The sequence below is a fragment of the Mesorhizobium sp. B3-1-8 genome, from assembly GCF_006439495.1.
Lineage (GTDB): Bacteria > Pseudomonadota > Alphaproteobacteria > Rhizobiales > Rhizobiaceae > Mesorhizobium.
Genome location: NZ_VFTK01000032.1, coordinates 1 through 57,671, shown reverse-complemented (window position 1 = coordinate 57,671; position 57,671 = coordinate 1). Strand labels below are relative to the sequence as shown.

Annotated in this window: 47 protein-coding genes; 35 read left to right on the top strand and 12 right to left on the bottom strand. The window is 63.9% G+C overall.

All coding sequences use genetic code 11. The annotated features are described in order from the left end of the window. The first annotated feature begins 39 nt into the window (after positions 1–39). The 3 genes from FJ424_RS25330 to FJ424_RS25320 all read left to right on the top strand — a co-directional run bounded on the left by FJ424_RS25330 (position 40) and on the right by FJ424_RS25320 (position 3,170). The gene (locus FJ424_RS25330; protein ID WP_140657697.1) at positions 40–1,062 is read left to right on the top strand and encodes a LacI family DNA-binding transcriptional regulator; all 1,023 of its coding nucleotides are present in this window, start codon (positions 40–42) and stop codon (positions 1,060–1,062) included. Between the two features lie 134 nt (positions 1,063–1,196). Continuing rightward, positions 1,197–2,153, top strand: a complete 957-nt coding sequence (locus FJ424_RS25325) for a hypothetical protein (RefSeq protein WP_140657699.1) — start codon at positions 1,197–1,199, stop codon at positions 2,151–2,153. A 138-nt stretch (positions 2,154–2,291) separates the two neighbouring features. Continuing rightward, entirely contained in the window at positions 2,292–3,170 is an 879-nt protein-coding gene (locus FJ424_RS25320) for a hypothetical protein (RefSeq protein WP_140657701.1), read from the top strand. A gap of 505 nt (positions 3,171–3,675) precedes the next feature. Here FJ424_RS25320 and FJ424_RS25315 read toward each other — a convergent pair. Both FJ424_RS25315 and FJ424_RS25310 read right to left on the bottom strand, forming a co-directional pair. After that, positions 3,676–4,440: a methyltransferase domain-containing protein gene (locus FJ424_RS25315; protein ID WP_281405446.1), complete on the bottom strand. Its 765-nt coding sequence runs from the start codon at positions 4,438–4,440 to the stop codon at positions 3,676–3,678. An 83-nt stretch (positions 4,441–4,523) separates the two neighbouring features. Then, positions 4,524–5,105 carry a TetR/AcrR family transcriptional regulator gene (locus FJ424_RS25310; protein ID WP_140657704.1) on the bottom strand — a complete coding sequence of 194 codons (582 nt, stop codon included), beginning with the start codon at positions 5,103–5,105 and terminating at the stop codon, positions 4,524–4,526. A 289-nt stretch (positions 5,106–5,394) separates the two neighbouring features. Between FJ424_RS25310 and FJ424_RS25305 the strand changes: the two genes are divergently transcribed. From FJ424_RS25305 to FJ424_RS25295, 3 genes are read left to right on the top strand one after another with little or no spacing between them, the layout of a single operon-like run. Continuing rightward, a complete protein-coding gene (locus FJ424_RS25305; protein ID WP_140645141.1) occupies positions 5,395–5,634 on the top strand; it encodes a hypothetical protein in 240 nt (79 codons plus the stop codon). Next, complete coding sequence (locus FJ424_RS25300; RefSeq protein ID WP_140657706.1) at positions 5,628–8,825, top strand: multidrug efflux RND transporter permease subunit; 3,198 nt, start codon at positions 5,628–5,630, stop codon at positions 8,823–8,825. Before FJ424_RS25305 ends, FJ424_RS25300 begins: the two co-directional genes overlap by 7 nt. 35 nt (positions 8,826–8,860) lie before the next feature. Beyond that, positions 8,861–10,009: an efflux RND transporter periplasmic adaptor subunit gene (locus FJ424_RS25295; protein WP_140645102.1), complete on the top strand. Its 1,149-nt coding sequence runs from the start codon at positions 8,861–8,863 to the stop codon at positions 10,007–10,009. A gap of 116 nt (positions 10,010–10,125) precedes the next feature. Here the strand turns inward: FJ424_RS25295 and FJ424_RS25290 are convergent, their stop codons facing one another. Beyond that, complete coding sequence (locus tag FJ424_RS25290) at positions 10,126–11,019, bottom strand: LysR substrate-binding domain-containing protein (RefSeq protein WP_140657708.1); 894 nt, start codon at positions 11,017–11,019, stop codon at positions 10,126–10,128. Between the two features lie 98 nt (positions 11,020–11,117). Here FJ424_RS25290 and FJ424_RS25285 point away from each other — a divergent pair, with 98 nt between their 5' ends. The 9 genes from FJ424_RS25285 to FJ424_RS25245 all read left to right on the top strand — a co-directional run bounded on the left by FJ424_RS25285 (position 11,118) and on the right by FJ424_RS25245 (position 23,256). Next, on the top strand, positions 11,118–11,909 hold the full coding sequence (locus FJ424_RS25285) for a 2OG-Fe(II) oxygenase (RefSeq protein ID WP_246677347.1): 792 nt from the start codon (positions 11,118–11,120) through the stop codon (positions 11,907–11,909). Positions 11,910–12,006: 97 nt separating this feature from the next. Then, positions 12,007–12,696 (top strand): GntR family transcriptional regulator, encoded by a 690-nt coding sequence (locus tag FJ424_RS25280; RefSeq protein WP_140657710.1) that lies wholly within the window; start codon positions 12,007–12,009, stop codon positions 12,694–12,696. A gap of 26 nt (positions 12,697–12,722) precedes the next feature. Continuing rightward, entirely contained in the window at positions 12,723–13,826 is a 1,104-nt protein-coding gene (locus tag FJ424_RS25275; RefSeq protein WP_140657712.1) for a mandelate racemase/muconate lactonizing enzyme family protein, read from the top strand. 1 nt (position 13,827) lies between these two features. Continuing rightward, positions 13,828–15,012, top strand: coding sequence for a mandelate racemase/muconate lactonizing enzyme family protein (locus tag FJ424_RS25270; RefSeq protein ID WP_140657714.1), 1,185 nt, complete (start codon positions 13,828–13,830; stop codon positions 15,010–15,012). 238 nt (positions 15,013–15,250) lie between these two features. Further along, a complete protein-coding gene (locus FJ424_RS25265; RefSeq protein WP_140645107.1) occupies positions 15,251–16,912 on the top strand; it encodes an ABC transporter substrate-binding protein in 1,662 nt (553 codons plus the stop codon). Positions 16,913–17,031: 119 nt separating this feature from the next. Continuing rightward, positions 17,032–19,386, top strand: coding sequence for a molybdopterin guanine dinucleotide-containing S/N-oxide reductase (locus FJ424_RS25260; RefSeq protein WP_140657716.1), 2,355 nt, complete (start codon positions 17,032–17,034; stop codon positions 19,384–19,386). Positions 19,387–19,398: 12 nt separating this feature from the next. After that, positions 19,399–20,352: an ABC transporter permease gene (locus tag FJ424_RS25255; RefSeq protein WP_140657718.1), complete on the top strand. Its 954-nt coding sequence runs from the start codon at positions 19,399–19,401 to the stop codon at positions 20,350–20,352. Next, positions 20,349–21,230, top strand: coding sequence for an ABC transporter permease (locus FJ424_RS25250; protein ID WP_140657720.1), 882 nt, complete (start codon positions 20,349–20,351; stop codon positions 21,228–21,230). The genes FJ424_RS25255 and FJ424_RS25250 overlap by 4 nt, the downstream gene beginning before the upstream one ends. Then, positions 21,223–23,256, top strand: a complete 2,034-nt coding sequence (locus FJ424_RS25245; RefSeq protein ID WP_140657722.1) for an ABC transporter ATP-binding protein — start codon at positions 21,223–21,225, stop codon at positions 23,254–23,256. Before FJ424_RS25250 ends, FJ424_RS25245 begins: the two co-directional genes overlap by 8 nt. Before the next feature lie 6 nt (positions 23,257–23,262). Here the strand turns inward: FJ424_RS25245 and FJ424_RS25240 are convergent, their stop codons facing one another. Next, positions 23,263–24,171 carry a LysR family transcriptional regulator gene (locus FJ424_RS25240; protein WP_140657724.1) on the bottom strand — a complete coding sequence of 303 codons (909 nt, stop codon included), beginning with the start codon at positions 24,169–24,171 and terminating at the stop codon, positions 23,263–23,265. A 128-nt stretch (positions 24,172–24,299) separates the two neighbouring features. Here FJ424_RS25240 and FJ424_RS25235 point away from each other — a divergent pair, with 128 nt between their 5' ends. From FJ424_RS25235 to FJ424_RS25225, 3 genes are all read left to right on the top strand, one after another. After that, positions 24,300–25,958 (top strand): ABC transporter substrate-binding protein, encoded by a 1,659-nt coding sequence (locus FJ424_RS25235; RefSeq protein ID WP_140657726.1) that lies wholly within the window; start codon positions 24,300–24,302, stop codon positions 25,956–25,958. Positions 25,959–25,960: 2 nt separating this feature from the next. Continuing rightward, positions 25,961–26,851, top strand: a complete 891-nt coding sequence (locus tag FJ424_RS25230; protein WP_140657728.1) for a DUF427 domain-containing protein — start codon at positions 25,961–25,963, stop codon at positions 26,849–26,851. Between the two features lie 83 nt (positions 26,852–26,934). Further along, on the top strand, positions 26,935–27,699 hold the full coding sequence (locus tag FJ424_RS25225) for an SDR family oxidoreductase (RefSeq protein WP_140657730.1): 765 nt from the start codon (positions 26,935–26,937) through the stop codon (positions 27,697–27,699). 75 nt (positions 27,700–27,774) lie between these two features. Here the strand turns inward: FJ424_RS25225 and FJ424_RS25220 are convergent, their stop codons facing one another. After that, entirely contained in the window at positions 27,775–29,133 is a 1,359-nt protein-coding gene (locus FJ424_RS25220; protein WP_140657732.1) for an NAD(P)/FAD-dependent oxidoreductase, read from the bottom strand. A 261-nt stretch (positions 29,134–29,394) separates the two neighbouring features. On the opposite strand from FJ424_RS25220, the gene FJ424_RS25215 reads away from it, so the two are divergent. Continuing rightward, on the top strand, positions 29,395–30,117 hold the full coding sequence (locus tag FJ424_RS25215) for an XRE family transcriptional regulator (protein WP_140657734.1): 723 nt from the start codon (positions 29,395–29,397) through the stop codon (positions 30,115–30,117). 249 nt (positions 30,118–30,366) lie between these two features. On the opposite strand, the gene FJ424_RS25210 is transcribed toward FJ424_RS25215, so the two are convergent. Genes FJ424_RS25210 through FJ424_RS25195 form a run of 4 tightly spaced genes read right to left on the bottom strand, consistent with a single transcriptional unit; the run spans position 30,367 to position 34,151 of the window. Beyond that, the gene (locus FJ424_RS25210; RefSeq protein ID WP_140657736.1) at positions 30,367–31,407 is read right to left on the bottom strand and encodes a DUF3445 domain-containing protein; all 1,041 of its coding nucleotides are present in this window, start codon (positions 31,405–31,407) and stop codon (positions 30,367–30,369) included. A gap of 9 nt (positions 31,408–31,416) precedes the next feature. Continuing rightward, positions 31,417–32,382, bottom strand: coding sequence for a PDR/VanB family oxidoreductase (locus FJ424_RS25205; RefSeq protein ID WP_140657739.1), 966 nt, complete (start codon positions 32,380–32,382; stop codon positions 31,417–31,419). Continuing rightward, a complete protein-coding gene (locus FJ424_RS25200; RefSeq protein ID WP_140657741.1) occupies positions 32,379–32,975 on the bottom strand; it encodes a dimethylamine monooxygenase subunit DmmA family protein in 597 nt (198 codons plus the stop codon). Before FJ424_RS25200 ends, FJ424_RS25205 begins: the two co-directional genes overlap by 4 nt. A 42-nt stretch (positions 32,976–33,017) precedes the next feature. After that, positions 33,018–34,151, bottom strand: a complete 1,134-nt coding sequence (locus FJ424_RS25195) for an aminomethyltransferase family protein (RefSeq protein WP_140657743.1) — start codon at positions 34,149–34,151, stop codon at positions 33,018–33,020. A gap of 284 nt (positions 34,152–34,435) precedes the next feature. Here FJ424_RS25195 and FJ424_RS25190 point away from each other — a divergent pair, with 284 nt between their 5' ends. From FJ424_RS25190 to FJ424_RS25115, 16 genes are all read left to right on the top strand, one after another. Beyond that, positions 34,436–34,723, top strand: coding sequence for a hypothetical protein (locus FJ424_RS25190; protein ID WP_095768768.1), 288 nt, complete (start codon positions 34,436–34,438; stop codon positions 34,721–34,723). An 11-nt stretch (positions 34,724–34,734) separates the two neighbouring features. Then, entirely contained in the window at positions 34,735–35,112 is a 378-nt protein-coding gene (locus FJ424_RS25185) for a hypothetical protein (RefSeq protein WP_140657745.1), read from the top strand. Between the two features lie 67 nt (positions 35,113–35,179). Continuing rightward, positions 35,180–35,341 carry a hypothetical protein gene (locus FJ424_RS25180; RefSeq protein ID WP_140657747.1) on the top strand — a complete coding sequence of 54 codons (162 nt, stop codon included), beginning with the start codon at positions 35,180–35,182 and terminating at the stop codon, positions 35,339–35,341. Between the two features lie 12 nt (positions 35,342–35,353). Then, complete coding sequence (locus FJ424_RS25175; RefSeq protein ID WP_140657749.1) at positions 35,354–36,760, top strand: APC family permease; 1,407 nt, start codon at positions 35,354–35,356, stop codon at positions 36,758–36,760. A gap of 46 nt (positions 36,761–36,806) precedes the next feature. Next, positions 36,807–37,496 (top strand): hypothetical protein, encoded by a 690-nt coding sequence (locus tag FJ424_RS25170; RefSeq protein ID WP_181167004.1) that lies wholly within the window; start codon positions 36,807–36,809, stop codon positions 37,494–37,496. After that, positions 37,493–37,822 carry a hypothetical protein gene (locus tag FJ424_RS25165; RefSeq protein ID WP_140657751.1) on the top strand — a complete coding sequence of 110 codons (330 nt, stop codon included), beginning with the start codon at positions 37,493–37,495 and terminating at the stop codon, positions 37,820–37,822. The genes FJ424_RS25170 and FJ424_RS25165 overlap by 4 nt, the downstream gene beginning before the upstream one ends. Before the next feature lie 86 nt (positions 37,823–37,908). After that, the gene (locus tag FJ424_RS25160; RefSeq protein WP_140645125.1) at positions 37,909–38,805 is read left to right on the top strand and encodes a glutamine amidotransferase family protein; all 897 of its coding nucleotides are present in this window, start codon (positions 37,909–37,911) and stop codon (positions 38,803–38,805) included. A 4-nt stretch (positions 38,806–38,809) separates the two neighbouring features. Beyond that, complete coding sequence (locus FJ424_RS25155; protein WP_140657753.1) at positions 38,810–39,541, top strand: GXGXG domain-containing protein; 732 nt, start codon at positions 38,810–38,812, stop codon at positions 39,539–39,541. Between the two features lie 6 nt (positions 39,542–39,547). After that, entirely contained in the window at positions 39,548–40,876 is a 1,329-nt protein-coding gene (locus tag FJ424_RS25150; RefSeq protein ID WP_140657755.1) for an FMN-binding glutamate synthase family protein, read from the top strand. Between the two features lie 37 nt (positions 40,877–40,913). Next, positions 40,914–42,221, top strand: coding sequence for a type III glutamate--ammonia ligase (gene glnT / locus FJ424_RS25145; protein ID WP_095768776.1), 1,308 nt, complete (start codon positions 40,914–40,916; stop codon positions 42,219–42,221). A gap of 35 nt (positions 42,222–42,256) precedes the next feature. Next, positions 42,257–43,510 (top strand): sarcosine oxidase subunit beta family protein, encoded by a 1,254-nt coding sequence (locus FJ424_RS25140; RefSeq protein ID WP_140657757.1) that lies wholly within the window; start codon positions 42,257–42,259, stop codon positions 43,508–43,510. Between the two features lie 73 nt (positions 43,511–43,583). Beyond that, the gene (locus tag FJ424_RS25135) at positions 43,584–43,859 is read left to right on the top strand and encodes a sarcosine oxidase subunit delta (protein ID WP_140657759.1); all 276 of its coding nucleotides are present in this window, start codon (positions 43,584–43,586) and stop codon (positions 43,857–43,859) included. Continuing rightward, the gene (locus tag FJ424_RS25130; protein WP_140657761.1) at positions 43,859–46,840 is read left to right on the top strand and encodes a sarcosine oxidase subunit alpha; all 2,982 of its coding nucleotides are present in this window, start codon (positions 43,859–43,861) and stop codon (positions 46,838–46,840) included. The genes FJ424_RS25135 and FJ424_RS25130 overlap by 1 nt, the downstream gene beginning before the upstream one ends. Beyond that, positions 46,833–47,459, top strand: a complete 627-nt coding sequence (locus FJ424_RS25125; protein ID WP_140657763.1) for a sarcosine oxidase subunit gamma family protein — start codon at positions 46,833–46,835, stop codon at positions 47,457–47,459. The genes FJ424_RS25130 and FJ424_RS25125 overlap by 8 nt, the downstream gene beginning before the upstream one ends. A gap of 111 nt (positions 47,460–47,570) precedes the next feature. Then, complete coding sequence (locus FJ424_RS25120) at positions 47,571–49,940, top strand: aminomethyltransferase family protein (protein ID WP_140657765.1); 2,370 nt, start codon at positions 47,571–47,573, stop codon at positions 49,938–49,940. A gap of 266 nt (positions 49,941–50,206) precedes the next feature. Then, positions 50,207–51,916 carry an APC family permease gene (locus FJ424_RS25115; protein ID WP_140657767.1) on the top strand — a complete coding sequence of 570 codons (1,710 nt, stop codon included), beginning with the start codon at positions 50,207–50,209 and terminating at the stop codon, positions 51,914–51,916. A 163-nt stretch (positions 51,917–52,079) separates the two neighbouring features. On the opposite strand, the gene FJ424_RS25110 is transcribed toward FJ424_RS25115, so the two are convergent. The 3 genes from FJ424_RS25110 to FJ424_RS25100 form a co-directional block, all read right to left on the bottom strand. Next, positions 52,080–55,232 (bottom strand): efflux RND transporter permease subunit, encoded by a 3,153-nt coding sequence (locus tag FJ424_RS25110; RefSeq protein ID WP_140657769.1) that lies wholly within the window; start codon positions 55,230–55,232, stop codon positions 52,080–52,082. 308 nt (positions 55,233–55,540) lie between these two features. Then, positions 55,541–56,674, bottom strand: coding sequence for an efflux RND transporter periplasmic adaptor subunit (locus tag FJ424_RS25105; protein ID WP_181167009.1), 1,134 nt, complete (start codon positions 56,672–56,674; stop codon positions 55,541–55,543). 80 nt (positions 56,675–56,754) lie between these two features. Beyond that, positions 56,755–57,360: a TetR family transcriptional regulator gene (locus FJ424_RS25100; protein WP_140645136.1), complete on the bottom strand. Its 606-nt coding sequence runs from the start codon at positions 57,358–57,360 to the stop codon at positions 56,755–56,757. Positions 57,361–57,671: the final 311 nt, after the last annotated feature.

Here is a 57,671-nt window from a genome sequence, read left to right as displayed (position 1 = left end):
TCCTGACAGGGGCTCGCTTCCCATCCTATGACTGGACTCATGAAAGCCACGGTAGCCGACATCGCCAGAAGCTGCGGCCTGTCGACCGCGACCGTCGACAGGGTGCTCAACAACCGGCCAGGGGCAAGTGCTGCCAACCGGCAGCGGGTGATGGAGGCGGCCAAGCAGCTCGGCTATCTGCCGACGCTCGATCAGGTCGTGCTGCCGTCGAAGCCGGCGCACCTGGAATTCTTCCTGCCGATCGGGTCCAACGGCTTCATGGCCGATCTTGCGCATCACATCGAGGATTATGCGGCACGCCTGCCGCTGGTCGCCTCCTGCCGCATCCACAACCTTGCCGGCATTTCGCCTGGCGCGCTGCAAAGCGCGGTGGAGAACCTGTCGCTCAAAGCCAACGGTGTCGGCGTCATCGCCGTCGACCACCCGCGCACGCGCAACATCCTGCGCGAGCTGGTCGATGCCGGGATCAGGCTGGTCACGTTGATCTCGGATGTCCCGGCGGCACCCCGCTCGGCCTATGTCGGCATCGACAACCGGGTGGCGGGCCGCACCGCGGCGCTGCTGATGGGCCGCTTCCTCGGCGGCCGTACAGGACATCTGGCGATGGTGGTCGGCTCGCGCTCCTATCGCGGCCACGAGGAGCGCGAGATGGGTTTTCGTTCGGTGCTGAGCGAAGAGTTTCCCAACCTCACGGTCTCAAGCGCCGCCGAGAGCAATGACGACCCGGACGCCAGCTACCGCGCGACCATCAAGGCGCTGCACAACGAACCGGACCTGCTCGGCATCTATTGCGTCGGCGCCGGACGGTCCGGCGTGGCCAAGGCCTTGCTCGAGGTCAAGCCGCGTAAGAAGCCGGTCTTCATCTGCCACGACCTGACCAAGGAAACGCGTCGCTATCTCGTCGACGATCTCGCCGACGTCGTGATCGACCAGAATGCGCGGCTGATCGCCGAGCAGTCGGTGATCCGCCTGCTCGGATCCATCGCGTCGTCGGCGCCCTATCTGACGAAAAAGTTCATCGAGCCGCGGCTGATCTTCAAGGAAAACGTGCCGGTGCAATAGCGCGGGCAAATGGCCCATGCATGCGCTACGTTCAACGCAATTCAAGCCGCACCGGTTTTAGCAAAATTATATGTGAGAATAATTTGGTGCTCTAGCCTTGGCAGCCCGGGTAGCGATATCTACAATGCAAGCGAATGACGCTAATTCTCACCTTTGCTAGTCCTTCGGGCATCGTACAGGTAGGCGATCGACTGGTGTCCGCATCAGTTGGCAAAAATTTCTTTCCGCTGGACGAATTCTCCACAAAGCAGATCGTTTATCGCGCCAGTGATGCTGTTGTGACCATTGGGTATGCGGGCCAAGCTCTCCTTGGTGGAGTTCCAACTGACGAAGTGATCGCTGCTCAATTGTCTGGAGATCCTACTTTAGGCAACCGGCGTGGTCGCGGCAGAGGCGCCATCAGCATGGGTGGAATGATCAATCGCTGGTCAATTACCCACGCTGTTCGGCATCTGAGACGAAAGCTTGCGTCGCAGCTGTCAGTCGGACAGGAGCTGCAGTTGTGCATCGCTGGTTTCAAGCGAGATGCCGGCAGCTTTCGGCCGATGTTAGAGGACATCATCCTTAAGCCAGACGGCAAAAGCGAAATTAGGCATACTCCCCGCGAATGGCCCAGCACGTACTTTGCCATCAGTGCTATTGGTTTCGATTGTCGCCGAGTCGTGGCTGCCGTCTCGGAGCGCATCAAGGCGCAGCCTCCCGCTTTCGACCAGCTGCCGGCTTTCCTCACCGAACAGATCCGCCAATTCAACGCGCCCGGAATCGGTAAGGATACCTCGGCAATTACAATTCCCCGTTTTGGAATTATCGAATCCGAATTCTTTCCTATGAGCCGGCGACATAGCGTCCTGCAAATCAGCGACAGCGGCTCGCAGATAGCTTTCGGTGTAGAATATCACCCGTGGGTTATCGGGTGGACGACCCTCAAACGCCCCACGGCCGGCGCTGGGCATGATGTTGAAATTCATGACACATCTGGGTTTTCTGTTCGCCTCAAGGGCACCGGGAATGAGCTACCAAACGGGCTTCTAAGTGCGTTCAGCTCCGTACCTCGTTTCAATCAGTCGACCACGTTAGACCCTGATCTATAGGTCAGGGATCAGAACTTCGACACATCCCGCTGACTTGCCGATTTTCCTAAACGCTACCCGACTTAGGAGACTTGGAAAAACTGTGCCTGATCTTACGTTCCTGGAGCAGCCAAAGCCAAATCAGAGAGGGGTAAGCTTATGGCCTATGACGCCAAAGCATTAGAATTCTTCATAGCTTCGCCGAGCGACGTTGGTGAAGAGCGGGTTGCAGTCCGCGAGGCCATCGCTGGCTGGAATGCGGTCTTTTCTCGCGACCAGAAGGTCGTCTTGATGCCTGTAGGCTGGGAAACCCTCTCTCCTGAACTCGCTGGCCGGCCGCAGGGCATGGTCAACGATCGCGTGCTGGCGCATGCCGATATCGTCATCGGCATTTTCTGGAGCCGTGTCGGCACGGCAACCGGCGAGGCTGTCAGCGGCACGATCGAGGAAATCGAACGACATCACACCGCCGGCAAGCCAGTCATGCTCTACTTCTCGGACCGACCTATTCCGCAAGACATGATAGATGGAGACCAGCTCGAAAAGCTCAAAGTGTTCAAGGAATGGGCGAAGGGCAAAGGCCTATACTACACCTACAAGACGCCCGAAGAGCTCGGCAACAAGCTTCGCGATCACCTGCCCCAGACGATGCGCGAAACCCCCTATGTGGCGGGCATGCTAAAAGGACCGGAAATTGTGAACCTGGGCTTTGGCCGTTTCACCGAGACGCCCACACTTCAAGCTATCATAGACCTTGATGCGCAACGCGTGCTGAAGAATGCGGCGACCCCGGATGCGGACGGCTATGTGTGGATATCGGAGTACATAGGAGGAACCGATATCTATGCCGGCAAAGTCAACTTCACAGAGGACGCAGGCGGCAGGGAGGTGGCGCGGTGGCGAGCGACCATTGGTCGGTTGGTCGATGACGGCCTGCTGGAAGACTTGCAAGGCGCAGGTCAGCGATTTCGTTTGACTGGCAAGGGATGGACAGTCGCCGACACCGTGCCCGATGACCCGATAGGAAAGGAATTGTGATAGGCCTGTTTCGCGCGAAAAGCACTGGAACAGTCTAGCGGTGGCGCTCGGCCGACACCGCTCCGGCCGATCCTGGAGAACGTCCCAATGCGCGCTTCAACTCGACCAGCAGGTTGTAGCCGACGTCGTTGACGACATCGCTTGCCTGCCGCTTAGCCGTCGCCAGGACCAGGCCATTGCTTCGCTTATTTGTCTGACGATTGATCCCGCAATTCTGCACACCAGCTATGCAGGTTTCGCAATTGCCGAATCGTTAGGCAGCCCGTATTTACCTGGGTGTCGGCCGTCTCTTCCTCCCAGATGTGATGCCGACGCTGAGTACGGCACACCTCCTCCCGTGCCGTATTCGAAATCAAGCCCGCTGCCACCTCCTCCCGGCAGCGGGCTTTTTCTTTGCCCGCACGGCGATGATGCGGAGGCGGCGCCAGCCCCGTGGAGCGAGCGTCCATCTGACGTTACGGCGAAGGCTCCGAGCCCAACCGCTCACACTTTTCCTTGAATTGCTCTAGGCTTTGGCTGTCGCCAGGTTGGCGCTGAGTTCGAAAGCGACTCCCGATCCATCGGAGTGGGACTGCAGCACGGCAGCGCTCCCGCTTACGATGTCCTCCACAACGCGCTTGCGTTCCTGATCGGTCATTGCCTTGCAGGCAGCACTCATGCCGACCAGCGCCATCGTATTCAATCGCAGGAGGGGCGCGCCGTCCTCAAAGCGTATGATACGCGATATTGTCCTTGATCGAACGTCGTGGAAGCCGACGTCCCGGAGCAGCGCCTCGAGCGACGCCGAGTTCCCAAAGCTGTGGCGCAGGTCTGCGATTGGGCCGAGGAGTCGCTCGGCGACGCGGCGGAGTTCTCGAAAGAAGGGGATTTCCTCATCGGACCGCCAAGTGGCAACCGCCGACATGCCGCCCTGCGCCAGCGCTCGCCGCATCTCCGCCGCCGCAGCAGGCTTGTCGGGAACGAACTGCAGCCCCTGCTGACAGACGACCACGTCGAACTGCTCTCCGTCACGGAGCGGCAGCGCACTGGCATTGCCGGCGCGCCAGTCGATGTCCGGCGCCACGGTGCGCGCGACGGCGAGCATATCCGGGCTGATGTCGATGCCGACAACATATCCGGCGGCACCAAGCCGTTCCTTGGCAACGCGCGCAACTATCCCTGTGCCACAAGCGATGTCCAAGACACGATGGCCTGGGGACAGCCTTACCTCTTCGAAGGTCACTTCGGCCCAAGGGCGAAAGAGAGGACCCACGAGCCAGCGCTCATACATCTCCGGAAAACTTGCCTGACCCATTGCATGGCTGGGCGCCTGATTCTGAGACAGGATCACAGAGTCAGGATGAGGCGAAGACATCAGCGCGCCCGGAACGAGGCGATCAGGCTTTCGGCCATGCGCACGAACTGCGCGCTCGGGCCTTCGGCGCCGACGCTCTGCATCGAGACGCGCGCGCCTTCGAGCAGCAGCGACAGTGTGTCGGCGAGCAGCTCGGCCTGGCCGATGCCGGCATCGCGGCAAAGCGCAACCAGCTTCTCGCGCTGGGCCTCCTTCAGTTCCTTGATGACGCGCCTGGCCGGGTGTTCGGTCTCGGTGAGCTCGACGGCGGCATTGGCCATGTCGCAGCCGCGGCTGTCGGCGCTGAGCAGTTCGGAAGCCTTTTGGACCCAGGCATGCAACTGGGCGAGCTTGTCGCCGGGATGCTTGGCCTCGAACTCGTCCCAGATCCTTGACGCCTTCGCCGCCGTGGCGCGCAGGCATTCGACGATCAATTCGTCCTTGGATTCGAAGTGACGGTAAAGCGTCATCTTGTTCGTGCCGGCAGCCTCGGTGATGGCGTCGACGCCAACACCCTTGATGCCGTGCTTGTGGAACATGTCCTGCGCCGTCTCCAGGATTCGATCCCGGGGGCGGGAACGCTCCGCGACGCCGTCAGTCATCATGATCTCCTTTCGTCGTTTCCAAAAAAACCGTCCATCATGATCTCCTTTCGTCGTTTCCAAAAAAACCGTCGCCACCTCTTGACTAGGGTGTTACCGGTCTGTAACTTCCAGCATGTTACTTACTGGTAACACCTATATCGCTCGCCGTCAAACGACAAGGCCTCCGATAGCCCTGCCAGAGTGAGATAGGACGCAAAACCTGCCTGTCATGCGGCTTCGGCCGGTGAAGAACGAGAAAAAAGCGGCCCGTGATCAATCGATGCGGGCCGAGCAAGGAGCCGCTCCTATGCAAAAGCGCAAAGACCTGACGATCGACGAAGCCATCCGGGATCCGATGATCCGGCTGGTGATGAAGGCGGACGGGATCGACCCCAAAGCCTTCGAACGGATGCTGCGCTCACGCGCGGCGGAACAGGCGCTGGGCGACGATGACCCGCCATCCTTCCTGGCGGATTCCGGCTCCGGCCGCGCCCGGCGCCTGCGCCATTTCGCAAAACCGTTCGGCGAGGCGTCCGCATCATGGTGAACTTCTTCATCCACCGCCCGATCTTCGCGTCGGCGATCGCCATCATCATGGTGCTCGCCGGTGCGATCGCCTATTTCCTGTTGCCGGTCTCGCAGTTCCCCGACATCACGCCCCCGCAAGTCGTGGTCAGCGCCCATTATCCGGGCGCCAGCGCGCAGGTCGTGGCCGATACGGTCACCACGCCGCTCGAGCAGCAGATCAACGGCGTGCAGGGCATGACCTACATGTCGTCGACGAGCTCGAATGATGGCTCCTCGACCATCACCATCACCTTCGACGTCGGCTATCCGCTGAGCACGGCGGCCGTCGACGTGCAGAATCGCGTCTCGCAAGCGGCATCCTCCCTGCCGGCCATCGTCAACCAGGGCGGCGTAACGATCAAGAAGCAAAACCCCAATTTCGTGCTGATCGTCGACCTCACCTCGCCGGACGGCTCGGTCGATCCGGTGGCGCTGAGCAACCTCGCCTATCTGCAGGTGGTCGATCCGCTAAAGCGCCTGCCCGGCGTCGGCGACGTGCAGATCTTCGGCGAGCGCCGCTATTCGATGCGCGTCTGGCTCGACCCGGACAAGCTTGCCAATCTCGGCATCACCGCCGTCGACGTGCAGAACGCGATCGCCGAGCAGAACGTGCAGGTGGCGGCCGGCAAGATCGGCCAGTCGCCGGCGCCCGCCGGCACCGCCTTCGAAATGCAGGTCAACGCCGTCGGCCGCCTCAGCGACCCGAAGGAATTCGGCGACATCGTCGTGCGCGCCAATTCGCAGAACGGCTCGCTGGTGCGCCTTCGCGACGTTGCCCGCATCGAGCTCGGCGCGCTGCAATATTCGTCATCCGCCTTCTTCGGCAAGGACCCGACCGTGGTTTTGGCCGTCTACCAGATGCCCGGCTCCAACGCCCTCGACCTGCAGCAGCGGGTCAAGGACAAGATGCAGGAGCTGTCGCAGCGCTTCCCGAAGGGCGTCAACTACGCCATGCATTACGACACGACGCGCTTCGTGTCGGCCTCGATGCATGACGTGCTGATCACGCTCGGCGAAGCGCTGGTGCTGGTCGTGGCGGTGGTGTTCGTCTTCCTGCAGAGCTGGCGCACCACGATCATCCCGACCATCGCCATTCCCGTCTCGCTGATCGCGACATTGGCGATCATGTATATGCTGGGCTTCTCGCTCAACATGCTCTCGCTGCTCGGCATGGTGCTGGCGATCGGTCTTGTGGTCGACGACGCTATCGTCGTGGTCGAGAATGTCGAGCGACAACTGGAGGCCGGGCTCAAGCCGCTTGCCGCGACACGCGCGGCGATGGCCGAGGTGACCGGGCCGATCATCGCCACCACGGCGGTGCTGATGGCGGTGTTCGTTCCCGTCGCCTTCATCCCTGGCGTCTCCGGCCGGCTCTACAATCAGTTCGCGTTGACAGTCGCAATCTCTGTCGGCATTTCCGCCTTCAACTCGCTGACGCTGTCGCCTGCGCTGAGCGCCGCCTTCCTGCGCCATCGCGGCGAGACCCAGTTCGTGCTGTTCCGCTGGTTCAACGCTGGCTTCGACTGGCTGTCACATGCCTATGCGCATGGCGTGCGCATCCTGATCAAGCTGCGCTGGGCGATGCTCGGCCTGTTCGCGGCGGGTCTGGTCGCCACCTATTTCGTCTGGCAGAAACTGCCCTCGACCTTCCTGCCGGTCGAAGACCAGGGCTATTTCTTCGTCGTCATCCAGCTGCCGGACGGCGCTTCGCTCGAACGCACGGATGCGGTGGCGCAGAAGGCGCGCGACATCCTGCAGAACACGCCCGGCGTCGACATCGTCGGCTCGATCAGCGGCCTGAACTTCCTGACCAGCGCCGCCCAATCGAACTCGGCGGTGGAGTTCGCGATCCTCAAGCCATGGGACGAACGCGGCCCAGACCAGAGCGCGTCGAAACTGGTCGAGCAGGTGCGCGGCAAGCTCCTGCAGATGCCGGATGCGTTCGCGCTGTCCTTCGACCCACCCTCGATCCCCGGCATAGGCACCACCGGCGGCTTCGAGTTCCAGGTAGAGGATCTCTCCGGACGCGGCAGTGCGGCGCTGAACGATGTGACGCAGGCGCTGATCGCAGAAGCGCGCAAGCAGCCGGAGCTCAACCCGCAACAGCTGTTCTCGTCCTTCTCGACGTCGACGCCGCAGTTCAACTACGACCTCGACCGCAGCAAGGCGAAGCTTCTCGGCCTCAACCTGCCGGACGTGTTCAACACGCTGCAGATCTATCTCGGCTCGCTCTACGTCAACGACTTCAACCTGTTCGGCCGCACCTTCCGCGTGACCATCCAGGCCGACAAGGACGCGCGCGCCGACGCCACCGACATCTCGCGGCTCTATGTGCGCAATGCGTCGGGCGGCATGGTGCCGCTGAGCACGCTGGGCAGGCTGGTGCCGATTGTCGGTCCGGAGACCGTGCCGCACTACAACAACAATGCCTCGGCCCTCATCAATGGCGGCGCTGCCCCCGGCTTCTCGTCCGGACAGGCGGTGGCGGCCATGGAGCGGGCGGCAGCGAACGTGCTGCCGCGCGACTTCGGCTACGAGTGGACCGGCATCACCTATCAGGAGCTCAAGGCCGGATCGATCGCTTCGGTCGTGTTCGGGCTGGCGATCGTCTTCGTCTTCCTGATCCTGGCGGCGCAGTATGAAAGCTGGGCGATGCCCTTCATGGTGCTGCTCGCCGTGCCGCTCGCTTTGTTCGGCGCGTTCGTGGTGCTCCTGCTGCGCGGCATGCAGATCGACGTCTACTCGCAGATCGGCTTCGTCATGCTGATCGGCCTGGCGGCCAAGAACGCGATCCTGATCGTCGAGTTCGCCAGACGCCGGCGCGAGGAAGGGCTCACCATCGTCGAAGCGGCGATGGAAGCCGCGAGGCTTCGCCTGCGGCCGATCCTGATGACGGCCTTCGCCTTCATCCTCGGGGTGCTGCCGCTGATGTTCGCGACCGGCGCCGGTGCGGCCAGCCGTCAGTCGATCGGCACCACCGTCTTCGGCGGCATGGTGGCGGCGACGATCCTGTCGCTGGTCTTCGTGCCGGTCTTCTACGCGGTGATCGAGCAGCTGCGCGAACGCGGCGAAAAGGAACCGGACAAGGGCCACCATGACGCCCCTCGGCCAGAAGAAATTGAATCGACCGCCGAGCCGGCGCTTCAGCCGCTGGCCCAGGCGGCTGAATAGCTCGCCAGGCGGCTGAATAAGGATTGGAGAAAAAAATGCGTAGATGGAAAATCGCTTTGGGGACGGCCGTCGCGCTGGGCGCGATCTCGGTGGCAAGTGTCCACCTGCTCGACATGGGCAATCTCAGCGGAGGCACGGCGGGCGCCGCGCCCGCGCCGGCAGCCTTCGTCATGCCGGTGCCGGTGGTGAATGTCGTGAAAAGGACGCTGCCGATCTATCTCGACTACGCCGCGCGGGTCGAGTCGATCCGCAGCATCACGCTGCAGGCGCGCGTGCCGGGCTATCTGCAGGAGCAGACCGCGGCCGACGGCAGCGACGTCAAGCAGGGCGATATGCTCTACCGAATCGCGCCCGATGACTATCAGGCCGCGCTGGACCAGGCGAAGGCCCAGGTGCAGCGCGATACCGCGACGCTCGACTATGCAAAATCCAATCTCGGCCGCGGCACCGATCTTGCCAAGGCCGGTTACCTCGACAAGGACAGTTTCGACCAGCGCACCAGCAATCTGCGCACGGCGCAAGCCGCCCTTGCCGTCGACCAGGCGGCGGTGCGGACGGCCGAGCTCAATCTCGGCTATGCCGAGATCAAGGCGCCGTTCCCGGGTCGTATCGGCCGCAATCAGGCCTCGGTCGGCACGCTGGTCAGCGTCGCCGGAACGGTGCTCAACACGCTGGTGCAGCTCGATCCGATCTATGTGACCTTCAATCCGAGCGAGACCGACCTCGTCCAGATCGAGCAGGCGAAGGCCAACGGTCCGATCGCCGTCGACGTGCTCCTGCCTGGCGAGACCCAGCCCAGCCAGAAGGGTGAGCTCACCTTCATCGACAACACGATCGACCACTCGACCGGCACGATCACGGCGCGCGCCACGATCGGCAACGCCAAGTTCACGCTGCTGCCGGGACAGTATGTGCGGGTGCGGCTGCATGTGAAGGAACAGCCCAACACGCTGATGGTGCCGCAGGTGGCGCTGGGTTCCAGCCAGCTCGGCAAGTACCTCTATGTCATCGGCAAGGGCAACACCGTCGACCAGAAGCTGGTGTCGCTTGGGCCCACCGATGGCGACCTGATTTCCGTGACCTCCGGAATCTCCGAGTCCGATCAGGTGATCACGGGCAATCTGCAGAAAATCGGACCCGGAATGCCGGTCTCTCCCTTGCCGCAACCGAAACCGGCCAGCTGATAACCCCCATCAGTTTCCGGTCCGACGGCGCCCTCGACACCCACGTCGAGGGCGCCGTTTTTGCTATGAGGGTTCAGGCGGCTCCCGACGCTGGCTCCGTGCACGGCTTAGTGGAATTACTTGCCAAGCAGCGCGACCAATCCCGCAACATCCGCGCGTTCCGCCTTCGCCGGCAGCATGAAGGCGCAATAAGGCTGGCCGAGACGAACCGAGACGGACGACAGGGCGATCAATCGGCCCGCCTCAAGATCGGCATTCGCCATCACCCTTTGTCCCAGGGCTACCCCCAACCCCAGCCGCGCCGCGCCGATCGCCAGGCTGGACAGGCCGACGCGGCGGCCATGCGAAGGGTCCGGCGCGCGGCTGCCGCCGACGGCGGCGAACCAGTCCGCCCAGCTCGGGTGCGAGGCATAGTTCGGCCCCCAATTGGTGTGGATGAAATGGCTCTCATGCACATCGGCAAGGCTGGCGGCCCCATTGCCGTGACGCTGCCAGAAATCGGGCGCGGCGACCGGCAGCACCTCGTCATGAACGAACCGCACCATCTTCAGCGCCGGATAGTGGTAATCGCCATAAGAGATGCGCAGGTCGATATTCTGGCGCACCACGTCGACGGGATCGTCCTCGACCCGGACATCGATCGCCATCCGCGGAAAATTGTCGAGCAGCACGCCAAGCCTCGGCGCCAGCCACAGCTCGGCCAGCGAGAACGGCACGCTCACCACGAGGCGCGTGCGCAAGCCGCCTTCCAGCATGCGCCGGCCGACCGCCGCGATCTCGCCCAGTGCGTGCGCCGTCTGCGGATAGATGGCGTGGCCGGCATCGGTTAGCGCGATGCGATTGCCGTTGCGCATGAAGAGCTGCTTGCCGAACCAGTCTTCCAGGTTGCGGATCTGCTGGCTGACCGCGGCCGACGACACACCGAGCTCGCTTGCTGCGAGCGTAAAGCTGCCGGCGCGGGCGGCGACCTCGAAAGTCCTCATCGCATTCAATGGCGGAAGCTTGTCCACGTTTCCCTCGAAAGTTTTTCTTGAGAGAGCCTAACAATTTTCCGCGTTGCGGCAAAGATTTCCTTGCCGTGTAGTGACCTCGGATTTCGGAGGACGCTATGATCGAAAACATTCTCGACCTGGACCGCTACCCGCTCGACCGCGAGGGCAGTGCCGAATGGCAGCGGCTGGTGGACGAGGCCAAGGCCGCGCTGGCGGCAAACGGCATGTTCAACCTGGAAGGGTTCCTGCGCCCGGGCATTGCCGAAACGGCGGTCGCAGAGATCCGGCCGGTGATGGACACGCGCTCGCATGTCCACAAGCGCATGCACAACATCTACTTCAAGCCGACGATCCCGGAGCTTTCGCCGGACCATCCGGCGCTGCGCAAGGTCGAGACGATCAGCCATACGGTCTGCGCCGACCAGATTCCCGGCAGCACCGTGCTTTCAATCTACGAATACGCGCCGCTGGTGCGGTTCCTGGCGGCGACGATGGACAAGCCGCAATTGCATGTCATGCAGGATCCGCTGGCCCGTGCCAACGTCATGGGCTACCGCGCCGGCGAAGCGCTCAACTGGCATTTCGACCGCTCGGAATTCACCACGACGTTGTTGCTGCAAGCCCCGGAGGTCGGCGGCGATTTCGAATACCGCACCGACCTGCGCTCGGACGACAACCCGAACTATGACGGCGTGGCCAAGCTGCTCGAGGGACGCGATCCCGAAGCCAAGATCCTGCGCATCAATGCCGGCACGCTGAACGTCTTCCGCGGCAAGAACACCGCGCACCGCGTGACCACCGTCGAAGGCAATCGCGAGCGCATGATCGCGGTGTTTTCCTATTACGAACGTCCTGGCGTCATGTTCACCGATGAGGAGCGGATCGGCTTCTACGGGCGAGCGGCTTGAGGCTGCCGGTTCAAAATCGGGAATTCACGGAAATCGGCTCTTGTTAGATTGTCGACAATCTGCTTGTCTTGCAGAAGTTCCTCTCGGGAGTCGACACATGGCAAAGCCGGATTTCAGTCCGATCGCGGATACGACGCGCAGGGCGGAGATCGTCGCCCTGCTGAGGCGCGCCATCCTGACCGGACAGCTGGAACCGGGGCAAAAGCTCAACGAGCTCAGGATTTCCGAACAGATGCGGGTAAGCCGCGCGCCATTGCGCGAGGCGATGCGCGAGCTGGTGCAGGAAGGCATCCTGACCAGCATCCCCTATGCCGGAACCTTCGTCATCGAGGTCACCGCCAAGGATATCGTCGACGCCTATTCCCTGAACCAGGTGCTGGACGAGTTCGCCATCGAGAAGACCTGGCCGCAGCGCGAGCAGCGCTTCTTCGACGAGCTCGACCGCCGCCATGAAGCGGTGAAGCAGGCGACGCGGGCGAAGGACACCACGCGCCAGATCGAGACGGCGCTGCAGCTGCACGGGCTGATCTACGAATGGGCCGACAATTCGGTGCTGCTGGAGACCTGGCAGCGCCTGACCAGCCGCCTGCAGATGTATTTTGCCCTGCACCAGCGCGCCCGCAACGAGCCGGTGCCGGCCGAGGATGTGCACGAAACCTATGTCGCCCTGCTCAAAGGCTCGGACATGCGCGCCGCCCAGCGCCATGCGCGCGAGCATATCGGCCTCGATTTCGAAGAGCTTCTTGCCTATGCGCGCGGCCTCGAAAAGCGCGCATCGAAGAACTGACAGACGTACGGACAACGGACACGAACATGAAGATCAAGAGCATCAAGGCCTATCATGTCGTCCAGCCCTTCGTGGACGGACCTTACCGCATGTCCAAGGGGCGCGTTGCCGACTGCTTCGACGCGGTGATCGTCGCCATCACGTCCGACAGCGGCGTGACCGGATGGGGCGAGATGGCGCCGCTCGGCAATTTCTATTCGGCCGCGTTTCCGGCGGGAACACGCGTGGGCGTGCCGGAGATCGCGCCGCATCTCATCGGCCAAGATCCGCGCGGGCTGGCCGGCATCGGCCGGCTGATGGACACGGTGTTCAAGGGCCATCCCTACATCAAGTCCGCGCTCGACATGGCGTGCTGGGATCTCGCCGCCCGCGCGGCCGACGTGCCTCTGGTGACGATGCTCGGCGGGCGCGAGAGCGACATGGCGGAGACCTACCGGGTCGTCACCCACGGCACGCTCGACCAGATGGCGGCGCTGGCCAAGCGGATCATCGCCGAAGGGTGCCGGCGCCTGCAGGTCAAGGTCGGCGGCAATGTGCGTGACGACATCGAGCGGGTCACGGCGGTGGCAGCCGCCGTGCCGAAGGGCACGGTGATCTTCTGCGACGCCAATGCCGGCTGGACGCCTTACCAGGCGCGGCAGTTCGCCGACGCCACGCGCGGCATCGACTACACGTTCGAGCAGCCCTGCACGACCATCGAGGAGAACATGTCGGTGCGCCGCATGCTCGACAAGCCGATGGTGCTGGACGAATCCGTCACTTCGCTGGGCGAGATGCTGGAGATCCACCGCAGGGGTGCCGCCGACGGTTTGACGCTGAAGATTTCGCGCTTGGGCGGCGTGACGCAGACAAGGCTGATCCGCGACGTCGCTGTCGATCTCGGCTTCATGATCACGGTCGAGGATACGGGCGGCGCCGAGATCGACACCGCGGCCATGGCGCATCTGTCGCTGTCGACGCCGCAAGAGCGCCGGCTGCACGCCATCGCTTTCCACGAATGGGTGACGGTGCGCACGGCCAGGAATGCTCCACCGGTGACCGGCAGCCATATGGGCATTCCCGACGGCGCCGGCCTCGGCATCGACGTCGACCCGGGCCTGCTCGGCGAACCCTTCTTCGAGATCGGCTGAAATGAAGATCAGGCGCGTCAAGGCAACACCGATCAATTACAGGCTGGAGGCCCCTTATATCTGGGTCTTCGGCGAGCTCGACGGTTTCTCGCCGACCATCGTCGAGGTCGAGACCGAGGACGGACTTGTCGGCATCGGCGAGGCGCCGACGCCAGGCGCGGCCGCCGTCATCAATGACGTGCTGGCGCCGAGGCTTGCCGGGCGCGACGCCTTCGACATCGCCGGAGCGGAGGAAGTCTGCCTGCCCTTCTGGAGCGGCGTGCAATCGACCAACGACCGCATCCGCATCATGGCCTTCGGCGCCATCGAGATGGCGCTGTGGGACCTGCGCGGCAAGGCCTGGAAGCAGCCGCTCTATCAGTTGCTCGGCGGTGCGATGCGCAAGGACATTCCCTTCACCGACTATTTTTCGCTGCGCGGCGATGGAGCCAAGGTGAAAGGCGAGAAGACGCCGGAAGAAGTCGCCGACTACTGCGTCGAACTCAACGAGCGCCACGGCACGACCTTCTTCGAGGGCAAGTTCTCGACGCACGATCCGAAAGTTTCGCTGAAGATGGTCGAGCTCATCCGCAAGAAGCTTGGCGACGATGCGATGATCCGCATCGATTCCAACCAGGCCTATTCGCTGGCGACCGCCAGGCAGTTGACGCGGCCGCTGGAAGAGCTCGGCGTGCGCAACTGGGAGGATCCGGTGGCGACCAACGAGGAGATGCGCGAGCTTCGCCGCCACACCTCGATCCCGTTCTCGACCCATAACATCGACATTGCCCGCGCCATTGAGCTGAAGGTTCCGGACGCCTTCGTCGGCAACCCGACGGCGCATGGCGGCATAAACCGGATGCTGCGCTTCGTCGGCGCCTGCGAGCACGCCGGCATCGATTACTGGTGCTACAGCGGCGACACCGGCATCGGCAGCGCCTGCTACCTGCATCTGTGCGCCGCGCTCGGCTGGATCAGGGAGCCCAACCAGTCGCTGTTTCGCATGCAGCCGATGGACATCATCGAGGAAGGCCCGTTCGCGCCGAAAAACAACGTCGTACGGGTGCCTGAAGGCCACGGCCTCGGGGTCACGCTGTCGCGGGAAGGGCTTGCCGCCTGCCATCGCGACTTCGTCGAAAACGGCCCCTGCAACAAATATCACGACCCGGAAAAGCCCGGGACCTACCGCAGATTGCCGCTGAATTAGGAGGATGTCGAAAAGCAAAACAGGACTTATCGAAAAAAGGGCGGCCACGGGGCGCCTGGCCGATAGACAATCCATCAAGAAAATCTGACTTTTCCGCCCCAAGGAGCGGATGGACCGGTCGGAACCGCATGCTACTGTACATCGACCGATACCGAGTGCCTGGACCGGAGAACTCCACGGAACTCGTCTACTGGAATGCACCCGCCAACCATAACAACTGGGGAAAGGGCTTAGACCCATGAGCAAGAACTATCGCATTCTCGATCTGATCCGGCGCGGCCGGACGCCACTCGAAAACCACCTCATCGACGGGCTGATCGACGGCCGCATCAGCCGCCGCGAATTCGTGCGCCACGGCAGCCTGCTCGGCCTGTCGCTGCCGCTGCTCGGCCGCATCGGCATGGCCGCCGGCTTCGGCGCGGCACCCTCGCTCGCTCGCGCCGGCGCGCCCGGCGCCACCATCCGCGTCGGCAGCAGCGTGCCGGCAGCGGCGATCGACCCGGTCACCATCGCCGACGCCGGTGGCCTGCTCGTCATGCAACAGGTCGCGGAATTCCTCTGCGTCGACGGTCCGGACCTCGTTCTGAAGCCGGCACTGGCGGAAAGCTGGTCGCCGAACACCGACGGCACGGTGTGGACCTTCAAGCTGCGCAAGGGCGTGAAATTCCACTCGGGCGGCGAGATGAAGGCCGACGACGTGGTGGCCAGCATCGACCGGCTCGCCGATCCGGCAAACTCGTCCAACGCGCTGTCGGTATTCACAGGTATCCTGCAGAAGGGCGCCTCGAAGAAGGTCGATGACTACACCGTCGAATTCCACCTCGATGCGCCGAACGGCAACTTCCCCTACATGCTGTCGTCCGACAACTACAACGCCGTCATCATCCCGGCGAGCTACAAGGGCGGCTACGAGCAGAGCTTCGACGGCACCGGGCCGTTCAAGCTCGAAAAATACACGCCCAAGGTCGGCGCCTCCTTCGTGCGCAACGACGATTACTGGGGCGAAAAGGCTCTGCCGGACCGCACCGAATTCACCTTCTTCACCGACATCCAGCCGCAGATCCTGGCGCTGCAGGGCGGCCAGATCGACATTATCAACCAGATGCCGGTGCTGGCGGGCGTCGCGGTGCTGAACGATCCGAATGTCGACGTCATCAGCCTGAAGTCGTCCGCGCATCAGCAGCTGCATATGCATTGCGACGAGGGCCCGACCAAGGACGCTCGCGTGCGCCGCGCCATCGCGCTCTGCCTCGACCGTGAAAAGCTCGCCGCCGGCCTGATGAAAGGGCGTTCGGCACTCGGCAACGATAGCCCATTCGCCCCTGTCTACCCTTCGACGGACACCAGCGTGCCGCAACGCAAGCAGGACATCGCCCAGGCCAAGCAACTGATGGAAGCGGCGGGCGCCGGCCAGGGCTTCAAGATGACGCTCACCACCGAGCGCTATCTGGAAATCCCGGAATACGCCCAGCTCATCCAGAACTGGGTCAAGGAAATCGGCATCGAGCTTGAGCTCAACATCTTGGACCAGAGCGCCTATTATGGCGATGCCGTGTTCGGCAAGTCGAACTGGCTGGATTCGGCGATGGGCATCACCGATTACGGCCACCGCGGCGTGCCCAACGTCTATCTGGCGGCACCCTTGAAGAGCGACGGCACCTGGAATGCCGCCCACTTCAAGAACAAGGACTACGACCAGATGGCGGCGAGCTATATCGCGGCCCTCGACCTCGAGGCGCAGAAGGCCACGGCCGGCAAGATCCAGAAGCTGCTGCTCGAGGAAACGCCGGTCATCTTCGGCTATTTCTACGACTACCTGACGGCGACGGCGAAAGGCGTGGCGGGCGTGCAGCCCACCGCCATGTCGCAGTTGTTCCTCGAGAAGGCGTCGAAAGGCTGAGCATGAGGCAAGCATAGATCCCGCACCGCCAGTCTCGAAGGGGGCTGGCGGTTCGCGGCCGGTCGGAGCAGGGCGACAAGGCACCCTGCCCCGACCGTCGTGGCTGGATGATGCGTCCCATGGGAACCGCAACCCTGCTCACCACCATGCATTGGGGGACGTACGAGATCCGCGCCGAGAACGGCCGGCTCGTCGGCGTCGAGCCGTGGAGCGGCGATCCCGACCCGTCGCCGATTGGCCGATCGATGCTCGGCACGGTGCAAGGCGAGCTGCGCGTCGCCCGCCCGGCCATCAGGCGCGGCTGGCTGGAGGGAGACAGGTCCAGCCCGGCAAGCCGGCGAAGCGACGAGCCCTTCGTGGAAGTGTCTTGGGAAATCGCGCTGGACATCGTGGCGGCTGAGCTGGAGCGCGTTCGCTCGACGCATGGCAACAGCGCGATCTATGCGGGCTCGTATGGATGGGCGAGCGCCGGGCGCTTCCACCATGCGCAGGGCCAGGTCCACCGCTTCCTCAACACGATCGGCGGCTATACCGGCTCGGTGCTGAGTTATTCCTATGGCGCGGCCGAGATGATCCTGCCGCATGTGCTGGGCAGCACCGACGCGCTGACCGGCAACCACACCACCTGGGACGGAATCGAAGAACATGCCAAGCTGATCGTCGCCTTCGGCGGGCTGCCATGGCGCAACACGCAGGTGCAGGGCGGCGGCTCGGCGCGGCACGAGGCGTCGGCGGCCTTGCGCAACGCCGTCGCCAATGGCGCACGGTTGATCAATGTCTCGCCGGTGCGCGACGACGCGCCGCGCGGCATCGACACCGAATGGCTGCCGCTGCGGCCGAACAGCGACACCGCCGTGATGCTGGCGCTTTGCCATGCGCAGATCGGCAAGGGTCTGCACGACGAGGCGTTCATGGAGCGCTACTGCACCGGCTTCCAGACAGTGCGTGCCTATATACTGGGCGAAAGCGACGGCCAGCTGAAGGATCCGGCATGGGCGGCGAAACTCAGCGGCGTCGACGCGGCAACGATCGATGCACTGGCCCAGGAGATGGCCGCCAAGCGCACCATGCTGATGGTCAGCTGGTCGCTGCAGCGCGCCGATCATGGCGAGCAGCCCTATTGGGCGGCGATCACGCTCGCCGCGCTGCTCGGCCAGATCGGACTGCCGGGCGGCGGCATCGGCTTCGGCTATTCGTCGACCAACGGCGCCGGCAGGCCAGAGATGGGATTCCGCTGGCCTTCGGTGCCGCAGGGCAAGAATGCCGTGGCGCATTTCATCCCTGTCGCGCGCATGGCCGACATGCTGCTCAATCCAGGCGGATCGTTCGACTTCAACGGCGCTGCGCTGACCTATCCCGACATCGGGCTCGTCTACTGGGCCGGCGGCAATCCGTTCCACCACCACCAGGATCTCAACCGACTGGTCGAGGCCTGGCGGCGGCCCGAGACGGTGATCGTCAACGAGCAATTCTGGACGGCGACGGCGCGTCATGCCGACATCGTGCTGCCGGTGACGACAGCGCTGGAGCGCAACGACCTCGCCTTCTCGAACCGTGAAAACCTCATCGTCGCCATGAAGCAGGCGATCGAGCCGTTCGAAGAGGCGCGCGACGATTTTGCCATCTTCGCCGATCTGGCAGTGCGGCTCGGCACGAGCGATGCCTTCACCGAAGGGCGCGGCGCCGACGAATGGATCCGGCATCTCTACGGCCAAGCCGTGGAGAATGCCGGCGCGGCCGGTGTGATGATGCCGCCCTTCGACCGGTTCTGGCAGGACGGCCATGCCGAGCTTGCGCGCTCGGTGACGTCGCAGACCTTCCTTGGCGCCTTCCGGGCCGATCCGGAGCGGCATCCCTTGGCGACGCCGTCCGGGCGCATCGAGCTGTTCTCGGCGACGGTCGAGTCGTTCGGCTATGACGACTGCCCCGGCCACGCCGTATGGCGCGAGCCGCGGGAGTGGCTGGGCAATACCGGCCTGGCGGAGAATTTTCCGCTGCATCTCTTGTCGCCGCAGCCGGCCGACAAGCTGCACAGCCAGTACGACCATGGGTCAGTCAGCCGGGCGAACAAGGTCGCGGGCCGCGCGCCGCTGCTGATCAATCGCGAGGACGCGACGGCACGCGGCATCGTGGACGGCGCGGTGGTCAAAGTTTTCAATGATCGCGGATCGTGCCTCGCCGGCGCCGTGCTCACCGACAGTCTGATCCCCGGCGTCGTGCAGTTGCCGACCGGCGCCTGGTTCGATCCGGCCCGGCCGGGCGAGCCGGAGGGCCTCGAAAAGCATGGCAATCCGAATGTGCTGACGCCCGATCGCGGCACGTCGCGGCTTGCGCAATCGCCGACCTGCAATTCGACGCTGGTTCAGGTGTCGCGGTTTACGGGAGCCGTTCCGCCCGTGACAGCCTTCGATCCGCCTGCCACTATAAGCTTGTCCGATGCATCCGGCTCGGCTGGGCGCAAAGGTCTTTCGTAAGGAGACGCTGCCATTCTAGCTTTCCTCGTCCGGCGCCTGGCACTGTCGCTCGTCACGCTGTTCCTGCTCAGCGTCATGGTGTTCCTTGGCGGCCAGGTGCTGCCTGGCAATGTCGGGCGGGCCATTCTGGGGCCGTTCGCCGACCAGCGCGCGGTGGATGCGCTGAACCATTCGCTCGGCGTCGACCGGCCGCTGCTCATCCAATATGGCAGCTGGATCTGGAATTTTCTGCACGGCGACATGGGCACCTCCTATGTCTTCCGCGCGCCGGTGGCGCCGTTCGTCATCGATGCCTTGGGCAATTCGATGAAGCTGGCGCTGGTCGCCTTCGTGCTGGTGGTGCCGATCGGCATCCTCGGCGGGGTGATCGCCGCGCTCAATTTCAACCGGCCGCTCGACCGCATCATCAGCCTCGGCGGCCTGTCGGTCACGGTGCTGCCCGAGTTCGTCACCGGCATCATCCTGATCCTGATCTTCGGGGTGTGGCTGCGCTGGCTGCCGATCGCCGCCGCCTGGCCGAAAGGCGCCGGCTTCTTCACCCAGCTCTACTACCTGATCCTGCCCTCGCTGCCGCTGTTTTTGGTGCTGTTCGGCTATATCGCGCGCATGGCGCGCTCCGGCATGATCGAGGCGCTCGATTCCGACTATACGCGCACCGCGGTTCTCAAGGGCCTGCCGTGGCGCACGGTGATCTGGCGCCATGTGCTGCGCAACGCGCTGTTGCCGACCATCACGGTGATCGCCACCCAGACCGGCTATCTCATCGGCGGCCTGGTCGTGATCGAGACGCTGTTCCGCTATCAGGGCATCGGCTCGCTGATCTTCACCGCCGCGCGCGGCAAGGACTTCCCGATGCTCGAAGCCGGCATCCTCACCATCGGCATCGTCTATGCGGTGGCGACCTTGATCGCCGACTTCCTCTATTCCGTGCTCAATCCGCGCATCCGGCTGGGAGCAGAGCAATGAGCGCGACAGATACACCTGTCAGCCTGCCGGCGCCCGATACCGCACAGCGCAGCCCTTGGGGCGAAGTGCTGCATTCGCTCTCCAGGTCCGGCACCTTCCTGACCGGGCTTTTCATCCTTTTGTTCTGGGTTGTCTGCGCGCTGTTCGGCCAGCACTTCGTCCCCTACGACCCGCTGGCAAGCGACATCATCAACGCGCTGACGCCGCCGGCGGCCGATCACTGGTTCGGCACCGACCAGCTCGGCCGCGACGTGTTCTCGCGCGTCATCGTCGGCTCGCGCGACATCCTGACGGTAGCGCCGCTGGCCACCATCCTTGCGACCATCGCCGGCACCGCGCTCGGCCTCGTCATCGGCTATTTCCGCGGCATCGTCGACGACATCGTCAGCCGCGTGCTCGAAGCCTTCATGGCGATCCCGGTGGTGATCATCGCGCTGCTCGCCATCGTCGCGCTCGGCACCTCGAAGATCACCGTCATCGTCGTCATCGGCCTGAGCTTCGCGCCGATCATCGCCCGCACCGTGCGCTCGGCGGTGCTGGCCGAACGCGAGCTCGACTATGTGGCCGCGGCAAAGCTGCGCCACGAGGGCGCGCTGCACACCATGTTCGTCGAGATCCTGCCCAACGTCATCCCGCCGATCCTGGTCGAGACGACGGTGCGGCTGGGCTACGCCATCTTCGCGGTGGCCACGCTTTCCTTCATGGGCTTCGGCATCCAGCCGCCCTCGCCCGACTGGGGCCTGTCGATTTCCTCCAATTACGGCATGATCGGCGGCGGCTTCTGGTGGACGGTGCTGTTCGATGCCCTGGCCATCGCCTCGCTGGTGATCGGCGTCAACCTGGTGGCCGACGGCGTGCATGGAGCGTTCAATGACTGAGCCTAGCCAAGCCGCCAACGCGCTCGAGCTGAAGGACCTCTCGGTCGCCTATCGCGTCGGCCGCCGCAACCGGGCGGTGCTGCGCAACGTCAACCTGACCATCGGGGCCGGCGAAGCCTACGGGCTGGTCGGTGAATCCGGCTGCGGCAAATCCACCGTGGCACTTTCGGTGGTGCGCTATCTGCCGCGCAACGGCTCCATCACCGGCGGCTCGATCGCGCTCGACGGCAAGGATGTGATGAAGCTCGACGCGGAAGCGCTCAGGCGCGCCCGCGCGGACAGCGTGTCGATGGTCTACCAGGATCCCGGCAAGGCGCTGAACCCGTCGCTGCGCATCGGCCGCCAGCTAACCGAGATTTTCGAGCTTACCGGCGTCACCGGACAGGCGGCGCAAGACAAGGCGCTCGCCATGCTGAACCGGGTGCGCATCTCCGATCCGGCCAGCGTCATGCAGCGCTATCCGCATCAGCTTTCCGGCGGCATGCAGCAGCGCGTGGCGATCGCCATGGCCTTGGCCAACGACCCCTCGATGCTGATCCTCGACGAGCCGACGACGGGCCTTGACGCCACGGTCGAAGCGGAAGTGCTCGACCTGATCGGGCAGTTGCGGCGCGAGCTGTCGGCCTCGATCCTGTTCATCAGCCACAACCTCGCCGTTGTCTCCAACATGTGCGACCGCGTCGGCGTGCTCTATGCCGGCATGCTGGTCGAGGAAGGCTCGACCAAGGACGTCTTCAACGATCCGCGGCATCCTTACACGGTGGCGCTGTTGCGCTGCCTGCCGCGCGGCGGCCAGCGCAAGGACCAGGGCCGGCTCGACACCATTCCGGGCTTCCTACCCGGCATCGGCGCCACCATCACCGGCTGCGCCTTCGCCGACCGCTGCGCTTTGGCCACCGAACGCTGCCGCGCCGAGCCGCCGCCGCTCTACGAGCTCGGCGATGGCCGCCTGTCGCGCTGCCACTATCACGACAAGGCGCAGTCGCTGCCGCGCGCCACGCCCGCCGAGATCGCTGCCGTCCCGCCGAAGCAGGCGCCGCCGGTGCTGCAGGTCGAGGGGCTGAACAAGACCTATGCCAGCCACGGCCGCCCGCTGCGGGCGGTGAAGGACGTCTCGGTCAGCCTGAGCCCCGGCGAGACTCTTGGCCTGGTCGGCGAATCCGGCAGCGGCAAGACCACCTTCGCGCGGCTCCTGCTCGGCCTCGTCGCACCGGACGACGGCGGCTCGATCGAGCTCGAGGGCAAGCAGTTGGCGCCGCGGCTCGCCAGCCGCTCGGAAGACCAGGTCAAGGCAGTGCAGATCGTCTTCCAGAATCCGGACTCGGCGCTCAACCGCTCGCATTCGATCCGGCATATATTGAGCCGAGCCCTGAAGCGGCTGGGCGGGCTCAGCGGCAAGACGCTGGATACACGCCTGGAAGAGCTCGTCCGCTCGGTGCGGCTCACCGACCGGCATCTCGCGGTCAAGCCGCGCCAGTTGTCGGGCGGGCTGAAGCAGCGCGTGGCGATCGCGCGCGCCTTCGCCGGCGATCCGCGTATCGTCGTGTGCGACGAGCCGACCTCGGCGCTCGACGTCTCGGTGCAGGCGGCGATCCTCAACCTTCTGGCCGACCTGCAGTCGAGGCAGGATGTCAGCTATATCTTCATCTCGCACGACCTTGGCGTGGTGCGCTATCTCTCCGACAAGATCGCAGTGCTCTATCTTGGCCGCATCATGGAGTTCGGGCCGTCGGAGGCGGTGTTTTCCGGCCCGCACCATCCCTACACCGAAGCGCTGCTGTCGGCGGTTCCAAAACTCGACCGCACCGAGAGCTCGCGCATCCGTCTCGACGGCGAAATCCCAAGTGCGGCCAACCCGCCGACGGGCTGCGTCTTCCACACGCGCTGCCCACGTAAGATCGGCGCCATCTGCGAGACGCAGGAACCTGACCTCACCGAGGCCCAGCCAGGCCACACGATCCGCTGCCATATCCCCTACGCGGAATTGGCACGGCTGCAGAGGTCGAAGACCGTGGAGACGGCCTGACGGCAATCAGGGCACCGGCGCATCCGCCATACTGAGGGCGCGATCGCCCTCGGCAAAGCCGCTTGCGTCCGACCAATCCCTTACCAGCATGCGGAGGCCTTTCAGCGCAATGTCGAGAGCATCGGACGATGCCGGATTGGCGGGATAGGCAAGATAGATCGGTCGCTGGAACACCGGCGTGCCCTTCACGCGCTTCAGCTCGCCGCGCTCGATATGCGAGCTGACCGCGCTGAGCGGCAAGTAAGCGGCCGCCTTCTGCGACAGGACGTGCTGCAGGCCGATGAACACCAGCCCGGCCGAGATCGCCGGCTTCACCATCCCGGCAAAGGCACGGTCGTGCTCGATACGGAACTCCAGCCCCCAGTCCATCAGGATGTAGTTGTCGGTCCACGATCCTGGCTGCTCGGCGTGCTGGACGAGAACCACCTGGTCGACGGCCAAGGTCTCATAGACGATGCCCGGATGCGGCTTCGGCAGATAGAGGATGCAGATGTCGAGCAAGCCCTCGGCGATCTGGTCGACCGCCAGATCCGGGAAACTGCCTTCCAGCCTGAGCGCCACATTCGGCCGCTTCGCGCGCATCCAGGCGATCCAGGGCGAAGTGATGCTGTCCCAGAGGTAGGCGGGCGCGGTCAGCCTCAGCAATGTCTCGTAGCCATCGGGAACGGCGATGTCCTGGCGCGATTGCTCCCAGGTGCGGGTGATCGTCGAGGCATGCGGCAGGAACTGCCGGCCGGCCGGCGACAGCGTGACGCCGTCACTATCGCGAACGAACAGCTTGCGACCCAACTGTTCCTCGAGGCCGCGAATGCGCGCGCTGACGGTGGACTGGGCGAGGTTCAGCCGATGAGCGGCGACGGTGAAGCTGCCATGCGCCGCGACCTCCAGGAAACTGCGCAGATTCTCAGTGTCCATGGTTCCTCGCCTTTCAGTGTACCGCCATCGAAAATTCCGATGGCTCCAATCAAAAAATATCGCTTTCCGGTCGCGGTCAACAGTGGCCTAAATGCCAAAGCCCCCCGCGACAAACAAGGAATGCCGCTATGCCGAAGCATTTCAGGACGATCGATGCCGCTCGCAATACCCTCGGCGCAATCGAAAATTCCGCTATCGACGAATTGCTCGCAGGCAGGATCGACCGGCGCGAATTCCTGCGCCATGGCAGCGTGCTCGGCCTGTCGCTGCCTTTCCTCGGCGGCATCGCTTCGGCGATCGGCCTCGGCGCTCCGCAAGCGCGCGCCGAAGGCAAGCCAGGCGGCACGGTGCGCGCCGGCGTCGCGGTGCCGGGCGGCGCCATCGATCCCGTCACCTTCTATGACAGCGGCAGCTATCAGCTGGTTTTCCAGACGGCCGAGTTCCTGTGCGTGACGCAGCCCGACCTGACGCTGAAGCCGGTGCTGGCCGAAAGCTGGTCGCCCAACGCCGATGGCAGCGTGTGGACCTTCAAGCTGCGCAAGGGCGTGAAATTCCACAATGGCGAGGCTTTTAAAGCCGACGACGTCGTGGCGACCTTCGATCGCCTTGCCGACCCGAACGGCACGTCCAACGCTCTGTCGGTGTTCAAGGGCCTGCTGTCGAAGGGCGGCACGCGCAAGGTCGACGACCACACGGTCGAATTCCATCTCGACGCGCCGAACGGCAGCTTCCCCTATTCGGTGTCGATCGACAATTACAACGCCGTCATCCTGCCGGCGAGCTACAAGGGCGACTACGAGAAGACCTTCGAAGGCACCGGTCCGTTCCGGCTCGAAAGCTACACGCCGAAGGTCGGCGCGAATTTCGTGCGCAATCCCGACTATTGGGGCGAGAAAGCGCTGCCTGACCGGCTCGAGTTCAAATTCTACGGCGACGTGCAGCCGCGCATCCTGGCGCTGCAGGCGGGCGAGGTCGACGTTCTCGACGCGATCCCGCTCGACGTCAGCCAGGTGGTGCTGGGCAATCCCGACATCACCGTGCTGCGCGTCGCCTCGACCGCGCATCGCCAGCTCCACATGCGCTGCGACATGGCGCCCTTCACCGACAAGCGCGTGCGCCAGGCGCTGGCCTTGTGCATTGACCGCTCCCAACTGGTCGACGGACTCTGCCGCGGCATGGCCGCGACCGGCAATGACAGCCCGTTCGCGCCGGCCTTCCCGGTCACCGACAAGTCGGTGCCGCAGCGTACGCAGGACATCGCCAAGGCCAAGCAACTGATGGAAGCGGCGGGGCTCGCCAACGGCTTCGACATGACGCTGACGACGCTGCGCTATTCCGACATTCCCGGCTACGCGCAACTGTTCCAGAACTTCGCCAAGGAGATCGGCGCCCGCATCCCGCTCAACATCGAGGATCAGGACAAATATTACGGCAAGGCGGTGTTCGGCCAGTCGGACTGGCTGGACAGCCCGCTCGGCATCACCGACTACGCGCACCGCAGCGTGCCGAACGTCTTCCTGAAGAGCCCGTTGGTCAGCGACGGTCCGTGGAACGCGGCGCATTTCAAGAACGCGACCTATGACGGCATGGTCGCCAGCTATTTGAAGGCGCTCGACCTCGACTCCCAGCGCAAGGCCGCTTCCGACATCCAGAAGCTGCTGCTGGACGAGACGCCTGTGATCTTCAGCTATTTCCCGGACCTTCTGGTGCCGGTGCGCAAGAATGTCAGCGGCCTGCCGCCGATCGCCGCCGGCCTGCTGCTCGATCGCGTATCGGTGGCGTCATGACCATGGCTGCGCGAAAGAACCCGGCGGCAAACGACGAGAAGAGGACGACGACCATTCGCAAGCCCCATCTGCGCGGCCGCGGGCCGCATTTCCCGGTGCTCGACAACATCGTGCAGTACGAGTTCGAACCGGGCTATGTCGCCTTCACCATGCCCTCGCCCAAACGGATCAGGGTGCAGATCGGGCCGATGATCGTCGCCGATACCACCAAGGCGCTGGTGTTCCAGGAGAGCGACCATCTGCCCGTATACTACTTCCCGATGAGCGACATGCGGGAAGAGTTCCTGCTGCCGAGCCGGACGACGACCGAAGACCCGTTCAAGGGTGTCGCCACGCATTATTCGCTGAACACCGGCATCACGCTGGTCGAGGACGGCGCCTGGCGCTACCTCGACCCCGTCAAGGGCTGTCCGCCGATCGCCGACTACATCTCTTTCTACTGGCCGAAGATGACCCACTGGTATGAAGAGGACGAAGAGATCTTCGTGCACGCCCGCGATCCGTTCCGCCGCGTCGACTGCCTGCCTTCATCGCGGCGCGTGCAGGTGATCCTCGACGGCGAGCAGGTGGCCGATTCGCGGCGCGGCGTGTTCCTGTTCGAGACCGGCCATCCGGTGCGGCATTATCTGCCGATCTCGGACACGCGGCTCGATATGTTTTCGCCCAGCCGCTACATCTCGCGCTGCCCCTACAAGGGCATCTCCAACTATTACCATGTGACGACGCCGAAGAAGCGACACGAGAATCTGGTCTGGCATTATCCAGAGCCGGTGCACGAGGCCGAGCGGATCAAGGGCCTGGTCTGCTTCCACCATGAGCTGGTCGACAAGATCCTGGTCGACGGCGTCGAGATCCCGAAGGAAGCGACGGCGGCATCGGACGGCTATTTCTGAACCGCGAGGCGGCCCGCCCACAGGACCGCTTGATCGGGGCATAATTCAGCGCATACCTTCCCTTCGGTCAGGGAGGGCTAACAATGGATCTCTTCAAGCTGAGTGGTGACGTCGCGCTGGTCACCGGCGCAGGCAGCGGAATCGGCCAGGCTATCGCGATCGGGCTGGCCGAAGCAGGCGCCGACGTCGCTTGTTTCGGCCATGCGTCCAAGGGCGGGCTTGAAGAGACCGCTCACAGAATCACAGCACTTGGCCGCAAAGCGCTGGCGCTGACCGGCACGGTTACCTCCGACAGCGACCTCGCGACGGCGATCGATCGCGTTGAGGCTGAACTCGGCGCGCTGACCGTCGCCGTCAACAATGCCGGCATCGCCGGCTCCGACCCTGCCGAGACATTGTCGCTGGAGACGTGGCGCAAGATTCACGATGTCAACGTGGCGGGCGCGTTCTTGTCCTGCCAAGCTGAAGCGCGCAAGATGCTGACGCGGCAAAGAGGCTCCATCATCAACATCGCCTCGATGTCGGGCACCATCGTCAACCGGGGGCTGACACAGGCGCATTACAATTCCTCCAAGGCCGCCGTCATCCACATGTCGAAGAGCCTCGCCATGGAGTGGGCCGATCGCGGCCTGCGCGTCAATGTCATCAGCCCCGGCTACACGTTGACGCCGATGAACAAACGGCCCGAGGTGGCGGAAGAAGTGAAGGTTTTCAAACGCGACACGCCCATGGGTCGCATGGCGGCGCCGGAGGAAATGGTTGGACCGACCGTGTTCCTGGCCAGCCGCGCGTCCAGCTTCGTGACCGGCCTCGACCTGATCGTCGATGGCGGCTACGTCTGCTGGTAGATCGTGTGGGGTGTCCCGAGAGACACCCCACACATTTTGATTTCACATCGGGAGCGTTGGCGTGAGCGCGCCGTCCTACTCGGCCGCGACCCCTTTCACCTCGAGATAGCTCTCCATGGAATCGTCCAACGCCTGCAGCCAGGGCGTATGATGGACCGGCGCCATGGTGCCGGTCATCAGCGAGCGGTAGGCATTGTCGCGGAAGGTCATGATATTTTCCATCTTGTGGTGCTCCCACTCCATGAAGGTGCGGTTGACCGCCTCGACGTCGAAGCCCGGATAGTCGGTCTGGTCCATCAGTTCCTTGGTGTAGTCGCCCTGGAACCAGATCATCTGCTCGGCATCCTCGAGCGTCTCTTCGCGCGCGCGCCACTTGGCGCCGTGCTCGGCCATCGCCTGGGCCGACGGCAGCTTGATGCGGCCCATGATGACGTCGCGTGCGTACCAGGCCTGCGCGTCGAACATGTTGAAGGTGTAGAACTGGTCCTGCATGCCGATGTAGAAAAGCTTCGGGTTCTTCTCCCAGACGACGCCTTCGTAGAGATCGAGCGGCCACATGCGGTTGGCGGTCTTGAGCTTGAGGTCGTCGGTCAGGAACGGGAAGGAATGCAGGTAGCCGGTGCACAGGATGATGGCGTCGACATCCTTGGTGGTGCCGTCCTTGAAATGCGCGGTCTTGCCGACGACCTTCTGCAGCAGCGGCACTTCCTTCCAGTTCTCCGGCCATTTGAAGCCCATCGGCTTGGAGCGGTAGCTGGAGGTGATCGATTTGGCGCCGTATTTGTAGCATTGCGAACCGATATCCTCGGCCGAGTAGGAACGCCCGATGATGAGGATGTCCTTGCCCTTGAACTCCATGGCGTCGCGGAAGTCGTGGCTGTGCAGGATGCGGCCGTTGAAGGTCAGGAAGCCTTCGAAGAACGGCACGTTGGGTACCGAGAAATGGCCTGAGGCGACGACGACGTTGTCGAACTCTTCAGAGTAGGTCACATCGTTGCTGCGGTCATGCGCGGTGACGGTGAATTTCTTGGTGTCGTCCGAATAGGTCACCATGCGCACCGGGCTGTTGAAGCGCACCCAGTCGCGCAGGCCCGATTTCTCGACGCGGCCCTTGATGTAATCCCACAGTACGGCGCGCGGCGGATAGGAGGCGATCGGCCGGCCGAAGTGCTCCTCGAACGTGTAGTCGGCGAATTCGAGGCATTCCTTCGGGCCGTTCGACCACAGATAGCGATACATCGAGCCATGCACCGGATCGCCATGCTCGTCGAGGCCGGTGCGCCAGGTGTAGTTCCACAGGCCGCCCCAGTCGCTCTGCTTTTCGAAACAGACGATTTCCGGGATCTCGGCACCCTTGTCGGCAGCCGACTTGAAGGCCCTTAGTTGCGCCAGACCGGACGGTCCGGCGCCGATGACGGCAACACGAGATTTCATTGCGGGCCTCCTCTTTTTTGATTTCCCCAGCGAAACAAATTTCACTCACAGTGACAGTAATTGGGTCTTCGGTGCTGTCAACAAACATCTGCGGCAACGACGTTTGCGTGAAACGGTTTTTGTGCGCAAAAGCCGTGGCGTTCGCGTTCCAGCCATCGGTCCCCTGCGACACTCGTCGGCTTGCAGTCGCGGTTGCGCTCTTGTATCGCCACCGCATATGTTCACCTTGAGTGAAATAAATCCGCGAGAGTCGGGGGCGACATGGCGAACAAGAATTCCGGCACCAGGTCCACCGATGCGGCAGCGAAGGGCAAGGCGCCGTCGAAGCGCGTTTCGGCGGACGGGCGCACGATCCGCACGCCGCTGACGCAGAATCCGCACGCCATCCGCGACACGCGCGAAAAAGTGCTGGAAGTGGCGATCGGCCATGAGGTTCGCGCGTTCCGCAAGAAGCTCGGCATCACCGTCGCCGATCTCGCCACGGCAACAGACATTTCGCTCGGCATGCTGTCGAAGATCGAGAACGGCATCACCTCGCCATCGCTGACGACATTGCAGGCGCTGTCGCGGGCACTGGGCGTTCCGGTGACCGCCTTCTTCCGCCGTTTCGAGGAAGAGCACAGCGCCGTCTTCGTCAAGGCCGGCGAAGGCGTCGACGTGGAGCGGCGCGGCACGCGCGCCGGCCACCAGTATAATCTGCTCGGCCACATCGGCGCCAACACAAGCGGCGTCGTCGTCGAGCCCTATCTCATCACGCTCACCGAGAATTCGGACGTGTTCCCGACCTTCCAGCATGCCGGCATGGAATTCCTCTACATGCTCGAGGGCGAAGTCGTTTACCGGCACGGCAACAATCTCTATCCGATGAAGCCGGGCGACAGCCTGTTCTTCGACGCCGACGCGCCGCACGGACCGGAAGAGCTGACGCAGCTTCCGATGCGGTATCTGTCGATCATCTGCTATCCGCAGAACAGGGCGGGGTGATTGGCTGATCTCGCCCTTACCGCGCTCGTCATTCTAGGGCGAAGCAAGGAGCGAAGCGACGCGCGCAGACCCTAGAATCCATGCCGCGACGCTAAAGCGTTGCAACGGTTACGGAATTCCGCGCACTTGCACCCTACACCCGAGGTCACGGCATGAATACTCGGGTCAAGCCCGAGTATGACGACGTCATGGGGGTTTCGGCCAATCTCCGACGTCGGCGCCGGGGCGCCCAAGGCGGAGATCAGCGGTTCAATCCGGCCCGAATCCCGGTGACGTCGGGCTGCCGTCGTCGAGCTTCGAGAGCCACTCGACCAGCGTCGACCTGTACCGCGTCAGGCCCTTGTAGGTGGCGAGCTCTTCCGGCAGGTCGCGGATGACGCGGTGCAGGCGGCGCGCCCATTTCGGCTGCGTCACCAGCTCGTCCATCTTGATCAGGTAGCAGCGGATCGGGAAGACGATGCCGTTGGAGCGCGGCAGACGCCAGAAGCTCTGCAATTCGACGCGCAGATGCACCTTGTCGCCGACATTCTCGGGCGTGACGGTGGCGCGGTCCGGACCCCATTTGTGATAATTCTCAGGGCTGGTGTCGAGGCGCGGATTGATGGTCATCGTCCAGTTGAGGCGCCTGGCCGGCTTGCCCTGCTGGATGTTGGTGAGGAATTTCAGCGCGCGGGTGAAGATGCCCTTCTCATGCGCCAACGGCACGGGAGCGTGCCATTCGAAGAAATTCATGCCGATGTCGAAGTCGAGCGACCAGTCGGCCTGGGTGGTGACCATGCCGGCATCCATCCACAGATTGCCGTCGCGCTGGTCGAGGATGCAGAAATCGCCCTGGCTCTGGCGGGTGATGTACTCCATCGGCCCGTAGGACAGTGTCGAGGTGTCGCCGAAGGTGAAGGTGTCGTCGATGCCGAGGGGACGGTTGATCCAGCGCCAGCGGTCGCCGTTTCGCTCCAGTGTGAAATGCTCGGGATATCCCAGCGCCTGCTGCTCCATCAGAAGCTCGAGCAGGTCCCAGCCGGCCAGCGTCATGTGCGGCAGCGACTGGCAGCGCAGCGGATCCTCGGCCAGCACCAGCGCGCGGTCCTGCATCTCGGCGACATAGTGCTCGTCGACGTCGATCAGGTTTTCGAGCACGCTGCCCTTCGGCCCGACGACATGCGGCTCGATGTTGACCGCATACATGTAGGCATCTTCGTTGAACGGGAACGGAAAGCGCCTGATGTGCTCCGGGCTGTTCTTGAAGGTGAAGTCGTCGCGAAAAGTTTCCTTGCGAAAGGTGATACCCATTGACGCCTCCTATCTTTCCAGGACCAGCGACTTGCCCTCGAAGCGCGAGACGCAAGGCATGATCTTGCAGCCGGAACGGTGATCTTCCGCGCTCAGCCAGTGATCGTTGTGGATGAACTTGCCGTCGGAAGAGATCACATTGGTCTCGCATTGGCCGCAGACGCCGCCGCGGCACAGGTAGGGCGGGTCGACGCCGGCTGCCTCTATGGCTTCGAGCAGGCTCTGCTGCTCGCCGACACGGATCGTCTTGCCGCTGACGGCCAAGGTCACGTCGAACGGCGCGCCGGGCTGCGGGGCCGCGAAATGCTCGAAATGCACGGTCTCCGGCGGCCAGCCGAGGCTTGCCGCGCGATCGCGCACCCAGTTGATCATGCCGGCTGGGCCGCAGACATAGAGATGCGTGCCGAGCGGCTGCGAGGACAAGAGCCGCTCGATATCGATGCGCTCCTCGCGGTCGTCGTGATAGAGCCTGACCCGGTTGCCGTAGCGCTCTCGGAGCACATCGGCATAGGTGCCGAGCGAGGCGGTGCGGCAGGTGTAGTGCAATTCGAAATTGCCGCCGTCCCCTGCCAGTTGCGCGGTCTGCGCCATGAAGGGCGTGATGCCGATGCCGCCAGCCAGCATCAGGTGTTTTTTTGCTCTCAGATCGAGCGAGAACAGGTTCACGGGATAGCTTATCACCATCTCCAGGCCAGGCTTGACGGACCTATGCATGAACAGCGAGCCGCCGCGGCCGACATCGTCGCGCCGGATGGAAATGGTGTATTCGCGCGTGTCGAGCGGCGAGCCCATCAGCGAATAGGGATTGAGCCTGGTGCGGTCGCCGTCGCGCATCTCGACCACGACATGGGCGCCGCCGGAAAAGGTCGGCAGCAGCTCGCCGTCGCGGCGGCGGAAATGGAAGCGGGTGACGAGATCGTTGACGGGAACGACGTCGCTGACGACGACGTCGAGCTTGGTGGTGCCGGTGCTCATGGGAAGGCCTCCTCCATCGGAGGAATCTCGGAGCGATCCTCGGCGTTGATGCACACGCCCTGGAAGGCGGCGAGGCGCCGCGAATAGTGATCGCGCACCAGAAGCAGCAGGCCGCAATGCGAACAAGTGGCCGGCTGCGTGGTCACATTCTCGGTGATGCCCTTGCAGTGCACGCACTGCATGCGCCGCGCCAGCGAGCCGCGATGCTCGGTCTCAATCGAGGTGTGGTCGATGCCGGCTTCGAGCGCGGCCTGCATGGCCTGGCCGATCAGGCCCTCGGTGCCGGCCAGATAGAGACGCAGCCCCATATGGGCGTTGGTCAGCGTCTGCCTGAGCCGCGGCAGGAGGCTGGCGAAGGACGGCGGCAGATGGAGCTGAGCCGGCTTCAGCGCCTCAAGCGCCGAGATGTGCTTGCCCTCGGGGTCGGGAATAAAGACGATCTCGGCGCCGTCGAAGAAGCCGGGCGGAGCCTTGCCGGCCATGTCCGTTATCGCCAGCGCGCCTTCGGCGTCGGCGATGAAAAGATGATGCTTGCCGGGCTGCGGAGAGAGCGTTCCGTAAATGGGCCGGCTGATGATCGTCTTGGCTGCCATTCTTTCCTTCGTGCCTCGAAATCCCTCCCGCTTGATGATGCCTCAGCCCTTGGCGGTCCGCTTGGTCTTTTTCGGATCGTCGAACGGCAAGGGCTGCGCCGTCGCCTTGATCGAGCCGCTCTTGTTGCGGATCTCGAGCTTGGTGTCCTTGACTGCGCAGTCGACATCGAGGCGCGCGATGCCCATCGATTTCTCGACCAGCGGCGAATACATGGCGCAAGTGACCACGCCGACCTTTTTGCCGTCGCGGTAGACGGGTGCGCCTTCGTCGGCCGGCTCCTTGCCGTCGAGCAGGACGCCGTAGATCTTGAAGCGCTCCTTGCCCTTCAGCCTGTAGTGTTCCTCGGCACCGCGGAAGCCAGTCTTGCCGGGGCTGACGGTGAAGTCGAGGCCGAGTTCCCACAGCGTGTCGCCGGGGCCTTCGTTCTCGAACGGATACTTTTGGGAATTATCGTAGGGGTAGAAGAGCAGGTAGCTCTCGACGCGCAGCATGTCGAGCGTGGTGAAGCGGCACGGAATGATGCCGGCGTTCTCGCCCTCCTCGAGGATCCTATCCCAGATCGTGCCGGCATCCTGGCCGCGGCAGAAGATCTCGTAGCCGCGCTCGCCGGTGTAGCCGGTGCGCGAGATCATCACCGGAAAACCGAAGAGCTGCGTGTGCATATGATGGAAGTAGTTGAGATCGCGGATGCCGGGCACGTGCCTGGCAAGATAGTCGACGGCGGTCGGTCCCTGCAGCGACAGGTCATGCAGATTGTCGTCGAAGCGCAGCGAAACATCGCGGCCCGTCGCCGCCCGCTGCAGTTCCTCGTGGCCGGTGCCGGAGCCGTGCACGACCATCCACGAGTTCGGGCTGATGCGATAGAGGATGCAGTCGTCCGTGAATTTTCCAGCTTCGTTCAGCATGCAGGCATAGGCCGACTTGCCGGGATAGATCTTTTCGACGTCGCGCGTCGTGGCGAGGTCGATGAGATGCGAAGCGTGCGGCCCGGTGATGTGGACCTTCTTAAGGCCGGAGACGTCCATGAGCCCGGCCTTGGTGCGGATCGCGACATATTCCGCGTCGGCATCCTTGTCGTAAGTCCAGGCGGTGCCCATGCCGCTCCAGTCCTCGAGTTTCGAGCCGAGCGCGCGATGGCGATCCGCCAGGGTCGAGAATCTCCAGGATGCCGTCATCCGATCGTCCTCCGTGCGATTTAAGTCGTTGCCGTTCCCTGCTCCTGCTTGGTGGCGGAGCTTGGTCGAATATTGACCGCAAACGGCGAAGCCCTGCAATCCCCTTGAAGCAAATAATTTCATTGTCAGGCAAATTTCTTGACCTGAACAAACCGTTTACGATGCGTAAATCCGGCTTGACAATTTCGGGAATCGAGCGGAATTTATGAAAAAAATTTCACTCTGTTGAAAGAGTGGACGCCCGGTCGGTTGCGTGGCCGGACGTCGCCAGAAGGGGAAAACCGATGTCCGACATGCAGCAGCGCATCGAAGCGCTGTACCGTTCCGACGTGCGTGGGTCCGTGCTCCTGATCGTGTGCCTGTGGGCAACGATCCTCTTCGTCCTCCTGATGACATGGCCATACATTCCGCACAGCGGCATCAAGCTCGTGGTGGCGGTTGCAGCCGCCGCGGTGCTGATCTTCAACACCGCCGCGATCCTCGCCATGCTCAACCACTACAAGGAAGACAAGGACTTCATCTACGGGCTCGACATCAAGAACGCCGACGCCGCCCGCAACCGTCAATCGTGAAGGGAGAAACCATGGCCCGCTATATCCCGCCGGAGCAAAGCAAAGCCGGACAGGTCTTCGACATCGCGGTCGTGGTGGTCGCAATCTTCGTGGCGCTCTGGCTGCCGCTGAAACTCGGGTTTGCCGGGGCGGCGAAGTCGATCGACGCGCTTGACGCCAAGACCTGGGACGCGCTCGGCCAGAACGCGACCATGGCCTCGATCTGGGAGAAGCTGGGCTACACGCCCGAGACGGCGCACGACATCATCCAGAACCGCTTCCATTACATCATCGATTGGCCGACGCTGATCATCATGGCGATCGTGCTGATCGCCTATTTCGTCTTCCTGTTCCGCGCCTCCGACAAGGAATATCGCGAGGTCATCAACGAGAAGTTCGACGACAAGTAAACTTCGACGACAAAGAGACTTTCGACGACAAAGAGACTTCGACGACAAAGAGTCCGGGGAAAACATCATGTGGATGGGACTGTCTTACGTTTGCTGGGCCATCTCGGCCGTGCTGGCGCTGTGGATGCTCTACGACTGGTTCAAGGTCGATACGACCTATTCCGAGGAGACTCTGACGTCTTCCCGTGAAGGTGAGCTTGAAGCCGTTTCCGAAAAACACCGGATCTGAGTGGGGACTGATATGACGGCTGCGGTTGAAACGGGACAAACGACGACAATCCACGGCGACAGGGTCTCGCTGCTTCGGGTGCTCGGCCCGGCGCATGTGTGGGCGCTGGGCGTCGGCATCGTGCTGGTCGGCGAGTTCACCGGCTGGAATTTCTCCGCCGACAAGGGTGGCGCGCTCGCCGCGCTGATCGTCTGCTGGGTCGTCGGACTGCTCTACACCTCGGTCGCGATGATCGACTCGGAGGTGACGTCGACGGTCGCCGCCGCCGGCGGCCAATATGCGCAGGCCAAGCATATCGTCGGGCCACTGATGGCCTTCAACGTCGCGCTGTTCCTGGTGTTCGCCTACACCATGCTCGAGGTGTCGGACGCGATCCTGCTCGGCGACACCATCGTCGCCAAGGCCGGCGTCGAAGGACTGACGCACAATTCCTTCATCGCCGCCACCATCGTCGTGCTCGCCTGGCTCAACTATCGCGGCGTGCTGATGACGCTGAATGTCAATTTCGTCATCACCGCGATCGCCTATGTCTCGATCGTCATCCTGTTCTTCTCGGTCAGCCCGTGGACGCAAGGCGCGGTGCTGAAGCTCAACGAACTGGTTACCCCCGCCAATGCGCTGCCCTATGGCTGGATTGGCGTGATCGCCGCCTTCCAGTTCGGCATCTGGTACTATCTCGGCATCGAGGGAACGACCCAGGCGGCCGAGGAAGTGCGCTCGCCGGCGCGCTCCCTGCCCTACGGCACCATGGCCGGCATGATCACGCTTTTGATCGCCGCCGCGATGACCTGGTATGTCTGCGCCTCGCTGATGCCCTGGGAATATCTCGGCATCACCTATTATCCGCTGTGGGACGCCGGCAAGCTGACCGGCAGCCCGCTGCTCGAAAACCTGCTCTTCATCGCGACGCTGCTTGCCGCGCTTGCCTCGGCCAATGGCTGCATCAACGACGCGGCGCGCGCCTGGTTCTCGCTCGGCCGCGACCGCTATCTGCCGAGCTGGTTCTCGGCGGTGCATCCGAAGTATCGCACGCCCTATCGCTCGATCCTGTTCCTGCTGCCGATCGCGCTGGCCTTCGCCTTCATCGCCGACCTCAACCAGGCGATCACCTTCTCGATCCTGTCGGGCGTGCTGCAATACACCTTCATGAGCATCAACATCATGATGTTCCGCAAGAAGTGGCCACTGGGTTCGATCCGCCGCGGCTACACACACCCCTTCCACCCGCTGCCCGCGATCGTGCTGTTCTGCCTGTGCATGGTGACGTTCTTCGCCATCTTCCTCGGCTTCGGCTCGCAGCTGATCGCGATGACGGTGTTCTATTTCCTGATTTCGCTATGGTTCCACTTCTACCGCTACAAGTTCGTGCGGCGCGGCGACCAGTTCTCCATGCCGTGGCCGAAGCCGCAGGGTTATTGAGTGGAGTGAAGGCCCGCCTTTCGATGGCGGGCCGTGGCGTGTCGCGATGTCCGAGCTGACGTCAGTATTGCTTACCGGGGCGATCGCACTGGGCGTCGTCGTCCATATCGCCTGGCTGGCGCGTGCCGGCCGCGACAGGGCGAAGGCTGCCTTGGCCGCCGATACGGCCAGCGTTCGCAGCGTCATTGCGGACGCCGCCGACATTTCCGACGGCACGGCCGGCGTCGTCACCTGGGCCGGTTCCTGGAACGGCCAGCGCGTCCAGCTGCGCACCATCGTCGACACGCTGGCGACACGAAAGCTGCCGACACGCTGGCTCAGCGTTTCGATCACCGAGCCGGTCGCGGTGCCGGGTACGTTCGACATGATGATGCGGCCGAATTCGGCGACGACGTTTTCCAATTTCGATCATCTTGCGCACACGCTGCCGAAGGTGCTCGGCTTTCCCGCCGACGCAGTGCTCAGGACGGACCGCAAGGGCGTCGCTTTCCCGCAGGACCTGATCGCCGCGCATACCGGCATTTTTGCCGAAAGTCGCGCCAAGGAATTGCTGGTCACGCCGAACGGCGTGCGCATCGTCTGGCTGCTGGCGGAGGCCGAACGCGCCCGCTACGGCGTGTTCCGCCAGGCGGCGTTCGGCGATACCAGGATCGATCCTGCCTCGATCGAACGCCTGCTCGCGGTGGCTTCGGGCCTGCGCGAAGCCATCAACCGGCGCGAAAGGCAGGCAGCATGACCGACGAGACCGCTTCCTCCGCCCCGGCCAATCCGTATCTCGTGCTCGGCGCGGCGATCGTTTTGCCGGCAAGCGGCCATGTCATGCTCGGCGTGCCGGTGCGCGGCCTGCAGTTCCTGTTCTTCATGGTGATCCTTGGTTGGGTAACGACCAAGCTGGCGCCGGCCGACGCCGGCTTCATCGGCCGCCATGCCGGCGGTTTCCTGATCTATGCCCTCTCGATCCTCGACGCCTACAGGATCGCGCGCATCCGCCATGCGATCTGGGTTCACAAGGCGCGTCCGGACGGCGATAGTGCCAAAGGTGACGTGCCGTCGAATATATAACGACAGGAAAATTTCTTTCATACCAATTGAATTTGGCCAACTCATTGGGTACATCATCTGAGAGCCAAAAAACGCCGGAGGCTGGCATGTGCGGAATCGTCGGACTTTTCTTGAAGGACAAGGCGCTGGAGCCGAAGCTCGGCGCGATGCTGTCGGAGATGCTGGTGTCGCTCAGCGACCGCGGCCCGGACAGTGCCGGCATCGCCATCTATGGCGCCCCTTCCAAGAATGAAGCCAAGATCACCATCCAGTCGGCCAAGCCGGAGCGCGATTTCCGCGGCCTCGATGTCGAGCTCGCCAAGGCGATCGGCGCTCCCGTCAGCCTTGCCACGAAATCCACCCACGCCGTCATCCGTACCGCGCCTGACAAGGTCGACGCCGCGCGCGAGGCGCTGCAGACGCTCCGACCCGACATCCGCATCATGGGCGCCGGCGAAGCGGTGGAGATCTACAAGGAAGTCGGCCTGCCGGAAGCCGTCGTCGATCGCTTCGACGTGCGCTCCATGACCGGCACCCACGGCATCGGCCACACCCGCATGGCGACGGAATCGGCGGTGACGACGATGGGCGCGCATCCGTTCTCGACCGGCGCCGACCAGTGCCTGGTGCACAATGGCTCGCTGTCCAACCACAACAATGTGCGCCGCGAGCTGATCCGGGACGGCATGACCTTCGAGACCGAGAACGACACCGAAGTGGCGGCCGCCTATCTCTCCAACCGGATGGCGCACGGCAAGAATCTCGGCGAGGCGCTGGAAGGCACGCTCTCCGACCTCGACGGCTTCTTCACCTTCGTCGTCGGCACCAAGAACGGCTTCGGCGTGGTGCGCGATCCGATCGCCTGCAAGCCCGCCGTTATGGCCGAGACCGACCAGTATGTCGCCTTCGGCTCCGAATATCGCGCGCTGACCAAGCTTCCCGGCATCGACAATGCGCGGGTCTGGGAGCCCGAGCCCGCAACCGTTTATTTCTGGGAGCACTGAGCCGATGCCGGCAACCATAATGTCGAAAGCCGAGCGGGATCAGAGCCATGCGAGGGTCTTCGACCTCTCGCAACAGTCGCTGCGCGAACTGAACCAGGCGCTGCACAAGCTCACGCCCGGCTCGAACGAGACCGCCTGGGAAGTGCTCAACCCGAAAGGCAGCCACTCTGTGGCGGTCGGTGTCGACCAGCCGGTCAGCATCGATGTGCGCGGCAGCGTCGGCTATTACTGCGCCGGCATGAATGACGGCGCCGCGATCACCGTGCACGGCTCTGCCGGTCCCGGCGTCGGCGAGAACATGATGTCAGGCTCGATCGTCATCAAGGGCGATGCCAGTCAGTATGCCGGCGCCACCGGCCGCGGCGGTCTTCTCGTCATCGAAGGCAACGCCTCGTCGCGCTGCGGCATTTCGATGAAGGGCATCGACATTGTCGTGCACGGCAATATCGGCCACATGTCGGCCTTCATGGCACAGTCCGGCAATCTGGTCGTGCTGGGCGATGCCGGCGATGCGCTGGGCGATTCCATCTACGAGGCGCGGCTCTTTGTGCGCGGCAAGGTCGAAAGCCTCGGCGCCGACTGCATCGCCAAGGAGATGCGGCCCGAGCATATCGAATTGCTGCAGGGCCTGCTCGACAAGGCCGGCGTCACCGGCGTCAAGGCGTCGGAGTTCAAGCGCTACGGCTCGGCCCGCAAACTCTACAATTTCAACATCGATAACGCCGACGCGTATTGAGGCAAGATGACCTACCGCAACCCGCCGACGACGCCGCGCAAATCCGCGACCTTCGACGACTATACGCTTTCCGAAATCCGCCGTGCGGCCGCAACCGGCATCTATGACATCCGCGGCGCCGGAGCCAAGCGCAAGCTGCCGCATTTCGACGACCTCTTGTTCCTCGGCGCCTCGATCTCGCGCTATCCGCTCGAAGGCTATCGCGAGCGCTGCGACACCTCGGTGGTGCTCGGCTCGCGCCATGCCAGGAAGCCGATCGAGTTGAAGATCCCGATCACCATCGCCGGCATGAGTTTCGGATCGCTCTCCGGCCCGGCCAAGGAGGCGCTCGGACGCGGCGCGACTCTCTCCGGTACCTCGACCACGACCGGCGACGGCGGCATGACCGAGGAGGAACGCGGGCATTCGAAGCAACTGGTCTACCAGTATCTGCCGTCTCGCTACGGCATGAACCCGCGCGACCTGCGCCGCGCCGACGCCATCGAAGTGGTCGTCGGCCAGGGCGCGAAGCCGGGCGGCGGCGGCATGCTGCTCGGCCAGAAGATCTCCGATCGCGTCGCCGAGATGCGCACCCTGCCCAAGGGCATCGACCAGCGCTCGGCCTCGCGCCATCCCGACTGGACGGGGCCGGACGATCTCGAGATCAAGATCCTCGAGCTGCGCGAGATCACCGACTGGGAAAAGCCGATCTACGTCAAGGTCGGCGGCGCCCGCCCCTACTATGACACCGCGCTCGCGGTGAAGGCCGGCGCCGATGTCGTGGTGGTCGACGGCATGCAGGGCGGCACGGCTGCCACCCAGGAAGTGTTCATCGAGAATGTCGGCCAGCCGACGCTTGCCTGCATCCGGCCGGCGGTACAGGCGCTGCAGGACCTCGGCATGCACCGCAAGGTGCAGCTCATTGTCTCGGGCGGCATCCGTAATGGCGCCGATGTCGCCAAGGCGCTGGCGCTCGGCGTCGACGCGGTGTCGATCGGAACGGCGGCACTGGTCGCGCTTGGCGACAATGATCCCCGCTGGGAGGCGGAGTACAGTACGCTCGGCACCACGGCCGGCGCCTATGACGACTGGCACGAGGGTCGCGATCCGGCCGGCATCACCACGCAGGATCCCGAGCTGATGAAGCGGGTCGACCCGATCGCGGCCGGACGGCGGCTGGCGAACTACCTCAAGGTGATGACGCTCGAAGCGCAGACGATTGCCCGCGCCTGCGGCAAGAATAGTCTGCACAATCTCGAGCCCGAGGATCTCGTCGCGCTCTCGATCGAAGCCGCCGCCATGGCCGGCGTGCCTTTAGCCGGTACCAACTGGATACCGGGGAAGAACGGCTTCTAGGACAAACTTCCAAGACACATAAGCGAGGAACTACATAATGGGGAACGATCTCGCCGCATTCGCCAAGGAGAACGGCGTCAAATATTTCATGATCTCCTACACCGACCTGTTCAGCGGGCAGCGTGCCAAGCTGGTACCGGCGCAGGCGATCGCCGACATGCAGAAGGACGGCGCAGGATTTGCCGGCTTCGCCACATGGCTCGACCTGACGCCGGCGCATCCGGACATGCTGGCGGTGCCGGATCCGGCTTCGGTCATCCAACTACCGTGGAAGAAGGACGTCGCCTGGGTAGCCGCCAACTGCATCATGGACGACAAGGAGGTGAACCAGGCGCCGCGCAACACGCTGAAGCGGCTGATCGACGAAGCCGCCCGCGACGGCATGCATGTCAAGACCGGCGTCGAGGCCGAGTTCTTCCTGATCTCGCCCGACGGCAAGGCGATCTCCGACGAATACGATACAGCCTCGAAACCCTGCTACGACCAGCAGGCGGTGATGCGGCGCTACGACGTCATCGCCGAGATCTGCGACCATATGCTGGCGCTGGGCTGGGGCCCGTACCAGAACGACCATGAGGACGCCAACGGCCAGTTCGAGATGAACTGGACGTTCGATCACGCGCTGGCGACCGCCGACAAGCACTCCTTCTTCAAGTTCATGGTCAAGTCGATCGCCGAAAAGCACGGCTTGCGCGCGACGTTCATGCCCAAGCCCTTCCAGGGCCTGACCGGCAATGGCTGCCATGCGCACATCTCGGTGTGGGACGAGACCGGCAAGACCAACGTCTTTGCCGACAATTCGGAAGAGCTTGGCCTGTCCGCCAAGGGCAGGAACTTCCTCGGCGGCATCATGAAGCATGCCTCCGCGCTTGCCGCGATCACCAACCCGACGGTCAATTCCTACAAGCGCATCAACGCGCCGCGCACCATTTCGGGCGCGACCTGGGCGCCGAACACGGTGACCTGGACCGGCAACAACCGCACGCACATGGTGCGCGTGCCCGGGCCTGGCCGTTTCGAATTGCGCCTGCCGGACGGCGCCGCCAATCCGTATTTGCTGCAGGCCGTCATCATCGCTGCAGGCCTCGACGGCATCCGCTCGAAGGCCGACCCCGGCAAGCGCTACGACATCGACATGTATCAGCTCGGCCATACCGTTACGGACGCGCCGAAACTGCCGCTCAACCTGCTCGATGCGCTGCGCGAATTCGACAAGGACAAATCGCTCAAGGCGGCGCTGGGTGAGGAATTCTCGTCGGCATATCTAAAGCTGAAGCAGCAGGAATGGAATTCCTATGCTTCGCACTTCACGCAGTGGGAGCGCGACCACACGCTGGATATCTGATATCTCGGCGGTGCGAGCGACCTCGGAATGAACTGATGAAATATTCGATCTTCTCGCTCGCCCGCGCCGCCCTTTCCGGCCACAAGAACTGGCAGCCGACCTGGCGCGACGCAGCGCCCAAGGACCGCTATGACGTGGTGATCATCGGCGGCGGCGGCCACGGTCTCGCCACCGCCTGGTTCCTCGCCAGCGAGTTCGGCATCCGCAATGTCGCGGTGCTGGAAAAGGGTTGGATCGGCTCCGGCAATGCCGGCCGCAACACCACCATCATCCGCTCCAATTACGGCCTGCCCGGCAATACCGGCTTCTACGAATTGTCGATGAAGCTGTGGGAGAGGATGGAGCAGGACCTCAACTACAACGCCATGGTCAGCCAGCGCGGCGTGCTCAACCTCTATCACTCCGACGCGCAGCGCGACGCTTTCGCCCGGCGCGGCAACACCATGCGCATCAACGGCATCGATGCGGAGCTGCTCGACCAGGCGGCGCTCAGGAAAATGCTGCCGTTCCTGAATTTCGACAATGCGCGCTTCCCCGTGCAGGGCGGACTGCTGCAGCGGCGCGGCGGCACCGCACGGCACGATGCGGTCGTGTGGGGCTACGCGCATGCGGCGAGCGAACTCGGCGTCGACATCATCCAGAATTGCGAGGTTACCGGCTTCACGCGCGACGCCAACGGCAAGGTCACCGGCGTCGAGACCTCGCGCGGCAAGATCGGCGCCGGCAAGGTCGGCATGGCAGTGGCGGGTTCTTCTTCGCGCGTCGCGGCCATGGCTGGCCTGCGTCTGCCGATCGAAAGCCATGTGTTGCAGGCTTTCGTCTCCGAAGCGATCAAGCCGCTCATCCCCGGCGTGATGACCTTCGGCGCCGGACACTTCTATGTCAGCCAGTCGGACAAGGGCGGGCTGGTCTTCGGCGGCGACATCGACGGCTACAATTCCTATGCGCAGCGCGGCAACCTGCCGGTCATGGAAGATGTCTGCGAAGGTGGGATGGCGCTGATCCCGATGATCGGCCGCGTGCGGCTGCTGCGCCAATGGGGCGGCATCATGGACATGTCGATGGACGGCACGCCGATCATCGACAAGAGCCCGGTGGACGGCCTCTATATCAACGCCGGCTGGTGTTATGGCGGCTTCAAGGCGACACCGGGCTCAGGCTTGGTCTTTGCCCATCTCATCGCCCGCGATCAATCGCACAAGGAAGCGGCCTTGTTTCGCCTCGACCGGTTCCAGCGCGGCGCCATGATCGACGAGAAGGGCCAGGGCGCCCAACCGAACCTGCATTAGAGATAGAGCATGATGTTATCCAAAAACCGCTCCACACTTTTTGGCATCATGCTCTGAGGACAGCCGGAAACCGATGCGCATTACCTGTCCCTTCTGCGGCGAACGCGAACTCGGCGAGTTCACCTATCTCGGCGACGCCAAGCCGCAACGTCCCGCGGCCGATGCCGGCGAGGACGCCGTCTACGACTACGTCTATCTGCGCGACAACATCGCCGGCGTGATGAGCGAGCACTGGTACCATGGCGGCGGCTGCCGGGCCTGGCTGAAGGTCACCCGCAACACGCTGACGCATGAGATTTCTTCTGTCGAACCGGCGGCGGGCGCCGGTGCCTCCAAGGTTGGTGCGTGATGCGCGGCAATCAGGCAAACCGGCTGAACAATGGCGGTCTCATTGACCGCTCCGCCGCGCTCAATTTCCGCTTCGACGGCAAGACGTTCTCGGGCTTCAAGGGCGACACGCTGGCGTCCGCGCTGGTCGCCAACGGCGTCAAACTCGTCGGCCGCTCGTTCAAGTATCACCGCCCACGCGGCATCCTGACGGTAGGCTCGGAAGAGCCGAACGCGCTGGTCGAGTTGCGCAGCGGCGCGAGGCGCGAGGCGAACACCAAGGCGACGACGGCCGAACTCTATGAGGGTCTCGAGGCCGCAAGTCAAAACCGCTGGCCGTCGCTCAATTTCGACGTGATGTCGGTCAACCAGCTGTTCGCGCCGATCTTCGTCGCCGGCTTCTACTACAAGACCTTCATGTGGCCGGCGAAGTTCTGGGAGGCGATCTACGAGCCTGCGATCCGGCGCGCCGCCGGTCTCGGCCGCGCAGCGCAGGTTTCCGACCCCGACCACTACGACAAGGCCTGGGCGCATTGCGACGTAGTGATCGCCGGTTCCGGCCCAGCGGGCCTGGCGGCTGCCCTTGCCGCCGCGCGCTGCGGCGCGCGCGTCATCCTGTGCGAGGAGGATTTCGTCCTCGGCGGCCGCCTGCTCGCCGATGGCGGCACGATCGACGGATTGCCGGCCGCCGAATGGGTCGCGCGCGCGGTTGCCGAACTGGCGGCGATGCCGGATGTGCGCATCATGACGCGCACGACACTGTTCGGCGTCTATGACGGTGGCACCTATGGTGCGATCGAGCGCGTCAACGACCATCTGCCGGTGCCGCCGGAACATCAGGTGCGGCAGCGGCTGTGGCGCATCGTGGCCAAGCGCTGCGTGGTCGCCGCCGGCGCGATCGAACGTCCGATCGTCTTTGCCGGCAACGACACGCCCGGCGTGATGATGGCGTCGGCCATGCGCAGCTACATCAACCGCTACGCCGCCACGCCGTCCCGGCGGATCGCGCTGTTCACCAACAACGAGGATGGCTGGCGCACGGCCGAAACGGCAATCGCCGCCGGACTGCAGGTCGCGGCGGTGATCGATGCGCGGCCGGACGTTTCGCCGGCGCATCGCTCGCTGGCCAGCAAGGGCGGCTTCCCGGTGCTGCACGGCGCCGTCAGCGGCGTCGATGGCGGCAAGGGCGGCGTGCGCAAGATTTCCGTCTCGCTGACCGGCGGCGCGCGCGCCGAGGTCGAGGCCGACGGGCTCGCCGTGTCCGGCGGCTGGAATCCGGCGGTCGGGCTCACCTCCTATCATCGCGGCCGGCCGAAATGGCGCGACGACATAGCCGCCTTCGTGCCGGACGGCGCGCCGCCCGGCATGGTCGCAGCGGGCGCGGCCAACGGCGCTTTCGGACTTGGCGCCTGCCTGCGCGAAGGGTTTGAAGCCGGCGCTGCCGCGGCACGCGATGCCGGACGCAGCGGCAATATCGGATCGATGCCGGTCGCCGACGACGAAGCCTTTTCGATCACCCCGCTCTGGCATGTCGCCGGCAAGGGCAAGGCCTTCGTCGACCAGCAGCACGACGTTACCGCTTCCGATGTCGAGCTGGCGCAGCGCGAGGGTTTTCAATCGGTCGAGCACCTGAAGCGCTACACGACGCTCGGCATGGCGACCGACCAGGGCAAGACCTCGAATGTCGCCGGCCTCGCCATCATGGCCGCCGTCACCGGCAAGTCGATCCCGGAGACGGGCACGACGATCTACCGGCCGCCTTACGTGCCGGTCGCCATCGGCGCCTTTGCCGGCCACCACCGCGACGAGAATTTCCATGCGACCCGGCTGACGCCCTCGCATCACTGGGCGGCCGAACAGGGCGCAGTGTTTGTCGACACCGGCCTTTGGAAGCGCGCGCAGTGGTACCCCCGCGCGGGCGAGAAGGACTGGCTGGAATCGGTCACCCGCGAGGTGAAGGCCGTGCGCAACGGCGTCGGCTTCTGCGATGTCTCGACGCTCGGCAAGATCGACGTGCATGGGCCGGACGCAGGCACCTTCCTCGACCGCGTCTACATCAACACTTTTTCCAATCTCGCGGTCGGCAAGGCGCGTTACGGGCTGATGCTGCGCGAGGACGGCATGGTCTACGACGACGGCACGACCTCGCGTTTGGCCGAGGACCATTATTTCCTCACTACCACCACGGCGAAGGCCGGGCTGGTGATGCAGCACCTCGAATTCTGCCGGCAGGTGCTGTTCCCCGAACTTGACGTGCAGCTGACCTCGGTCTCCGACCAGTGGGCGCAGTTCTCGATCGCCGGGCCGAAGACGCGTGACCTGCTCAAGGAGATCGTCGATCCGGCCGAGGACCTGTCGAACGAAGGCTTCCCGTTCATGGGCGCGCGCGAGGTCAAGCTGCGCGGCAGCCAGAAGGCAAGGCTGTTCCGCATTTCCTTCTCCGGCGAAATGGCGTTCGAGATTTCGGTGCCGGCGCGTTACGGCGAGGCCGTGGCGCGCAATCTGATGATTGCCGGCAAGCCATTCGGCGTGACGCCCTACGGCACCGAGGCGCTCGGCGTGATGCGCATCGAAAAGGGCCACATCGCCGGGCCCGAGCTCAACGGCACCACCACGGCGGGCGATCTCGGCCTCGGCAAGATGATGTCGACCAAGAAGGATTTCATCGGCCGCGTCATGGCCGGCCGCGAGGCGCTGGTCGCGCCGAACCGGCAGGTGGTCATCGGCATCAAGCCGACCGACAAGGCGCGCCGCCTGCGCTCCGGCGCGCATATCATTCCGAAGGGCGAGACCCCTGGCCCCGACAACGACCAGGGCTATGTCACCTCGGTCTGCTTCTCGCCGGTGCTCGACCAGTGGATCGGGCTCGGCCTTGTCGAGCGCGGCCGCGAGCGCATCGGCGAGATCGTGCGGGCGCATGATCCGCTGCGCGGCGAGGACTATGATGTCGAGCTCTGCAATTCCGTCTTCTACGATCCGGATGGAGGGCGCCAGCGTGGCTGATTTTTCCTGGGATGTCCGCAGCCCGCTCGACCGCGCGCTGGTCGCCGGCGCTTACGGCGCGCAAGGCGAAGCCGGCGTTTCGCTGACCGAGATCCGCAATTTCGACCTCGTGCAGGTCATGGCGCGGCGCGGCAAGGCCGCCGAGATGGCGAAGGCCGCGAAGACGCGCTTCGGCGTCGCCACGCCGGAAACGCCCAGGGCGGTCGACGCGGCCGACGCGGCGCTGATCTGGTCGGGACCCGGCCAGTTCCTCGTGCTGTCCAAAGGCGGCAAGTACACGATGGATGGGCTTGCGCCTGTCTTTGCCGGCTCGGCCTCGCTGTCCGACCAGTCGCATGCGCGGGCGCTGATCAGCGTCTCTGGCGACAAGGCACGCGCGATGCTCGCCAAGCTGTCGTCGATCGATCTGCATCCAGACGTGTTTGGCGTCGGCGCGGCGGCTGCCACATCGATGGATCACACCAGCGTCACGCTGTGGCGAGGTGACGACCTGGCGGACGGACACGCCGTGTTCAATCTCCTGGTGTTCGCGACCTTCGCGGAGAGCCTGTGGCACACGATTCTGGACTCGGCTGCCGAGTATGGCGTCACGATCAGCCATTCCGAAGAGTTGGCATAGCGACGCGCCTTTCCCTTCTCGCCTTGCCAAATCCATCCCCGCTGCTATTCTCTCTGCGAAAATAATTTTACACACAGGCAAACTTGTTTCTCGCTCGGAGGAGGGTTTGAGATGAGCCAGTCGCCCTACCCCGCCGTCCTGTCCGGACCGCCGCGTCCGAGCCTGATTCTGAGGCCCGGTCAGATCGCGCTGCCGCCGGGGATGGAACGCTGTATCGTGCAGGGCAACGGCGCGGTGCTGATCGACGTCGAGGCCGGCGACAGCGTCAGCGTGACCAATGTCGAGGGTGGGCAGCCCTGCGAGTTGCTGGCCTGGGACACATCCGGCGCGACCGATCCGGGCATTTTCGGCGAACGTTCGAACAGCAATGCAGCCGGCATCAAGGCGCTGCTCGCCGAGAGCGACGACAGCCTTTCGGCGCTGCGCCTCAGCCTCGAGCGTCGCAAGGTAGAGCTCGACCAGCCAAAGGCCGTGCGCGTGTTCGGCGGCGCCACGCCAGCCGGCACCGAGCAGAGCTTTTCCGTCCAGCGCGACGGCGCGCTGCTGATCGCGGCGCCTGGCGGGCCGATGCTGGTCGACGGCTACAACACGGCGACGCCGCTCACCGTCATGATGCGCCGCGCCACGATCCGGCTGAAGACAAGGTCGCAGCTTCCCGATCCGCTCGCCGATCCGGTGCTCGATCTCAGAGTGCATTCGGCGACCGCCGAATCCTATTTCGTCAAGGCCGGCGACTATCTGCAGATCATCGATGTCGATGGCCGGCAATGCACCGACTTCCAGTGTTTTTCGGCGCGCAAGCTGGACAAGGGCCGCGACCTGCCGCTCGACGTCACGACGACCCGCACGCTGATGGGCTCGGCCTATCCGATGCCCGGCCTGCATTCGAAATATTACGACCAGGACATGGAGCCGCTGGTCGAGGTGGTGCAGGACACATGCGGGCGACACGACGCTTTCGCGCTCGCCTGCGCCGCCAAATATTACGACGACATCGGCTATCCCGGCCACACCAACTGCTCGGAGAATTTCAACAAGGCGCTGTCGGGCAAAGGCGTGAATCCCCGCGCCGGCTGGATGGCGATCAACTTCTTCTTCAACACGGCGATCGACGCGCATGGCGTGATGGTGTCGGACGAGCCGTGGTCGCGGCCGGGCGACTACGTGCTGCTCAGGGCGCTCACCGACATCGTCTGCGTGTCCTCGGCCTGCCCGGATGACACCACGCCCGCCAATGGCTGGGACCTCACCGACATCCATGTGCGCAGCTATTCCGGCCAGCACAAATTCTCGCGAGCGATCGCCAGACGCATGAAGCCCGACTCGGAACCGAAAATGACCCGCGAGACAGCCTTTCATTCGAGCTTTGCCAAACACACGCGCGACTTCGTCGAATACCGGGGCTATTGGCTTGCCAATTCCTTCGCCAAGGAAGGTCCGATCGCCGAATACTGGGCCTGCCGGCAGGCGGCCGTGATCATGGACCTGTCGCCGCTGCGCAAATTCGAGGTCACCGGGCCGGATGCCGAAGCGCTGCTGCAATACACGCTGACGCGCGACGTCAAGAAGCTCGGCGTCGGCCAGGTCGTCTATACGGCGATGTGCTACGAGCATGGCGGCATGATCGACGACGGCACGCTGCTTCGCCTCGGCAAGGACAATTTCCGCTGGGTCGGCGGCGACGATCTTTCCGGCGAATGGCTGCGCGAGACGGCGAAAAAACTCGGCCTCAACGTGCTGGTCCGCTCCTCCACCGACCAGATGCACAACATCGCCGTGCAGGGGCCGAAGAGCCGCGACATATTGAAGGAGGTCGTCTGGACCTCGCCGGTGCAGCCCTCGATCGGCGAGCTCGAATGGTTCCGCTTCGCGGTCGCCCGCATCGGCGGCGGCAACGGCGTTCCGGTGGTGGTCTCGCGCACCGGCTATACGGGCGAGCTCGGCTACGAGATCTGGTGCCATCCGCGCGACGCCGAAAAGGTGTTCGACGCCGTCTGGGAAGCCGGACAGCCGCATGGGCTGAAGCCGATGGGCCTGCAGGCGCTCGACATGGTGCGCATCGAGGCCGGGCTGATCTTCGCCGGTTACGAATTTTCCGACCAGACCGATCCGTTCGAGGCCGGCATCGGCTTCACCGTGCCGCTCAAGACCAAGACCGACGATTTCATCGGCCGCGACGCGCTGATTCGGCGCAAGGAGCACCCGCAGCACAAGCTCGTCGGGCTCGACGTCGACGCCAACGTCCCGGTCGGCCATGGCGACTGCGTCCATGTCGGCCGCGCCCAGATCGGCGTCGTCACCTCCGGCATGCGTTCGCCGGTTCTCGGCAAGACCATCGCGCTGGCTCGGCTCGACGTCACCCACGCGGAGATCGGCACGGAGGTCGAGATCGGCAAGCTCGACGGCCATGCCAAGCGGCTGCCGGCGCGTGTCGTGGCCTTCGCCCATTACGATCCGCAGAAGACCAAACCGCGTTCCTAAAAGCTGGGTTTCTGAAAGCCTCCCGAGGCGGATCCGACCCTCGCCGGCCGCCACCGGCGGCGGTCGGGTCAATGTTTCGCAAGCGTGATGTGCATGACATTCACAAAACGCTTGACGCGAAAGCGCGCCGGATCAATCTTCACTCTTAAGAAAAAAATACGACTGAGTGGAAACACGACGGGTCGACGCTGATTTGCCGGGGAGCAAGCTTCGCGAGAGCCGAAGCGTCGCTGGCGGGGAACAACAAAAAGGGGAAGACACAAGATATGAGCACGATAAGCACGGCCCTCGAGCAGCCTGCCGAAAGCAAGCTGCTCAGGCATATCGACTGGCGTGGCGCCTTCTGGGTGGCAAGCGGCGTTCCAGCGCTGGTCCTGTTCTCGATCGGCGGCATTGCCGGGACGACCGGAAAGCTCGCCTTCCTGATCTGGACGGTGTCCATGATCATGGGTTTCCTGCAATCCTTCACCTACGCCGAGATCGCCGGCCTGTTTCCGAACAAGTCGGGCGGAGCCTCGATCTACGGCGCGACGGCCTGGTTGCGCTACTCGAAATTCATCGCGCCGCTGTCGGTGTGGTGCAACTGGTTCGCCTGGACGCCGGTGCTGTCGCTCGGCTGCTCGATCGCGGCCGCCTATATCCTCAATGCGCTGGCACCGGTGCCGATCTTCACCGACACCTCGCCGGAAGTGATCGCCTATATCGCCGCGCATGCCGGAACCGCACCCGCCGACGCGATCGCCGCGGTCACGGCCGCCGCGACGCCGGCGATCCGCACATGGTCGCTGTGGGGCCACACGCTCGGCCCGGTGTCGTTCACCTTCAACGCCACCTTCTTCATCGGCGCGGTGCTGATGCTGATCATCTTCTCGATCCAGCATCGCGGCATCCTCGGCACGGCCAGTGTGCAGAAATATATCGGCCTGCTCGTCATCATCCCGATGCTGATCGTCGGCGTCGTGCCAATCTTCACCGGCCAGATCGACTGGGCCAATTTCTCGCCGCTGGTGCCGCTGGCCGCCGCTTATGCGCCCGATCCCGGCTCGTGGAACATTGCCGGCTGGACGCTTGCCCTCGGCGGCATGTTCATCGCCGCATGGTCGACCTACGGCTTCGAAACCGCGGTCTGCTACACGTCGGAATTCAAGAACCCCGGCACCGATACCTTCAAGGCGATCTTCTACTCCGGCCTGCTCTGCATGCTCTTGTTCATCCTGGTACCCTTTACCTTCCAGGGCGTGCTGGGCTTGAACGGCATGCTGGCGACGCCGATCGTCGACGGCTCGGGCGTCGCCGACGCGCTGGCCGGCATGGTCGGCGGCGGCAGGCTGATCCACAGCCTGCTGGTGATGCTGATGATCCTGGCGCTGGTGCTGTGCATCATGACGGCGATGGCCGGCTCTTCGCGCACGCTCTACCAAGGCTCGGTCGACGGCTGGCTGCCGCGCTATCTCAGCCATGTCAACGAGCACGGCGCGCCGACGCGGGCCATGTGGACCGACCTCTGCTTCAACCTGATCGTGCTGGCCATCGCCTCGGCCGACGCGACGAGCTTCTTCTTCATCCTCGCCGTGTCGAATTGCGGCTACATCATCTTCAACTTCCTCAACCTCAATGCCGGCTGGATCCACCGCATCGACAACGGCCATATCAATCGGCCGTGGAAGGCGCCGACCTGGCTGCTCGGCATCGGCGCGATCTTCGCCTATGTCAACGCGATCTTCATGGGCGCCGGCGCCAAGGTGTGGAACCCGATGGCGCTGTGGGCCGGCCTGATCACGGCGGCGCTGATCATCCCGGTGTTCTGCTTCCGTCACTACATCCAGGACAAGGGCAAATTCCCCGATCACATGCTGGCCGACCTCGGCATGGCGGGCGCCGACCTTTCGGTCAAGAAAGCGGGCATGCTGCCTTACCTGACGCTGATCGCCGGCGTGGCGGTGATGCTGATCGCCAACTGGGTGTTCGTCATCTGACATGGCAACCTGAAAGAAACGGGCGCGCTTCGGCGCGCCCGTTTCTTTGGCGCCAGTAAGCGAAGACTGACCGGCGCATGGCGCCGTCGAGACGTGGTTGCCCGTACATGCAGATCATCCGCCACCGTCCGATGACGATGGCGGATGATTCCAGGTTGCCACCTTATTCCGCGGCCAGGGCCAGTTGCGGTCTTTCAATGCCTTCGATCTTCTCCGGCTCGGATGCCTGCTCGTCGGTCTTGGCCTTCTTGGGCGCGCGGCCGAAGAACAGGGCGTAGCCGGCAGGCAGCACCAGGATGGTGAGCACGGTGGCGACCAGGATGCCGCCCATCATGGCGTAGGCGAGCGGCCCCCAGAAGACGGCGCGCGAGATCGGGATCAGCGCCAGCACGGCGGTCAGCGCCGTCAGCATGATCGGCCGGAAGCGGCGCACGGCAGCACCCACGATCGCTTCCGATCGCTCCATGCCGGCCGCGATATCCTGGTCGATCTGGTCGACCAGGATGATCGAGTTGCGCATGATGATGCCGAGCAGCGCGATGACGCCGAGGATGGCGACGAAGCCGAACGGCGCGCCGCTGATCAGCAGCGCAGCGGCGGCGCCGATGATGCCCAGCGGGCCAGTGGCCAGCACCAGCATCGATTTGCCGAAATGCTGCAGCTGGACCATCAGGAGAACGACGATGATGGCGAGCATGATCGGCGCCTTGGCGGCGATCGAGGCCTGGCTCTCGGCCGAATCCTCGGCGCCGCCCTGGATTTCGACCTTGTAGCCGGGCGCCAGGCCGGCGCGCAGGTCCTTCATGTCGTTGTACATCTTGGTGACGACGTCGTTCGACTGCACGCCGTCCGGCAGCGTGGCGCGCACGCTGATCGTCGGCAGGCGGTCGCGCCGCCATTCGATGCCTTGCTCCATGAGGGGCACGACCTTGGCCACTTGCGACAATGGCACCGAGCCGCCGAAGTCGGTCGGGATGTAGACGGAGTCGACCGAGGACAGCAGCTTGCGGGTCGCGTCCGGCTCGCGGGCGACGATCGAGACCGTCTCTTCGCCGTCGCGGAAGTCGTCGAGCGGCGCGCCGGACATGGTGGCCTGCAGCATCTGGCGGATGCGCTGCGAGGTGACGCCAAGGGCGCGAGCGCGATCCTGGTCGATCACCAGCTTCATCGCCGGCACCGGTTCCAGCCAGTCGTCATGGATGGCGCCGAGCAGCGGATTGGCCTGGAACTTCGCCTTCACCTCATCGGCGATGCGGCGCACTTCCTTGCGGTCCGGACCCATGACGCGCATCTGCACCGGCCAGCCCGTCGGCGGACCGAGGAAAAGACGGTCGACCTTGCCGCGGATCGAGGGGAAATCCTGCGCCAGGATCTTGCGCATCTTGACGATCAGCCGCTCGCGCGCCGGCTCGTCCTTGGCCATCACCAGGAGCTGGGCGAAGTTCGGATTGCGAAGCTGCTGGTCGAGCGGCAGGAAGAAGCGGGGCGCCCCTTCGCCGATATAGGTGGCGATGAAGCGCTTGTCCGGATCGTCCGCCATCTTGCCTTCAAACGACTTGGCCTGTTTTTCGACTTCCTTGATCGAGGTGCCTTCCGGCAGCCACAGGTCGACCAGGATTTCCGGGCGCGAGGATTGCGGGAAGAAGTTCTGCGGGATGAATTGGAAGGCCCAGAGGCTTGTGGCGAAGGTGACCAGCGTCATCACCAGAACGATGATGCGGTGGCGCACCGCCCAGGCGACGGTCGCGCGCAGGCGGCGGTAGAAGCCGGTATCGAAGACATCATGATGGGTGCCGGCATGCTTGCGCTGCTTGAGGATCATGTAGCCCAGCCAGGGCGTGAAATAGACCGCGACGAACCACGACACGACGAGCGCGATGCCGACGACATAGAACAGCGTGCGCACATATTCGCCGGCGGTCGAGGCGGCAAAGCCGACCGGGATGAAGCCAGCCGTGGTGATCAGCGTGCCGGTCAGCATCGGGAAAGCGGTCGAGGTGTAGGCGAAGCTTGCCGCCTCGATCTTTACCAGCCCTTCCTCGAGCTTTCGCTCCATCATCTCGACGACGATCATGGCGTCGTCGACCAAAAGACCGAGCGCGATGATGAGGGCGCCGAGCGAGATGCGCTGCAGGTCGATGCCGATCTCGTACATGATGGCGAAGGTGGCGGCCAAGACGAGTGGGATGGCGATGGCGATCACCAGGCCCGAGCGCCAACCGATCGACAGCAGCGAGACTGCAAGGACGATGAGCAGCGCCTCGCCGAGCGCCTCCATGAACTCGCTCACCGCGTCTTTGACGACCTGGGGCTGGTCGGAGATCTGGTCGACCGACACGCCGTAAGGCAGCCCCGCCTCGAAGCGCTGATAGGTCGCCTCGACATCCTTGCCGACGTCCCTGACGTTAAAACCCTTGGCCATGACGACGCCGAGCTGGACGCTCTCATGGCCGTTGAAGAGGTATTTGTTGTCGTAAGGATCCTGAAGGCCGGAAGAGACCGTGGCGATGTCGCCGAGGCGCGTCACCTGACTGCCGGAGCGCAGCCTCAGCTCGCGGATGTCGGCGGCCTTGGTGACGTCGCCCTCGACCGAGATGCGCACCGAACGCAGGCCGGTGTCGACGGAGCCCGCCGGATCGACGGCATTCTGCCCCTTCACAGCGTTCTGCAGGTCGACAATGGTCAGGCCGCGCTCGGCCAGCGCCTTGGACGAGACGTCGATATAGATCTTCTCCGGCTGGTCGCCGATGATGACGGCCTTTTCGACGCCAGGCGTCGTCAACAGCATGTCGCGCGCCTGGATGGCGAATTTCTTCAACTCCGGATAGGTGAAGCCGTCGCCGCTGATCGAATGCAGCGTGATGAAAGTGTCGCCGAACTCGTCGTTGAAATAGGGGCCGAGCAGGCCCTGCGGCAATTCATTGGCGATGTCGCCGACCTTCTTGCGCACCTGGTAGAAGGCATCTTTCACTTCCTCGGCATTGGTGTCGCCCTTGACCTGCAAGGTGATGATGGCGCTGCCGGCGCGGGTGTAGGAGCGGACGAAATCGAGATGCGGCGTTTCCTGCAGCTTGCGCTCGATCTTGTTGACGACCTGGTCCTCCATGTCCTGGATCGAGGCTCCGGGCCAGACCGCCTGCACCACCATGACGCGGAAGGTGAAATCCGGGTCTTCCTTCTGGCCCATGCGCATCAGGCCGAGGGCGCCGGCAAGGATGATCAGGCCGAACAGGAAGCGGGCGATGCTCGGATGTCCGATCGCCCAGCGCGAAAGGTTGAAGGGCCGCTTTTCAGTGCTGCTGTCGGTGGTGGTCATGGCACACGTCCAGTCCAATTGATCGGCAAGGCACGCTCGCTTGGCATGCCGCTTCTAAGTTCGGTGGGCTTCCGGGCGGCGGGACCCCTCAAGCGGAGAGAGACTCGCAAATCGCGCTGGACGCGGCACTGCTGCGGGGGAGCCAACATGCCGGCATCTCACGATCGGGCGTTCGCCGCCCGGAACCCATGCCTTCCCCGGCTCGCGGCTTGACGCAGCGAGAGCGGGAAAGGCGTCTGTTGCGCCTGACTTCAGGTCTTAGTTCGATGCATGTCGTTGCCCCGCTTCGCACTTTTGGGCGACAAGCATCAGTGCAGGCTGCTGGTGGTCGCGACGTCATCCGCCGAGGCGGATTGCTGGGCGTCGCCGGAAAGCTTGACCTTCAGGTTTTCGGTCATGAACTGGGTGCCGGCCGCGACCACGACATCGCCCTGTTTCAGGCCGTCGGCCACGGCGACACCGTCGGCGGTGAAGTTGGCGACCTTGATCGGACGGGGATGCACCGTGTCGGAGGCGCGATCGACCGTCCAGACGATCTGCTTGCCGTCCTTCTCGGTCATCGCGGTCAGCGGGATCGATACCAGTTGCGCCTTGCTGCCGACGGTCGCCTGGACATTGGCGGTCATGCCGAGCAGCACGCGCGGATCGTTGGGGAGCGAAACCCGGACGGCGAAGGTGCGCGACTGCGGATCGGCGCTGCCCGCGACCTCGCGGACCTTGCCGTCAAGGGTGAGCCCTTCGTCCGACCAGAAGTTCGCCTTGACCTCCTTGCCGGGCTTGAAGCCTGCGATATCCATCTCCGGCACCGCGATCGAAACTTCCTTCTCGCCGTCGACCGCGACGGTCATGACCGGTGTGCCGGCAGCGACCACCTGGCCGACATCGGCGGAGATGGCGGTGACGATGCCATTCTTGCTTGCCTTGAGATCGGCATACTGGACCTGATTCTGCGCCTGGGCCAGCGTCGAGCGCGCGGCATCGCGCGTCGCCACCGCCTGGTCGTAGGTCAGCCGCGCCTGATCGAGCTGCGATTTCGGCGCGAAGTTCTTGGCATAGAGCTGTTCGGCGCGCTTCCTGGCGAGGTCGACGGTCTCGACCTGGCGCTCGGCGGCGTCGAGGCTGGCAGCAGCGCTCTTCACCGACAATTCGTAATCGGCTGGATCGACGCGAGCGAGCACGTCGCCCTCATTCACGTGCTGGCCGATATCGACCAGACGCTCGGTGACCTTGCCGGCGATGCGGAAGCCGAGATTCATCTCGGTGCGGGCGCGCACCGAACCGGAATAATCAAGCTGACGGGTGGTCTGCGCCTCGCCGATCTCGACCACCTTCACCGGCCGGACGACTTCCTGGACGACCTCGGCCTTCTCCTGGCTGCAGCCGGCGAGGCTGAGCACTGCTGCGACGATGGCGGCGGTTGGGAGGCCGGCGGACGGCAGCATTCGGAGGATAGAACTGGACAATGACACCTTAGCACTCCCGAACTGGAGATGATCGTCTGCCGGCACCCGGCGGACAGTTTCTATTTCAAGGCCCTGATGGCGTAGTCGATAAGTTCGTCGGGCATCGCCCGATTGGTCTTGGCAAGGCACTGCGCCACCATCTGCGGATGGCAGAGAATGACTGTGGCGGCGCCGAAACAGCGGGAAGCCGTCTCGGGATCCTGCTCCCTGAACTCGCCGGCCTCGATGCCCTCGCGGATCACCTCGGCGTAGAGGTCGTGGATGCTGTTGACATGCTTGTCGATGACGCCCCAGTCGCGCTCCAGCGCGACGATCACCATCTCATGCACCTTCTCCTGGTCGAGCATGACCTCCAGCGTCATCTTGTACTGGGCATGGATGTAGCGGCGCAGGCGCTCCTCGGCGCTGATCGGCAGGTGCATGATCTCGTAGGCCATCTTGTAGCTGGCGCCGAGCATGCGGCCGCAGACGGCCTGGTGGATTTCGACCTTGGAGGCAAAGAAGCGGTAGATGTTAGCCGGCGACATGCCGAGTTCGCGGGCGATGTCGGCGACGTTGGTCTTGCCGTAGCCGTAGTGGCGGAACAGGCGCTCGGCGCAGTCGAGAATGCGCGTCACGTTCTCCTGTCTGGCGGGGTCTGCCACGATGTTGGCGGCTTCTGACATGGCGCTTTCGTTTTACGAGTGACGAATTTCAATTTTCGTCAGTCGTAAAGGGAAAGCGACGGGGAGTCAACGCGAAATCGACGTACACGTATAATTGGTGACAGATGGTGACAGTTACGGGGGTCTGCGGTGTGATGAGAAAGAGATTATTCTTAAGCGCAGCGATCCTTCGCACCCCCCTCTGTCCTGCCGGACATCTCCCCCGCAAGGGGGGAGATGGGCAGCTTCAGCGACGGCGCTTCACCTTGCGACTTTGGCGGTTGGCGAAAGCGGTGACGAGATTGATCTCCCTCCTTGCGGGGGAGATGGCC

Coding starts and splice junctions, on each gene's coding strand:
- FJ424_RS25220 (WP_140657732.1), bottom strand. CDS start 29,133: ATGAAATCTCGTGTTGCCGTCATCGGCGCCGGACCGTCCGGTCTGGCG.
- FJ424_RS25185 (WP_140657745.1), top strand. CDS start 34,735: ATGGCCCGCTATATCCCGCCGGAGCAAAGCAAAGCCGGACAGGTCTTC.
- FJ424_RS25165 (WP_140657751.1), top strand. CDS start 37,493: ATGACCGACGAGACCGCTTCCTCCGCCCCGGCCAATCCGTATCTCGTG.
- FJ424_RS25210 (WP_140657736.1), bottom strand. CDS start 31,407: ATGGGTATCACCTTTCGCAAGGAAACTTTTCGCGACGACTTCACCTTC.
- FJ424_RS25240 (WP_140657724.1), bottom strand. CDS start 24,171: ATGGACACTGAGAATCTGCGCAGTTTCCTGGAGGTCGCGGCGCATGGC.
- glnT (WP_095768776.1), top strand. CDS start 40,914: ATGGGGAACGATCTCGCCGCATTCGCCAAGGAGAACGGCGTCAAATAT.
- FJ424_RS25305 (WP_140645141.1), top strand. CDS start 5,395: ATGCAAAAGCGCAAAGACCTGACGATCGACGAAGCCATCCGGGATCCG.
- FJ424_RS25320 (WP_140657701.1), top strand. CDS start 2,292: ATGGCCTATGACGCCAAAGCATTAGAATTCTTCATAGCTTCGCCGAGC.
- FJ424_RS25180 (WP_140657747.1), top strand. CDS start 35,180: ATGTGGATGGGACTGTCTTACGTTTGCTGGGCCATCTCGGCCGTGCTG.
- FJ424_RS25170 (WP_181167004.1), top strand. CDS start 36,807: ATGTCCGAGCTGACGTCAGTATTGCTTACCGGGGCGATCGCACTGGGC.
- FJ424_RS25110 (WP_140657769.1), bottom strand. CDS start 55,232: ATGACCACCACCGACAGCAGCACTGAAAAGCGGCCCTTCAACCTTTCG.
- FJ424_RS25300 (WP_140657706.1), top strand. CDS start 5,628: ATGGTGAACTTCTTCATCCACCGCCCGATCTTCGCGTCGGCGATCGCC.
- FJ424_RS25330 (WP_140657697.1), top strand. CDS start 40: ATGAAAGCCACGGTAGCCGACATCGCCAGAAGCTGCGGCCTGTCGACC.
- FJ424_RS25315 (WP_281405446.1), bottom strand. CDS start 4,440: ATGTATGAGCGCTGGCTCGTGGGTCCTCTCTTTCGCCCTTGGGCCGAA.
- FJ424_RS25195 (WP_140657743.1), bottom strand. CDS start 34,151: ATGACGGCATCCTGGAGATTCTCGACCCTGGCGGATCGCCATCGCGCG.
- FJ424_RS25295 (WP_140645102.1), top strand. CDS start 8,861: ATGCGTAGATGGAAAATCGCTTTGGGGACGGCCGTCGCGCTGGGCGCG.
- FJ424_RS25285 (WP_246677347.1), top strand. CDS start 11,118: ATGATCGAAAACATTCTCGACCTGGACCGCTACCCGCTCGACCGCGAG.
- FJ424_RS25270 (WP_140657714.1), top strand. CDS start 13,828: ATGAAGATCAGGCGCGTCAAGGCAACACCGATCAATTACAGGCTGGAG.
- FJ424_RS25175 (WP_140657749.1), top strand. CDS start 35,354: ATGACGGCTGCGGTTGAAACGGGACAAACGACGACAATCCACGGCGAC.
- FJ424_RS25230 (WP_140657728.1), top strand. CDS start 25,961: ATGGCTGCGCGAAAGAACCCGGCGGCAAACGACGAGAAGAGGACGACG.
- FJ424_RS25100 (WP_140645136.1), bottom strand. CDS start 57,360: ATGTCAGAAGCCGCCAACATCGTGGCAGACCCCGCCAGACAGGAGAAC.
- FJ424_RS25325 (WP_140657699.1), top strand. CDS start 1,197: ATGACGCTAATTCTCACCTTTGCTAGTCCTTCGGGCATCGTACAGGTA.
- FJ424_RS25260 (WP_140657716.1), top strand. CDS start 17,032: ATGGGAACCGCAACCCTGCTCACCACCATGCATTGGGGGACGTACGAG.
- FJ424_RS25235 (WP_140657726.1), top strand. CDS start 24,300: ATGCCGAAGCATTTCAGGACGATCGATGCCGCTCGCAATACCCTCGGC.
- FJ424_RS25135 (WP_140657759.1), top strand. CDS start 43,584: ATGCGCATTACCTGTCCCTTCTGCGGCGAACGCGAACTCGGCGAGTTC.
- FJ424_RS25155 (WP_140657753.1), top strand. CDS start 38,810: ATGCCGGCAACCATAATGTCGAAAGCCGAGCGGGATCAGAGCCATGCG.
- FJ424_RS25120 (WP_140657765.1), top strand. CDS start 47,571: ATGAGCCAGTCGCCCTACCCCGCCGTCCTGTCCGGACCGCCGCGTCCG.
- FJ424_RS25205 (WP_140657739.1), bottom strand. CDS start 32,382: ATGAGCACCGGCACCACCAAGCTCGACGTCGTCGTCAGCGACGTCGTT.
- FJ424_RS25115 (WP_140657767.1), top strand. CDS start 50,207: ATGAGCACGATAAGCACGGCCCTCGAGCAGCCTGCCGAAAGCAAGCTG.
- FJ424_RS25130 (WP_140657761.1), top strand. CDS start 43,859: ATGCGCGGCAATCAGGCAAACCGGCTGAACAATGGCGGTCTCATTGAC.
- FJ424_RS25140 (WP_140657757.1), top strand. CDS start 42,257: ATGAAATATTCGATCTTCTCGCTCGCCCGCGCCGCCCTTTCCGGCCAC.
- FJ424_RS25215 (WP_140657734.1), top strand. CDS start 29,395: ATGGCGAACAAGAATTCCGGCACCAGGTCCACCGATGCGGCAGCGAAG.
- FJ424_RS25265 (WP_140645107.1), top strand. CDS start 15,251: ATGAGCAAGAACTATCGCATTCTCGATCTGATCCGGCGCGGCCGGACG.
- FJ424_RS25250 (WP_140657720.1), top strand. CDS start 20,349: ATGAGCGCGACAGATACACCTGTCAGCCTGCCGGCGCCCGATACCGCA.
- FJ424_RS25225 (WP_140657730.1), top strand. CDS start 26,935: ATGGATCTCTTCAAGCTGAGTGGTGACGTCGCGCTGGTCACCGGCGCA.
- FJ424_RS25200 (WP_140657741.1), bottom strand. CDS start 32,975: ATGGCAGCCAAGACGATCATCAGCCGGCCCATTTACGGAACGCTCTCT.
- FJ424_RS25275 (WP_140657712.1), top strand. CDS start 12,723: ATGAAGATCAAGAGCATCAAGGCCTATCATGTCGTCCAGCCCTTCGTG.
- FJ424_RS25150 (WP_140657755.1), top strand. CDS start 39,548: ATGACCTACCGCAACCCGCCGACGACGCCGCGCAAATCCGCGACCTTC.
- FJ424_RS25105 (WP_181167009.1), bottom strand. CDS start 56,674: ATGCTGCCGTCCGCCGGCCTCCCAACCGCCGCCATCGTCGCAGCAGTG.
- FJ424_RS25310 (WP_140657704.1), bottom strand. CDS start 5,105: ATGACTGACGGCGTCGCGGAGCGTTCCCGCCCCCGGGATCGAATCCTG.
- FJ424_RS25280 (WP_140657710.1), top strand. CDS start 12,007: ATGGCAAAGCCGGATTTCAGTCCGATCGCGGATACGACGCGCAGGGCG.
- FJ424_RS25245 (WP_140657722.1), top strand. CDS start 21,223: ATGACTGAGCCTAGCCAAGCCGCCAACGCGCTCGAGCTGAAGGACCTC.
- FJ424_RS25160 (WP_140645125.1), top strand. CDS start 37,909: ATGTGCGGAATCGTCGGACTTTTCTTGAAGGACAAGGCGCTGGAGCCG.
- FJ424_RS25190 (WP_095768768.1), top strand. CDS start 34,436: ATGTCCGACATGCAGCAGCGCATCGAAGCGCTGTACCGTTCCGACGTG.